The organism is Streptomyces sp. NPDC059866 (genome assembly GCF_042731325.1).
Classification (GTDB): domain Bacteria; phylum Actinomycetota; class Actinomycetes; order Streptomycetales; family Streptomycetaceae; genus Streptomyces; species Streptomyces flavusporus.
Genome location: NZ_JBHWJT010000004.1, coordinates 399,063 through 456,733, shown reverse-complemented (window position 1 = coordinate 456,733; position 57,671 = coordinate 399,063). Strand labels below are relative to the sequence as shown.

Annotated in this window: 44 protein-coding genes and 2 tRNA genes (2 of these 46 cut by a window edge); 24 read left to right on the top strand and 22 right to left on the bottom strand. The window is 68.9% G+C overall.

What is annotated here, in order from left to right:
* Positions 1–695, top strand: the 3' portion of a protein-coding gene (locus tag ACFV7R_RS08490; RefSeq protein ID WP_385261381.1) for an ATP-binding protein. Its footprint begins 4 nt before the window's first position; only the last 695 of its 699 coding nucleotides appear in the window; the start codon falls outside the window, past its left edge; the stop codon is at positions 693–695.
* 179 nt (positions 696–874) lie between these two features.
* Here the strand turns inward: ACFV7R_RS08490 and drmB are convergent, their stop codons facing one another.
* From drmB to ACFV7R_RS08470, 4 genes are read right to left on the bottom strand one after another with little or no spacing between them, the layout of a single operon-like run.
* Entirely contained in the window at positions 875–2,743 is a 1,869-nt protein-coding gene (gene drmB / locus ACFV7R_RS08485; RefSeq protein ID WP_385261378.1) for a DrmB family protein, read from the bottom strand.
* Entirely contained in the window at positions 2,740–5,985 is a 3,246-nt protein-coding gene (locus ACFV7R_RS08480) for a helicase-related protein (protein ID WP_385261376.1), read from the bottom strand. The genes drmB and ACFV7R_RS08480 overlap by 4 nt, the downstream gene beginning before the upstream one ends.
* The gene (locus ACFV7R_RS08475) at positions 5,982–7,895 is read right to left on the bottom strand and encodes a UvrD-helicase domain-containing protein (RefSeq protein ID WP_385261373.1); all 1,914 of its coding nucleotides are present in this window, start codon (positions 7,893–7,895) and stop codon (positions 5,982–5,984) included. The genes ACFV7R_RS08480 and ACFV7R_RS08475 overlap by 4 nt, the downstream gene beginning before the upstream one ends.
* Positions 7,892–12,649, bottom strand: a complete 4,758-nt coding sequence (locus ACFV7R_RS08470; protein WP_385261371.1) for a DEAD/DEAH box helicase — start codon at positions 12,647–12,649, stop codon at positions 7,892–7,894. Before ACFV7R_RS08470 ends, ACFV7R_RS08475 begins: the two co-directional genes overlap by 4 nt.
* 610 nt (positions 12,650–13,259) lie before the next feature.
* Here ACFV7R_RS08470 and ACFV7R_RS08465 point away from each other — a divergent pair.
* Genes ACFV7R_RS08465 through ACFV7R_RS08455 form a run of 3 tightly spaced genes read left to right on the top strand, consistent with a single transcriptional unit; the run spans position 13,260 to position 17,256 of the window.
* Positions 13,260–15,389, top strand: coding sequence for a helix-turn-helix transcriptional regulator (locus ACFV7R_RS08465; RefSeq protein ID WP_385261423.1), 2,130 nt, complete (start codon positions 13,260–13,262; stop codon positions 15,387–15,389).
* On the top strand, positions 15,386–16,378 hold the full coding sequence (locus ACFV7R_RS08460; protein WP_385261368.1) for a hypothetical protein: 993 nt from the start codon (positions 15,386–15,388) through the stop codon (positions 16,376–16,378). Before ACFV7R_RS08465 ends, ACFV7R_RS08460 begins: the two co-directional genes overlap by 4 nt.
* Positions 16,375–17,256: a DUF6339 family protein gene (locus ACFV7R_RS08455; protein WP_385261367.1), complete on the top strand. Its 882-nt coding sequence runs from the start codon at positions 16,375–16,377 to the stop codon at positions 17,254–17,256. Before ACFV7R_RS08460 ends, ACFV7R_RS08455 begins: the two co-directional genes overlap by 4 nt.
* Before the next feature lie 14 nt (positions 17,257–17,270).
* On the opposite strand, the gene ACFV7R_RS08450 is transcribed toward ACFV7R_RS08455, so the two are convergent.
* The 4 genes from ACFV7R_RS08450 to ACFV7R_RS08435 form a co-directional block, all read right to left on the bottom strand.
* A complete protein-coding gene (locus tag ACFV7R_RS08450) occupies positions 17,271–18,449 on the bottom strand; it encodes a DNA cytosine methyltransferase (RefSeq protein ID WP_385261366.1) in 1,179 nt (392 codons plus the stop codon).
* A gap of 146 nt (positions 18,450–18,595) precedes the next feature.
* The gene (locus ACFV7R_RS08445; RefSeq protein ID WP_385261364.1) at positions 18,596–19,567 is read right to left on the bottom strand and encodes a DNA cytosine methyltransferase; all 972 of its coding nucleotides are present in this window, start codon (positions 19,565–19,567) and stop codon (positions 18,596–18,598) included.
* Positions 19,567–19,965, bottom strand: a complete 399-nt coding sequence (locus ACFV7R_RS08440; RefSeq protein WP_385261363.1) for a very short patch repair endonuclease — start codon at positions 19,963–19,965, stop codon at positions 19,567–19,569. Before ACFV7R_RS08440 ends, ACFV7R_RS08445 begins: the two co-directional genes overlap by 1 nt.
* A 332-nt stretch (positions 19,966–20,297) precedes the next feature.
* Positions 20,298–21,314, bottom strand: a complete 1,017-nt coding sequence (locus tag ACFV7R_RS08435; RefSeq protein ID WP_385261360.1) for an SEC-C domain-containing protein — start codon at positions 21,312–21,314, stop codon at positions 20,298–20,300.
* Positions 21,315–21,615: 301 nt separating this feature from the next.
* On the opposite strand from ACFV7R_RS08435, the gene ACFV7R_RS08430 reads away from it, so the two are divergent.
* Positions 21,616–22,062: an SRPBCC family protein gene (locus tag ACFV7R_RS08430; RefSeq protein ID WP_385261358.1), complete on the top strand. Its 447-nt coding sequence runs from the start codon at positions 21,616–21,618 to the stop codon at positions 22,060–22,062.
* A gap of 63 nt (positions 22,063–22,125) precedes the next feature.
* Here the strand turns inward: ACFV7R_RS08430 and ACFV7R_RS08425 are convergent, their stop codons facing one another.
* Complete coding sequence (locus tag ACFV7R_RS08425) at positions 22,126–23,598, bottom strand: glycoside hydrolase (protein ID WP_385261357.1); 1,473 nt, start codon at positions 23,596–23,598, stop codon at positions 22,126–22,128.
* A gap of 204 nt (positions 23,599–23,802) precedes the next feature.
* Here ACFV7R_RS08425 and ACFV7R_RS08420 point away from each other — a divergent pair, with 204 nt between their 5' ends.
* From ACFV7R_RS08420 to ACFV7R_RS08405, 4 genes are all read left to right on the top strand, one after another.
* Positions 23,803–24,585, top strand: a complete 783-nt coding sequence (locus tag ACFV7R_RS08420; protein ID WP_385261354.1) for a class E sortase — start codon at positions 23,803–23,805, stop codon at positions 24,583–24,585.
* A 208-nt stretch (positions 24,586–24,793) separates the two neighbouring features.
* Positions 24,794–25,105: a DUF6412 domain-containing protein gene (locus tag ACFV7R_RS08415; RefSeq protein WP_385261352.1), complete on the top strand. Its 312-nt coding sequence runs from the start codon at positions 24,794–24,796 to the stop codon at positions 25,103–25,105.
* An 88-nt stretch (positions 25,106–25,193) separates the two neighbouring features.
* On the top strand, positions 25,194–25,907 hold the full coding sequence (locus ACFV7R_RS08410; protein WP_385261351.1) for a YidC/Oxa1 family membrane protein insertase: 714 nt from the start codon (positions 25,194–25,196) through the stop codon (positions 25,905–25,907).
* 182 nt (positions 25,908–26,089) lie between these two features.
* Positions 26,090–26,947, top strand: a complete 858-nt coding sequence (locus tag ACFV7R_RS08405) for a fumarylacetoacetate hydrolase family protein (RefSeq protein WP_385261349.1) — start codon at positions 26,090–26,092, stop codon at positions 26,945–26,947.
* A 74-nt stretch (positions 26,948–27,021) separates the two neighbouring features.
* Here the strand turns inward: ACFV7R_RS08405 and ACFV7R_RS08400 are convergent, their stop codons facing one another.
* The 3 genes from ACFV7R_RS08400 to ACFV7R_RS08390 form a co-directional block, all read right to left on the bottom strand.
* Positions 27,022–27,897, bottom strand: a complete 876-nt coding sequence (locus tag ACFV7R_RS08400; protein ID WP_385261346.1) for an LLM class F420-dependent oxidoreductase — start codon at positions 27,895–27,897, stop codon at positions 27,022–27,024.
* A gap of 89 nt (positions 27,898–27,986) precedes the next feature.
* Entirely contained in the window at positions 27,987–28,478 is a 492-nt protein-coding gene (locus ACFV7R_RS08395; protein ID WP_385261421.1) for a heme-degrading domain-containing protein, read from the bottom strand.
* Between the two features lie 20 nt (positions 28,479–28,498).
* Positions 28,499–29,587: a Gfo/Idh/MocA family oxidoreductase gene (locus tag ACFV7R_RS08390; RefSeq protein WP_385261344.1), complete on the bottom strand. Its 1,089-nt coding sequence runs from the start codon at positions 29,585–29,587 to the stop codon at positions 28,499–28,501.
* Positions 29,588–29,634: 47 nt separating this feature from the next.
* Here ACFV7R_RS08390 and ACFV7R_RS08385 point away from each other — a divergent pair, with 47 nt between their 5' ends.
* The 6 genes from ACFV7R_RS08385 to ACFV7R_RS08360 all read left to right on the top strand — a co-directional run bounded on the left by ACFV7R_RS08385 (position 29,635) and on the right by ACFV7R_RS08360 (position 35,155).
* Positions 29,635–30,753, top strand: coding sequence for an ROK family transcriptional regulator (locus ACFV7R_RS08385; RefSeq protein ID WP_385261342.1), 1,119 nt, complete (start codon positions 29,635–29,637; stop codon positions 30,751–30,753).
* 213 nt (positions 30,754–30,966) lie between these two features.
* Complete coding sequence (locus ACFV7R_RS08380; RefSeq protein ID WP_385261340.1) at positions 30,967–31,752, top strand: hypothetical protein; 786 nt, start codon at positions 30,967–30,969, stop codon at positions 31,750–31,752.
* Positions 31,753–31,892: 140 nt separating this feature from the next.
* Entirely contained in the window at positions 31,893–32,672 is a 780-nt protein-coding gene (locus ACFV7R_RS08375) for an HAD-IIA family hydrolase (RefSeq protein WP_385261338.1), read from the top strand.
* 105 nt (positions 32,673–32,777) lie between these two features.
* Positions 32,778–33,314, top strand: a complete 537-nt coding sequence (locus ACFV7R_RS08370) for a hypothetical protein (RefSeq protein ID WP_385261336.1) — start codon at positions 32,778–32,780, stop codon at positions 33,312–33,314.
* 6 nt (positions 33,315–33,320) lie between these two features.
* Positions 33,321–33,986 carry a class F sortase gene (locus ACFV7R_RS08365; protein ID WP_129799656.1) on the top strand — a complete coding sequence of 222 codons (666 nt, stop codon included), beginning with the start codon at positions 33,321–33,323 and terminating at the stop codon, positions 33,984–33,986.
* 140 nt (positions 33,987–34,126) lie between these two features.
* On the top strand, positions 34,127–35,155 hold the full coding sequence (locus ACFV7R_RS08360; protein ID WP_385261332.1) for a glycoside hydrolase family 6 protein: 1,029 nt from the start codon (positions 34,127–34,129) through the stop codon (positions 35,153–35,155).
* A 61-nt stretch (positions 35,156–35,216) separates the two neighbouring features.
* On the opposite strand, the gene ACFV7R_RS08355 is transcribed toward ACFV7R_RS08360, so the two are convergent.
* From ACFV7R_RS08355 to ACFV7R_RS08340, 4 genes are all read right to left on the bottom strand, one after another.
* Positions 35,217–37,154 carry a galactose oxidase-like domain-containing protein gene (locus ACFV7R_RS08355; protein ID WP_385261329.1) on the bottom strand — a complete coding sequence of 646 codons (1,938 nt, stop codon included), beginning with the start codon at positions 37,152–37,154 and terminating at the stop codon, positions 35,217–35,219.
* Positions 37,151–39,130, bottom strand: coding sequence for a glycosyltransferase family 2 protein (locus ACFV7R_RS08350; protein WP_385261328.1), 1,980 nt, complete (start codon positions 39,128–39,130; stop codon positions 37,151–37,153). The genes ACFV7R_RS08355 and ACFV7R_RS08350 overlap by 4 nt, the downstream gene beginning before the upstream one ends.
* A 313-nt stretch (positions 39,131–39,443) precedes the next feature.
* A complete protein-coding gene (locus ACFV7R_RS08345; protein WP_385261326.1) occupies positions 39,444–40,157 on the bottom strand; it encodes a FadR/GntR family transcriptional regulator in 714 nt (237 codons plus the stop codon).
* Positions 40,158–40,409: 252 nt separating this feature from the next.
* Positions 40,410–40,483, bottom strand: a tRNA-Lys gene (locus ACFV7R_RS08340).
* A gap of 187 nt (positions 40,484–40,670) precedes the next feature.
* Between ACFV7R_RS08340 and ACFV7R_RS08335 the strand changes: the two genes are divergently transcribed.
* From ACFV7R_RS08335 to ACFV7R_RS08320, 4 genes are all read left to right on the top strand, one after another.
* A complete protein-coding gene (locus ACFV7R_RS08335) occupies positions 40,671–41,798 on the top strand; it encodes a peptidoglycan-binding protein (RefSeq protein WP_385261323.1) in 1,128 nt (375 codons plus the stop codon).
* Positions 41,799–41,861: 63 nt separating this feature from the next.
* A complete protein-coding gene (locus ACFV7R_RS08330; RefSeq protein WP_385261320.1) occupies positions 41,862–42,983 on the top strand; it encodes an SPFH domain-containing protein in 1,122 nt (373 codons plus the stop codon).
* 130 nt (positions 42,984–43,113) lie between these two features.
* Positions 43,114–43,719, top strand: coding sequence for a lytic polysaccharide monooxygenase (locus ACFV7R_RS08325; RefSeq protein WP_385261317.1), 606 nt, complete (start codon positions 43,114–43,116; stop codon positions 43,717–43,719).
* 121 nt (positions 43,720–43,840) lie between these two features.
* Entirely contained in the window at positions 43,841–44,284 is a 444-nt protein-coding gene (locus ACFV7R_RS08320; protein ID WP_385261315.1) for a hypothetical protein, read from the top strand.
* 61 nt (positions 44,285–44,345) lie between these two features.
* On the opposite strand, the gene ACFV7R_RS08315 is transcribed toward ACFV7R_RS08320, so the two are convergent.
* The 6 genes from ACFV7R_RS08315 to ehuB form a co-directional block, all read right to left on the bottom strand.
* Positions 44,346–44,419 (bottom strand) — tRNA-Lys (locus tag ACFV7R_RS08315).
* A gap of 88 nt (positions 44,420–44,507) precedes the next feature.
* On the bottom strand, positions 44,508–45,266 hold the full coding sequence (locus ACFV7R_RS08310) for an IclR family transcriptional regulator (RefSeq protein ID WP_385261312.1): 759 nt from the start codon (positions 45,264–45,266) through the stop codon (positions 44,508–44,510).
* A 155-nt stretch (positions 45,267–45,421) separates the two neighbouring features.
* On the bottom strand, positions 45,422–46,249 hold the full coding sequence (gene ehuA, locus ACFV7R_RS08305) for an ectoine/hydroxyectoine ABC transporter ATP-binding protein EhuA (RefSeq protein WP_385261310.1): 828 nt from the start codon (positions 46,247–46,249) through the stop codon (positions 45,422–45,424).
* Complete coding sequence (gene ehuD, locus ACFV7R_RS08300) at positions 46,239–46,883, bottom strand: ectoine/hydroxyectoine ABC transporter permease subunit EhuD (protein WP_385261307.1); 645 nt, start codon at positions 46,881–46,883, stop codon at positions 46,239–46,241. The genes ehuA and ehuD overlap by 11 nt, the downstream gene beginning before the upstream one ends.
* The gene (gene ehuC / locus ACFV7R_RS08295) at positions 46,880–47,626 is read right to left on the bottom strand and encodes an ectoine/hydroxyectoine ABC transporter permease subunit EhuC (protein WP_385261304.1); all 747 of its coding nucleotides are present in this window, start codon (positions 47,624–47,626) and stop codon (positions 46,880–46,882) included. The genes ehuD and ehuC overlap by 4 nt, the downstream gene beginning before the upstream one ends.
* A gap of 16 nt (positions 47,627–47,642) precedes the next feature.
* The gene (ehuB, locus tag ACFV7R_RS08290) at positions 47,643–48,545 is read right to left on the bottom strand and encodes an ectoine/hydroxyectoine ABC transporter substrate-binding protein EhuB (RefSeq protein ID WP_385261302.1); all 903 of its coding nucleotides are present in this window, start codon (positions 48,543–48,545) and stop codon (positions 47,643–47,645) included.
* Positions 48,546–48,726: 181 nt separating this feature from the next.
* On the opposite strand from ehuB, the gene ACFV7R_RS08285 reads away from it, so the two are divergent.
* The 5 genes from ACFV7R_RS08285 to sbnB all read left to right on the top strand — a co-directional run.
* Entirely contained in the window at positions 48,727–49,221 is a 495-nt protein-coding gene (locus tag ACFV7R_RS08285) for a DUF3830 family protein (protein WP_385261300.1), read from the top strand.
* Positions 49,222–50,111: 890 nt separating this feature from the next.
* Positions 50,112–52,649 (top strand): Pls/PosA family non-ribosomal peptide synthetase, encoded by a 2,538-nt coding sequence (locus ACFV7R_RS08280; protein WP_385261298.1) that lies wholly within the window; start codon positions 50,112–50,114, stop codon positions 52,647–52,649.
* 138 nt (positions 52,650–52,787) lie between these two features.
* Positions 52,788–56,075, top strand: coding sequence for an amino acid adenylation domain-containing protein (locus ACFV7R_RS08275; RefSeq protein ID WP_385261295.1), 3,288 nt, complete (start codon positions 52,788–52,790; stop codon positions 56,073–56,075).
* Positions 56,076–56,111: 36 nt separating this feature from the next.
* Positions 56,112–57,119: a TauD/TfdA family dioxygenase gene (locus ACFV7R_RS08270; protein WP_385261292.1), complete on the top strand. Its 1,008-nt coding sequence runs from the start codon at positions 56,112–56,114 to the stop codon at positions 57,117–57,119.
* Positions 57,116–57,671, top strand: partial view of a 2,3-diaminopropionate biosynthesis protein SbnB gene (sbnB, locus tag ACFV7R_RS08265; RefSeq protein ID WP_385261290.1) — the 5' portion only. It continues 515 nt past the right edge of the window; only the first 556 of its 1,071 coding nucleotides appear in the window; it begins with the start codon at positions 57,116–57,118; its stop codon lies beyond the right edge, outside the window. Before ACFV7R_RS08270 ends, sbnB begins: the two co-directional genes overlap by 4 nt.

Genomic DNA, 57,671 nt, shown 5'->3' with positions numbered 1-57,671 from the left:
GCCAGGAAGCGTGCATGTGGCGCAAGTCGTGGGACCTTGCCTTCACGGCCGAGCCGACAGAGGTGGCGGCACTGCGCCGGGTCATGCGCCTGCATCTGAGCCTGTGGGGATTGCACGAGGTCACCGACGAAGCCCAACTTTGCGTGAGCGAGTTGGCCTCCAACGTCATCACGCACGTCGGCCTCGGAACCCCGGCCACACTCGTGGTCTCGATGAACGGCATTCATCTGCGCATCGAAGTCCACGATCCGGATACACGCGCCTTGCCCACCCTGCTCGACGCGAAAGCGGACGCTGAGTCCGGGCGAGGCATGGCCCTCGTCGACGCGGTCGCCGCTCGCTGGGGCGTGCAGCTCAGCCACGACCGGAAGGTGACGTGGTGTGAGCTGGCAACAGGTCTTACCTCGCCGAACGGTCACGTGCAATGCCCCGGTGTCCAGCGGGCCGAGACGTTGTTGGAGTTCTACGCGGGTGCGGAACCGCGTCTCCGGCCCGGCACGGGAAGACTGGGTAGGGCCGCGGCCGAGGAGTCGGTGATCACGGTTATCGCCGACTTCCTTCACTGGCTTCGTGCCCACGGCTGTGACGTGGACGAAGCCCTAGACCGTGCTCAGACCCGCTACGACGCCGAACTGAACAGCTACGGCGAAGGGGTTGCCTCACGGGTCGAGCAGCTGATGGAAGAAACCCCGTGAGGCGTCCTCGGGCGTACCGGCCAGGAGAACTCGATCGAGGAGGCCGTTGTTCTGCTCGCAGCTGGTCTCGAGGAGTAGAACACAGTTGCCGTGTAGATCAGCGGGCCAGGGACTGGAGGCGTCAAGTGCCGGCAGTGGAGGGCACCGATCTGTGTCGGTGCTCCACTGCCGGCTGGATGTCACTGCTCCAGTATGTCCGCGAAGAAGCCCAGGTGAGGATCGTCCGGGGTGCCGACGAGCAGTGCGCGGTCGAGCAGGATGTTGTTGTGCTCGCAGCTCGTCTCGGGGAGCATCGCGCAGGCATGGCACGCGGCCAGGTTCGCGCCTCCGGTACCGGAGGACCGTGCCTCGATGCACAGAGGGTCGGCAGAGCACCAGGTGGCGCGCCTCAGTGCCGAGCGAAGCGCCTCGGCGAGGCGGTCGGGCTCCCCCTGTCCCACCACGCCGCCGAGACTGCCAGCGGAGTCGCTCGTCGCCGTGTAGATCAGGAAACCGGCCATGGTGGCGTCCGTGTAAAGGCGCTCGCGCAGGGCCGCGGCCGGGTAACCGGCGTCCAGACTCCACTCGTTGATCAGCACGTGCGCCAGCGTGTGCAGCAGCACCATGCGGGGCGTGGCGGGCGAGGAGGGCACCTCCGCAGGATCGGTGGCACGTTCCCTCAGTATGCGGTCGTGGTTGGTGCGCATGCGCTCGACGCGGGCGGCCACCGCGACCGACTTGGCCCAGTCGTCCAGCCGGTTCTCGTCGAGGCGTACGAAGACGCCCTCGCCGTGCACCTCCATCGCCGGGAGCCAGTCGGTCGGTGTCAGGGACAGGGCGGCCTCGTGGCCCTCGGAACTCGACTCCGGGTCCGCGATGCGGGTGAACGCCTTGAGCGCCCTTACCTCGCGCAGGCGCTTGACCAGCATCGGCCTGCCGACGCCGAAGGGATCGAGGACGGCGGGGTCCGAGGTCGGCGGCTCACAGATGAACTGCTCCTCCCGTCCCCTGTCCCGCAGAGCGTTGCCGGAACAGAGCCGCTCGTACTCCTGGCGGCGCAGCGCCTGGTAGCGGCTCACCGCACCAGAGTCGGAGTCGCTCTCCTGGGCGGGGTCCTCCTCCTGCTCGGCCACCAGCAGCTCCATGACGGCGTCGACCGAGATCGAGTCGTCGCCCCGGAACGCCCCCTTGAGGTAGATCTCGATCTCCATGCGGGACGAGTACGAACGCAGGTTCTCCCAGTGCTCCAAGAGCTTGTCGGCGAGGCCGTCGCTCCACGGGGGAATGGACAGGGCGGACTTCAGCACCGGCTGCCAGACTGCCGACGAACCGCGCTGGAGCGTACGGGGCGCCTGCGTGCAGAACTCGGCGGGTGCGTCCTTGAGCCAGAGTCGCCTGCCCTCGCAGCGCACCCCGAGGTCGGTCAGGGCCGAGCGGCGGAAGGCGCCCTCCATGGACACCTCCGGCACGCCACATGTGCAGGAGATGAGGATGGAACGCAGTGAGGCGCTCTGGCCGGAGAATCGCATGGTCATCTGCCCGCCGCAGCGCCCGGTCGCGCCCTCCTCGCGGTTCTTGCGGTGCAGCCACTTCCAGTAGGGGAAGTCGTCGATGTGTCCGTCCTCGCACGCCATGACGAATCGGGACGGCACGAGCGGCTCGTCGTCGCAGTCCGTGCAGACGTTCTTGCCAGGGGGCGGGTTGAAGCCTCGCACGTGCTGCAGGGACTGGCATTTCGGGCACGAGTGCCACAGTGGGAAGCGCCGGACGCGTGCTCCGTCCTTACTCGTGTCCTCGGAGGCCGGCGGCAGCCGGAAGTGCCTCACGCCCAGGACTCGGGCGAGACGATGTTCGTGGATGATCGGTGCTTCGTCGAGGGACCAGCTCCGGTGGGCGTCGTCGATGCCTGAAACGATGAACGACTCGTTGTCGACGGCGATCAGCGATCCGACACCATACGTGGTGATCATCTGGGAGCGGCGGACCGAACCGCGGCGAGGGAAGGCGAGACGGGGCGCGGCCGAGTTGCCGTCGGTGCGACGGTGGCGCCGCTCGCGGGGCGGGGTCATCGGGAAGCCTCCAGGAAGAGAGCGGACTCGGCGTCGACGTCGCGCAGGCTCCACAGGGTGGACCAAGCGTCGGCGTCGGGGGACTCGTCGTCGAACGGTTTGAGTAGGGCGGGGGCGGGGTTGCCCCGAACCGGCTCGTACAGCAGTCCGCCGTGAGCGTTCGCCTTTGCCTGCCACCACTCGACGAACTCGTCGAAGGCGTCGGAGGTGGCTTGCAGTTCCTCGGGCGCGACTTGGCAGACACGGCTCGTCAGCAACGGCCTGATCTCGGCGTACAGGCGATCGACGTACGCCTCGATCCGACCGGCGGCGTCGTTCTCTCGGGCCTCGGGGATGAGGATGCGGGCCAGGGCCACGACCACGGCGTGCAGGCCGCGGTCGCGCGAACGGGCAGAGAACGGCGTCACGGACGTCGACTCCACCTCTCGATAGAGCGCGGAATGGAAGTGCAGGAAGTTCTCGTAGTGCGAACGGTCCCGAGGACGGACCGAGTTGAGCATCACGGCGACCAGGCCCGGATGGGCGCGGCCCACGCGGCTGGTGGCCTGGATGTACTCTGCCGTGGTCTGGGGCTGGCCCATCACCGCCATCAGGCCGAGTCGGTCGACGTCCACACCGACGGCGATCATGTTGGTCGCCAGGAGGACGTCGCGGACATCGGGATCCGGGTAGCGCTTCTCGATCTCCTTGAGCCGCGCCGGGATCAGGCTCGCGTCGACTCGACTCGTCAGCTCCGAGTAACGGTTGGAGACGCGCACCTCTGTGCCGTCGCGGTCGGCGAGGAGCCGCAGATAGTCCTCGACGTCGTCGTTCACCTGGAGCTCGGCGGCCGACAGCAGGCGGAGGCTGTTGAAGTAGCCGACCAACGTCCAGTACGCGTCCCGGATCTTGTCACTCGTCTCCGCGCACATGGCCTGGTGGAGCAGGGCCGCGTACGTGCGAATGAGAAGGGTCGACTGGCTGGTGCCGGGGGCGAGCAGACCCACATAGCGGCGACTGGCCTTGGTCTTGCGGTCGGTCTCCACGGCGAACCAGGAGTCCCGCGCGTCCAGACCGGCCGGCGGAAACTGGCGTACGTCCCGGTCGAAGAGGTGCCGTCCCTGGTCGGCCGCGCGACGGATGGTCGCCGTTGAGGCGATCACCTTCGGTTGATCGGCAAGGGCGTCGACGGCCGTCTCGTACAAGCCGGTCAGGGTGCCCAACGGCCCGGAGATCAAGTGGAGTTCGTCCTGAACGATCAACTCGGGCGGCGGAGTCGCGTCACCACGCCGATCCCGATTGAACAGCGCTGCGGTCTGCTTGCGCCACGGCATGGATGCGAACTTGTCGACCGTGGCGATGACCAGGGTCGGGCGGGCCTTGTAGACGGTCTGGTCCACCAGGTGTACCGGCAGGCCGGAGGCGAAGTCACAGTCGGGGCCGGGGCAGCGCACGTCCATGCGGACGTCGTCCTCGTCCACCGTGTAGTTGTGGGCGTCCAGCGCCGTGCCGCACCAGGGGCAGGCATGGAGCTGCACCGGGTTCTCCGTCTGCAGGCTCTGTCCTCCCCGCAGCTTGAGCAGTTTCTCGGCAGCCGTCTTCAGGTCGTTCGGCGTGGCCGACTTGCCGACCCACATGCCGATCGAGATGCCCTCCTCGCCCAGCTGGTCGGGTGCGGCCCGACGCATCAGCTCCATTGCGCAGATCAGGATCGTGGCGCGCTCGAACTGCTGGAGGGTGAGCAGGCGCAGCGTGTAGCGCATGAGCACGGTGACGCCTCCGCCGTCGAGCCCGCGACGCAGCCGACGCAGGAACGTGGTGAAGGCGATCAGACCGAGGTAGGCCTCGGTCTTGCCACCGCCGGTGGGGAACCACAGCAGGTCCGAGATCTTGCGGTCGCGGTGGTTCGGATCGTCGATGCCGCGCAGGCACAGGAGCATGAACGCGATCTGGAACGGTCGCCAGCGCTGGGCCGACAGATCGGGCGTGCCAGCACGGTCACCCTTCACCCAGGCGCTGCGCGCACGCTGCTCCGCCATGGCCCGGTTGGCCAGCCGGAAGGCCTCCATCACCTCTGGCTTGTCCGCCAGGACCCGGATGCCCTCGCGCATCCGACCGAGGGCCTCACGGCAGGTGTCGAGCTGTGCGTGCGCGGCCTCCTCGTGGGCGGTCCCGGCGAGAGCGGCGGCCTCCGAGGCCTTGGCCTCGATCCACTGCTCGTAGCCGTGGGCCAGCCCGTGCAACGAGGCGAGTACCTCGGCGTCGGAGCGCTCGGCGAGGCCGAGCATGCCGAGCGCCGAGTTGTCGATCTCCGGGTTGGAGTCGGTCAGCAGCACCTCGTGCGTGGGCAGGAACTCGGAGCGGATCTCGCTGATCGCGGCACGCTCTATCTCGGTCAGGCCGACCGCGGGCGGCGTCCAGTCCCAGTGGGCGGAGCAGCCGTGACCCACCGCGAAGGTGGGGGCATGGCGGTACAGCAAGCGGCTCGTGGCCAGTTCCGAGTCGACGGCGGACAGAGCAGGCGGGCGTTCGACGAAGGCGGAAGCGCCGTTGGTGGCCTGGACCCGGAGACTGGGCTGAAAAAGAGCGAAGGCATCCTGCAGTTCCCGCTCGCCCACGACGTTTGCGTTGATCAGGGTGACCGTGACGGTGACAGTGCCTGAGGACACGCTGGCAGGTCGTACGAGGACGTGCAGCTTCACCTCGTCGCGGACGAGATCCTGTTCGTGAACCCCGGGCTGCGTGACGTCGACCGGTGTGTCCGGCAGCTCCAGTTCCCTGCGCCGCCAATGCTCGCGCTGGTCACTCGTGGTCCTGGCCTCCGCTCGCCGGGCGTCCACCCCGTGGCCCTGGGCGTCCACGGGGTCGTACACAGCGGCTCGCGCGGAGATCACGATCTCAGGGCTGATCTTGGGGGCCACGGCGAAGGTGAGGCCCATGGTCGACGGACGGCGGTCACCGGATGCCGGCGGCTCGACGGCGCCACCCGACTCCTCGGGGCTGTCGTTGCCGAGCAGCGGGGCCTCGTCCAGGCCCTCCTCCTCTGCTGCGTCCTCCTTCAGTCGCCGGCGGGCCTCGCGGTCGGCGGCTCTCGGGAACAGCACACCGATCGGGTAGCGGGTGATCGGGGCGTCCTGGGTGAGGACCTCGACCGGGTCGTCGCCCGCCTCGACGTCTGGTCCGAGAAGCTCGCGGCGCAGCCGGGCCACCAGTTCCTCGCGGACCCGGTAGTGCTCGTCGTGCGGGCTTTTCCCGTGCGTCATCCTTGTTCCTCCCCGGCGCGTCCGCCGCGTCGATACCTTCCGATTCCGGTGATTCGAGGGGCGATCCACACCCCGTTGCCGCCGATTCCCGCGTTGGTACCGGCTGCCTTGCTGCCTGCGACCGTCTCCAGCGTGTCCACCCGCAGACCGACGATCTCGGCAGGCCAGGTGATCTCCCATGAGCGCGCGACCATCTCCACCGCGTACAGGTCTCGGCGGAAGCGCTCGGAGGCCTCGCCGATGACTCGGTCGCGGTGGACCAGGTCGTACGGCGGGCTCTGGTCCGGCCCGACGGGGAGCGGATTACGCATTCGAAGTGTCACGGCATCGCCCGGACGAGCGTGCTCCAACAGGTAGGTCTGCGTCTCGGCCGCGGACGTGTCCGCGTCGTGCGAGCCAGGAGGCTTCTCGCGATGGATGTCTCCGGGCATGGCCTGGATGCCGTAGCGCTCGTACTTCTTCCAACCGCCCAGGTACCAACGGCTGGTGGGGCGATGGCGTCGTATGCGGGAGGTGTCCGGTCCTGTCAGGTGGTACAGGTCCTCGCGGGCCCGTGTCATGGCCACGTAGAGGGCCCGTGCCTCGGCTGGCACATCGAGATCCTCGTGCGCTTTCCGCAGCTCCGCGATGGAGGGGGGCGAAAGCAGCAGCACGCGGTCGTACTCCAGGCCCTTGGCCCGGTGCACCGTCGAGACGACCAGCCGAGCCGTCTCCGGGTCGCCCAGCTCGTCGGGGAAACGCCCCTCGGCCACCAGCCGTCCTACGGCGGCGAGGTCGACGAGACCGCGGCCGGTGCGTCGTGTCGCGGCACGCAACGACCGCCAGCATCGCTGGGGCTCCACGCCCGCCGGCAACGGTATCTCCGCGAGCAGCTCCAGGAAGCGCGCCTCGGTGAGCGTCAACGACTCGGTACGGCGGAGCAGTTCGGCGACCCAGTACGGCACGGGACGGTCCTGCAGTGAGCGCTTCAGCGCGTGTTCCACCCCGTGCTCGTGCAGGAGTTCCGAGACGGCGAGTGCCTCACGGTTGTCGCGGGTCAGGATGGCGCAGGTGTCGGGGAACGTCGTCAGCGCCTTCAGCGCGAAGTCGCTGGCCAGGTCACCGAGGGTCGGCAGGTCGAGCAGCCGGTCGCGCAGCTCGGCGTGGAGCGCTGCGGCCGCGGCCCCCTGGCCGTTCGAGGAGTCGGCCAGGTCCTGCAGACGGGAGCCGAGGGCGAGAGCTGTGCGGGCTTCGAGGCTCTTCGCACGGAAGTTCTCGGTCAGGCTGAGCTCGACGAGGTCGTCGTAGGACGTTCGCAGCCAGGCGAAGAACCGATCCGTCTCCCCTGCTCGCTCCGTCGGGTCGTCGATCTGGAAGCCGTAGATGCCCTGGGCGGAGTCGCCGACCACGGTGAATCCGCACGAACGCTGGAAGCGGTCGAGCAGAGTCTCCACCAGGTTCCGGCGGTCGCCCACCAGGTCCTGTGCCTCGTCGATCACCACATGCGAGGGAGCGCCGAGTTCGCCGGCCTCCACCGCGCCCTTCTCGACCGCGTCCGTGGCAGCCCGGATGCGCTCGTCGAAGCTGTAGGCCGCCCACTCCTCGTCGGGGTAGGCCTGCACGAGCAACTGGTACGCCCACGAGTCGAAGGTCTGGACGCGCACCCTGCGGGCGCGGTCGCCGTGTCGGGCGATCCGGTCCCGCAGCTCGCGGACGGCAGCACGGGAGAAACTCAGGACGAGAATCTCGCCGGCCTCCAGTGCCTCCTCGGGATCCTCGTGCCCCACCAGGGCGTCGAGGCGCCGTACGACGGTATGGGTCTTGCCGGAACCGGCCCCCGCGGTGACCAGGAGGCGGGTGTCCCAGGGGAGGTCGACGACGGCCCGCTGCTCGTCGGTGAGCGGAGGGCTGTCGCCGTAGGCGTCGGTCACTTGCTGCTCCACAGGTGCTCGAACTGGGTGAAGGCCAGAGCGGTGTCGAAGTTCTGGATGTTGTCGCTGACGTTGAGGATCAGGCAGGTCTCCTCGCCCCCGTTGAGGGGGCCGCGCAGGCCGCGCCCGATCATCTGCTGGTAAACGTTGGGGCTGTAGACGGGGCGGGCGACGACGACGGCTCGGGTGGCGGGGGCGTCGAAGCCCTGGGTGAGGACGCCGTAGTTGGTCAAAACACGGGTGCGGCGCTCCCGGAAGTCGTCGATACGTCGGCGACGGTCGTTGGCCGACGTGGTGGAGTCGACCGCGGAGGCGGTGATGTTCAGGTCGCGGAGCTTCGCCGCCAGGTACTTGGCATGGTCGACCGAGGTCGCGAACACCAGCACCGGCCAGTCCTCCGGCATGTTCGAGATCTCGGCCAGGATGCGGGCGTTGCGGTCGTGGTCGTCGGCCAGTCGCTGCTCAGCCGCCCTGGACAGGATGCTCAGCTGCTCGGCGCGCTGCTTCTCCTCACGGGTCAGCGTGATCGTGCCGCCTTGCAGGAGTCGGTGCTCGACCTGCGCCAACATGCCGAGTCGCTGTAGCTCGGCGTACGCGTCGCCGCCCGGGAACACACCATCGTCCAGACGCCGGCCACCGAATCGATTGATCAGGCGGCGCGTCTCCTCCTGGTTGGTGTTGCGGAACGGCGTCGCGGTGAGGCCAAGGAGGTGACGGTCGGTACGGGAGGCCGTCAGGCCCAGGTGCGCCAGAATCTCGGTGTAGCGGGGCGTGATGGCGGTGTGCGCCTCGTCGACGATGACCAGGGCGGCGTCACGCAGCCAGGCATAGGCGTCGGCGGCAAGACAGTTCGGCTGCTGGAGCTTGGCGTCCGTGGCGACGACCAGCTGCGGTCGGCCGGTGACAGGACCCGCCTCGTTCGTCGACCACAGCCGATTGATCGCCAGTGGCGTTTCGGCGCCGACCTTCTCCCAGACGAACTTCCAGCTCTGCACGGCCTGCTCGCACAACTCCTCGGTCTGAGCGATCCACAGGATCGGCCCGTCGAGGTGGCCCACCTGCTTCACCCAGCGGATCACCGCCTCGGCCGTGACACGGGTCTTGCCCGCCCCAGTCGGAAGGGAGAGCATGCCGCGCTGGGGGACGATCCGGTCCAGCATGGTGAAGACGTTGGCGGCCAGCCGCTCCTGGTAGTCGTGCAGACGGGGGAAGTACCGCGGCCCGTCCACGTCGATCCTCGGTTCCAACGAAGGTGCCTGGAATCCGGCGAACGCGTCCGGGAAGCGGAGATCCGCCACGAACGCCACCGCGGTGGAGGCGCCCCTGAACGACGACGGGGCGTGGCTCGGGTAGAGGTTCTGCAGGTCACGGGCGTGGACCTGCAGGATGCTGTCTCCGTGCGCGTTGAACGCCATCTGCGCGATGCGATTGCCGTCGGGTTCGGCTCCGCCATTCTCCGCGCGCTCACCGTCCATCAGGCCAGCCGGCAGACGCTCCCGCAGGGTCTCGGAGCCCAGCAGCAGCAGGAGCTTGGCCACCACGTCATCGGCCTCACGCACGGCCTTCAGCGCATTCTTGACCTTCTGATCCTGCTCCTGACGCTGCTGCGCCTCCAGAACCTGCCGGCAACCGGACTCTCCCATCCGCCAACGGAGTTCACGGTCGACCGCCATCAGGGCCTCGAGCACGTCGGCGGGCTCGAGCACTAGGATCACGGACCCCTGCAAGCTGCTGTTCAGCGTCTTGGGACGCATGCCATTGGGGGTGCGTGTCACCTCTTCGAGAACCTTGCACCGCTGCAGCGTGTACTGGTCCACCTGCGAACCACGCATCTGCCGCAGCGCGGGGTACGCCTCCTTGAGCGGCACCGGCTCACCGGCGGGCTCGTACCGGGTCTCGCGGCTGATCACATCGGCGTACGGCAGCATCCCCCACTGCTTGACGAGCAGCGCGGCGTCCTCGGCCGACGCGGTCAGCAGGGCGGGCAGCCTCTCGGAACGCAGCGCCCGATACTCCTCCTGCGACGAGGCGACGGCGATCTCGCCGTCGGGGCGCGTGCCCCACTCGTTGCCGATGCGACACCGGGTGAGCGTGTCGTCGGGGAAGGACACCTCCAGGCGGGTCAGAAGCACGTAGGTGTTGCCGACGAAGACGTCGTCCTCGCTTCGCTGGAGCTTGTCCAGGAGTTGGTCCCAGAAGGAGTCGGGCACGTCCTCGACACTGGTGGCGAGACGAAGCTTGCGGGCCTTCTCGGCGCTGATCTGCGCAACCGGCAGCACGTCGTTGTACGCGGAAAGCTGGGGGCCGACCGCCTCGGCGATGGGGCGGATGCCCTGCGAGGTCGGGACGAGGCCGTGCCGCTTGAGCATCCAGCGCATCGGCGAGGCCACCGCCCGACGGGTGCCGACCTGTGCCCCGACCTGCAGGGTCCAGTTGTCGACGAGGGCCTCCTCGGGCAACACCTTCAGGAAGTTGGCGCGGGCCTCCTGCGAGAGCTCGGGCAGCAGATGCAACGGTCCGCCGACCGCTGCGCCCTCCAGCTTCATCTTGGCGAGCGTCGGGCGGGACGCCTGGTTGGGCAGGGTCGCGCAGTACGCCTTGTGCATAGCCTCCCGGTACTGCTCGAACCACGGCTCCCCCTCGGGACGGTGTCCCCCCGTGGGCCGGTCGCGCAGCCCCACCTCGCGGAAGAAGGCCATGTCGTCGGAGTGGAACCGGGTGTCCACGGCGATGGTGGGGTCCGACTCCGGCGTCACGACCGGGCCGGGCAGCAGGCAGTTCCGCATCGGTCGGCAGTGCCCGTCCGCGGTGCGCACGTACAGCGTCGACAGCGGGTCGGCCACCCGCTGGACCACCTCGTGCGACAGGTGGCTGCTGCCGGCCTGGTGGAACAGCTCCCAGAATCGGGTCCACTCCTGTGGGCCGTACGAGGTGAAGCCCTGCTCCAGGACGCTGACGAAGCGGCCCCGGACGTCGGCGTCGCGGATGCCGAGCATGGCGAGGGCGCTCGCGAGCGACGGATCGTCGGACAGAGCGGTGTCGACGTACACGAGGGACTCGCGCAGCCCATCCTGGTCAGTGCGGCGGAACACCTTGCCGACGACCGGGGCCACCATGCCGTGCTCCTCGGTCAGCACGATCCGCGCGGTACGGGCCTCGTTCGCGTACGGCGAGGACGACTGGACCATGTCGGCGACGATGCGGATGGCGGTCGCGGACGCTTCGGCGGTGCCGTCGGTGACCAGGGCCTCCAACCACTCCCGCACCGAGGCACGTTCGCGCTTGGCGGCCTTGAGAATGTGCTCCACCTTGCCGGAGCGGAGGTCCGTGGCCTCGACGGACGGGTGCAGCCAGTTCGTGGGACGGCCGGGGTATGAGTTCCACAGGGTGAGCCAGCGGACCAGTGACTTGTTGTCCTTGCCGAGCGACGGGTGGATGTTCAGGTCACGAGGCACCTGCAGCCGGCCGTCTTGGTCCGGCAGCGACGGACGATGGGCGGTGGCCTCCCAGATCCGTTCGGTGAGGTAGCGGTCTGCCCAACTGACGGTCTCCGACTCACGGGCTCGTCCGGGAAGGAGCGGGAGGTACGCGGCCGGGTCGTCTGTGGGGGCCAGCTCGGGCAGCGACTCGACCACCAGTCGGGCCGCGACCCGGATCATCTCCTGGTTGAACGGGGACGAGTCCAGCAGGTTCTGCCGGTCCTCGTTGGTCTTCCAGGCGCCGTTGAGTATTCCGCTCAGCGTCATCTCGTACTTGGTCGGGAAGAAGGACCAGAACCTTCCGCGCCCCTTGGGGGAGGACATGAGCCCGGTGGTGTCCTTCTCGTACTCGCGCACGGCCCACGAAATGTCGAGGGCGACACGGTCGTGCAGCTCGCCCGCGCTGGAACGGGCGGCGACGGTGGGCTCGTGGGTGAGAGTGAACACCCGCCATCGGTTGGCCGAGGGATGCCGGCCTGGGCGCTCCTCACGTACGGTGTGCAGGTTCTGGGCGCGTTCGACGGTGAGGGTTCGCCGCACGACAGGGCGCGGACGACGGTCCTCAAGGATCACCTTGGCCACGTGCGGTGAGAAGAGCTGAAACCCGACGGGGAACTCCTCCTGGCTACCGGCCGACTGCCCACCGTGCATGTCCTGCCCGAGTCGATCGGCAGCCCCGTCGAGCAGCGGAAGGCGCACGACGGTGGTGGCCCAGCTCAGGAGTTCGTCGAGTACGGGGTCGGCGGCGCGCTCGGCGGCTTCGTCCAACGGGCGGGCCATGCGCAGCACCGGAGCTTCGAACTCTTCGCCGAGACGGGCCGTGACCCCGGGGACGGAACGGATCTGTGCGTAGGCCCACTCGCGGTCGAAGCCGAAGGCGCCGTCACGGCTGAAGAACTGCGGGGTGTCGGTGACGACGAGCACGGACTTCACCCCCACCCCGAAGCGCCCGATCTGGCCGCCGCGCTTGCGAGACATGCTCATCCGGAGAATCGTCTCGGCGCCTTCCGGGGTGACGGGAGTTCCCTCGTTCGCGCAGTAGAGATGGGTGTCTGTAAGAACGACATGGACGGAACCACCGGGCTCGGCGGCGATTTCGTCCGCGGCGTTCTGGACGAGCTCGAAGAGCTGCCGGTCACCGTATCCACCCTGGGTGATCCGTCTTTCTCCGTTCGCATGCTCCGGAATGAGGCCAGGATCGACGGCGTACGTCTTGAGAACACGGGAGGACTGATCGACCACGGTCTTGAGCACGGGGGTCAGTTCGGGAGACACGGGACTCCGATCCTGGAGTGGTGGCCTGGTGGGAAGGAGCTATGACGAATGCTTGGGCCAAGCGAATTCGAAGTGACGTCATGTCAGGCAGCCTGACATCTGCGGGCGATGACACGGACGCGGCTGCAGTGACGATGGTTCCCGCGCAGACTGTCCCTGCGAGAAGTAACCGATGGGTGCTGCTGTTCAACGCGGCCTACACTTTCCGGTCGGTGAGTCAGCGAGAATTGCGCTGAGTGAACTGGGAAAGAGAATCGGACATGCGAAACCGATGCGCACGTCGATGCCTGCATGCCGTCGCGGAAGTTCAATGAGGAGAAGACGGCACACTTCTACCAGGGCGTCGGAGAAGTCATTCCTCCGAGGCGGGTGGGGCCGCGGAAAGGACGTTACCCGGCTGCGGCGAGGGTGCGCAAGGGAGTTCGAAGAACCGGTTCGGCGGAGACAAAATGGACGAAAGGGGAGGAAGTTGGTGAATCCTGCCACAGGGTGAAGCCTGGCCGCTCGGGTTCCTGTCAAAGGTTGTTTGACAAGGGGTGCACTGTCAAAGGCGCGGGTATGGTGGGCTTGCTGTCCGACGCAAGTGGAGCACACCCGAGAGCAGGTGACCGTGGAAGCAGGCGAGGACTTCGGTCCATGGCTGGCGCGGCAGTTGAAGCTCGCCGACATGACGCAGACCGAGCTGGCCCAGGCCGTGGAGGTGACGCGCGCGGCGGTCTCGGCATGGATCACCGGACGGGCCGCTCCCCGGCCCGAGACGATCGAACGTATCGCTCGGGCCCTGAACACCGATCTGGCCACGGTCCACACCCGCACCACCGACACTCAGGCCGGCCTCCCCGTCGGGTGGTACCACCGTCCCGGTCATGCTGACGGCGGCCGCGAGTTGGGCAACGCCGCAGCCTTCGCCTTCGACGCCGACGTGGAGGTGCTGGCTCGAGAGACCTGCCAGAACAGTCTCGACGAGCGCCTCACCACCAACGGGCAACCCGTGCGCGTGCGTTACACACTGCACGAGCTCACCGGCGAGACACTTGCGAGATTCCGAGAGGCCGTCCAATGGGACGACCTCTTCCCGCACTACGAGGCCGCCGCAGCCCAGGAGCAGAAGGTCGGCCGGGTCATCAACGCGGGGCTGCGAGACATGTACCAGCATGACCGTCTCGTGCTGCTGCGAGTGGACGACTACAACGCCGCGGGCCTGACGGGCGACGACTACGACGACGGCCGCTTCGCGGCGGTGGTGAGGCGTCAGCTCGACAGCCACAAGTCCGGCAGCTCGGCAGGCGGTTCATACGGCCTGGGCAAGGCCACGCTGTGGGCCACCAGTCGACTCGGCCTCGTACTCATGAACTCGACGCTGTCCGAACCGCATGAGGGCCGCACCGAACGTCGCCTCATCGGACGCCTCGATCTGCCGTGGCGTCAGGTCCAGGGCAAGCCGTGGGCAGGGCCGGCATGGCTGGGGCGGCCTGACCCCGACTCACCGGGAGCTGCCGTGGCGCGGTCCTGGTGGGCGGACGAGGAGACCGTGGAAGCCCTTCACCTGGGGCGTGAGAGCGGTGAGCCCGGGACGTCGTTCCTCATCGTGGGGGCTCACGACGTGGCGAGCCTCGCGGACGACAGTTCCGCATCCGATGGCGACGAGGGTGAGGACGACGACAGCATCCAGCGGATGCATCGAAGGCTCGTGCGGGCCCTGGGCAAGAACTTCTGGGCCGCAATGACGGGCGGCGGTGACCAACTGCCGCTGCTGGAAGCTTCCGTGCGCACCCTGCGCAATGGTGAGGTGGTCCTTCCGGAGGAGCGCGTGGATCCCACGGTCACGCAGCCCTCCCGTACGCGCGCCCTGAAGGCGTTTCTCGACGGCACGACCGTGGAGCAGCTCACGGAATCCGGGCAGGTCGTGGCGACCACCGTGCCCCTCAGCCTGCCCGCCAGGGGCGGCGCACGAGCCTCTCTGGGAGAGCACCGCGCCGTGCTCCTGGTGACGGATGCCGAAGACCCGGACGGGAAGCCCAATCGTGTCGTGGCGATGCGCGGCAACCGTATGACGGTGCGAGACGCCGCTGTTCCCGGCTTGCCGTTGTCCACCAACCCCTTCCAGGCTGTTCTGCTGGCAGGTGAGGCCGCAGGTACACAGGCCCCGTTCGCCGTCGAGGCCGAGGAGTTCCTACGCGCCGCCGAACCCCCGGAGCACAACAAGTGGGGGCAGACAGAAGAATTGACGCTCACTTACTCGCCCTCGGCGTACCGGCGAATCGCCTCCCTCACCCGGGAGACCAACGCGGCGATCAAGGAGCTGGTGGCTCGTCCCAAGAAGAGGCCCAAGGCGGGGGGAGGGCGCCTGGCCCCCAAGCTGACCGTCGGCACGGGAACGAAGAAACGTCGGCTGTCGGCGGCGACGCTACCCGTCCTGGAAGAGCTGGACGCGCAGGTCCTCGAAGGCGGAGCCTGGCAGGTGATCGGTGAGATCAGGATTCCTGCCGGCGGCCACACCTGGCGGCTCGCCCCGGTGGCCAAGTTCGATGTGCGTTCCGGCCCGCGTCCCTCCATCGCATGGGCCGAGATCGTGGGAGTGGACAACTGCCAGGTGGTGGATGGCACTCTGCGTTTCTCCGACGGAGCGCGCTCCGCGACATTCCGTGGCGTGACCGATCCCATGACACACGCCGTCAGGACCAGCCTGAGCGGTCTCGTCGTCGAACTGCGCACCGGTGAAGGGGAGTCGCTGTCGTGAAGGTGTTCCCGTACCCGCGCCTGCGCGGCACGGTCTCCCTACGAGTGGACGCGGCCAGGGTCAAGGCACCCGAGCAGCCTCGTGAGCAGCTCGACTCCCGTGCGCGCTCCGTGGTCGAGCGTGTCGTCGCGCTCGGCCTGGCGGAGACGGAGGACTGGGAGACCGCCACGCTGACCGTTTCGGCGACGATCCCTTCCAAGGCCACCGAGCCGGGCGGCCCGTGGTCCGATGTCGCGGTTGTCGCGGTGCTGACGGACCGGACAACCAACACCCGAGTCACGTCGAGGCTCGTCCCCGAGACGGAAGGCGGCCGTGAATGGCGTGGTGAACTACAGGTGCTGCGTGCCGACCTCTTCGACCGGGCTACGCTGACGGTCCAGGTGGTCGCAACCGTCGACGGCGTACCTGGACGGATCATCGCGGAAGCGGCTGACGACTGGATCGTCGACGCGAGGAGTGACACCCCGACACGGGAACAGAGCTTCGACATCAAGGAAGTCGGATTCACCAAGGGCCCGAGCTGGCTGCGGAACTTCATCGACGCCCCGTGGATCGTGAATGCGTCGGGGACGCTGCCCACCGTGCACATCAATACCGACTTCGAGGGCATGACGGACGTCCTCAGCGCTGAGGGACGTGGCCCCGAGGGACTGGTCAACGAGCTGATGGTGTCCCAGATGGCCGCCGACGTGTGGATCGCCGTGTTCCATTCGGCCATCGGCGACCTGGAGGTCGAGGAGGACGGCACTCCACTGTTCCCGCACGGTTGGCAGGGTGAGGTGCTCAGGGAGATGCTTCCCGACGTCGTGCCCGACCGGACTCTCGAGGACGCCTTGCGTGAGGTGCACCGCCGTCGTGTGGGCGCGACGGGATGGACCGAACTGCAGCCGCGCATCCAGTACGCGGCGATGCGCAGGGCCGAGGTCCCCAGGGCACTGTCGGAGACAGTACGCGGCTTGGACAAGCTCAAGCGTGAGGACGAGGTATGACGGAGAAGCCCGAGCACCTGCCCGAGTACCTGGCTCGGCTCGCCGACGAGAACGCGGCGCGGTTCATCACGGACGGGTTGCTGTCCGGCAAGGACAACGTCCCGGCGATCGCCCTCCACCAGGCTGCCGAGCCCCTGCCAGAGAGCCCTCGGACGCGGCTTCGTGCGATACGGGACCTGATCGACGATGCGATGTACACGTACCAGGACGACAGGCCGACGCAGGTGGATGCCTGGCTCGCTCCACGTCTGCATGCGATTCTGCGTCTCACGCGCGCGGAGGCCGCGGATCCCGCGCTGTGGAACTACCTGGCCCTCGGCGTCGCTCCCGACTTCGTGGTCTGGCGGCACCTTTCCGAATCGAAGAAAACCGTCAACGCCCGGTACTTCAAAGGCCCTTATCACAAGCAGGCTTTCGCCCGACTCTGGTGGTCGGCCGAACTGTTTCGGAACGGGCCCGACTATGAACCGGTCGTCATCGCCTGCGGTAACCAGGACATGTTGAACACGGTCCTGAGGTTGGACGTCATCGACCACCGGCCCACGGCGCAGGCGTTGGTCCGGCTTTTGAAACGGGACGTGGTGCGGACGGGACGTGATGCGAACGCGCTGGGCAAGGCCGTCAACACAGCGGGAGCGACCCTGATGTACGACGTCATCGCGCCGGACACGGAGCGGGATGCCGGGGCCGTGCAGAGATGGATCGACGAGGGGGAAGCGGGCCTCTCCGTGCACCACCGCCCTCTTCCAGTCGGTCCTGCCGAGGAGCCCGCCCCCGAAGAGTCGGTGGAGCGCCTGACGGACCACTTTGCGGAGCTGTTCGCGGACGCGCCGGTGCGGGGCAAGGAAGAGAGTGAGGAGACATCGGAAGAGGGCTGATCCGAACGGCCTCTCTACCGCTGGCGGGGAGGTCGCCAGGCCTTGAGTGCTTCGATCGCACGGTTCTTGCGGCCCTTGTCCAGTCCCAGCGCCGTGCACAGCACGTGGACGGCGAGGAGCGGCGGGATCGCGTTGCCGATCTGCTGCGCTACATCGGTGCCTCGCCAGGGGTACTCGGCCGGAAACGTCTGCAGCAGGCCGGCCTCGCGTAGCGTGAAGCGGTCCTGCTCCGGACCCAGTTCAGGCTCGCCGTTCGCGTCGAAGCCCTTGAGGTCGTACACCTTGTTGCGGCGCACCTTGCCTGTGACGGTGGCGGCCGGCTGGTTGGAGGTGCGGAGTCCTCGTTTCTTTGGGTCTCCGCCCGATCCGTAGTTGGAGCGGACGACGAATTCGGTGGACCGTGAGTCCTCGAGGGCGTCGCCCATGGAGACCCAAGGCTGCTTCGGGATGGGAGCAGGGGCCGGGGTCTCGAATGGCAGGTCCTGCTGGAGGTCCCTCGTGGGCGTGCTTTCCTGGGCGGCGGAGAGGCGTTCCGCTCCCTTGCGGTAGCGCTGATGCGTCAGAGTCGGGAACTCGAGCCCCTGGCCTCTTTTTCCCGTGTATCGGGCGATCAGCACGGCGCGGCGACGTGTCTGCGGCACCCCGTAGTCCTCGGTGTGCAGGATGTGGCAGTCAGCGTCGTATCCAAGCTCGCGAAGGATGTCGCGGTACTTCGCCCAGACGGGCAGGACGGTGGGTACCTGTTCCAGTACCACCACCTCGTACGGATCGGCCTTGAGCTTCTTCTCGACGATCCACCGCAGGGGTTGGAGCACGAGACCGGTGCGCTCGTCTGTCCACGACAGCTCGTGGGCCCTCTGCTCGACGGTTGCCCAGGCCTTCTCCAGCCTTCCGACGGTCTCGCTCCGCCCCACGCGCTCGGCCAGATCCTTCACCTCTTCGAGGGCCTTGTGACCCTCGCGATTGCCCGCCACCGAGTAGGTCTGGCAAGGCGGGCCTCCGGTGAGGACTCTGGCTGTGGCGACCTCGGGGTCGAGCGGGTTCACCTTTGCCACGTCCGGTTCACTGGTGGTGCGTAGGCCCGCAGCGCGTCGGGTCGCTCGGGTCGATTCCTCCCATTCCACGCCGATCGTGGGCAAACCGAGCACCTCGGCCGCGATGTCCAGGCCGCCCGGTCCCGCAAAGAGGTCCACAATGTCAGGCTGAGTCTGGTTTGCGTCCGGATGAGGTGCTCGGGTCATGAGGTGGAAGTGTAGCCGGCGTCGGCTCGCAGGCACCGCCTGAGCCGTGCGGCTGGGTGCGAGCCCGCAGTTTCTGCTGTGAGCTGGCGATTCTTCGTTCAGGAGCGAAGCGCCTGGGCGATGGCCCGGCCGAGCGCCTCGCCCACCGGAGGTGGGGAGGCGTGGCCGATCTGCCGGTAGCGGGCCGTCTTCTTTCCGGTGATCTGCCAGTCCTCCGGGAAGCTCTGGAGCAGGGCTGTCTGGTCGACCGTGAGCCGCACCATGCGGTCCTTGCCGAGTTCCGGTGCCCACACGAAGTCCGGTCCGGGGATCTCGTCACCCAGCGAGTGGGCGTTCACCCCCAGCTTCTCCCACTTCCGTTTGGTTCCGGCTGGCCCCAGGTCGGCGCCACCGCGATTCTTCGACCCGCCGACCAGCGTCGGAGCCACGGTGGCCGCTTGGGCCGCCCATCGGCCGGCGTCCTTCCAGCCACGCGACTGCATGGAGGGCGCCAGGGCTTCCCCGACCGACACATGATCCGGCACGCTCGGGGACGGCACCCGAAAGGCGGAGAACCACCGCTTCTTGAGCGCCACGAGCACCCCCTGCTTGCGGTCCTGCGGCACTCCGAAGTCGGCGGCGTTGAGGATGAACCAGCTGAACTCGTAACCGAGATGCTCCAGTTCGGCGCGGGCGAACTCGCGGAAGTCGTGGAACCTGTCCGAGTCCGCGAGGGCAGGCACATTCTCGATGAGTATCGCCCGAGGCCTGACCGCGTGGGCGAGGTAGACCGCCGCCTTCAGCAGCCGCTCCTCCTCGCCCGACTCGGCCCGGGCGGCCGTGGCGTTGGACTTCACCCGCGGCAGCCCCGCGGACAGCAGGTCCACGTCGTAGCTCTCCGGGTGCTCGCTCGGGTCGAGGTCCAGAAGGTCCCCCTGAAGCACGTTCCAGTGCGGTCGGTTGGCCTGTAGGGTCCGGCAGGCATCGGCGTCCTCGTCCAGGAGCAGTGTCGGCTCGAAGCCGGCCCGCTCCAGCCCCAGGGCCAGCCCACCCGCCCCGGAGCACACGTCCACAAAGGTCAGCGCGCTCATCAAGTCGCCCCCCGTCCCCGTTGGGCTCTCCGTCGCGTCACCGCCTCTGCGACGCGCAGGACCACATCCTCCGGCGCTTCATGCTCCCAGAATCGTAGGACTTCCCACCCGGCGGCCACGAGGTGCTCGGTGGTCTCGGCGTCGCGCGCCATGTTGCGGTCCAGCTTCTGCCGCCACCACTCTGCGTTCGACTTCGGCTGCGTGGCGTGTTGAGGGCAACCGTGCCAGAAGCATCCGTCGATCAGGACGGCCACCTTGACCGAGGTGAAGGCCACGTCGATCCGGCGTCGGGCCATGCCGGGCACCGGGTACTCGATGCGGTAGCGCAGCCCGGCCGCGTGCAGCAGGCGACGGACCGCCAGTTCGACGGCCGTGTCCTTGCTGAGTTGTCTGCTCATGCGTGCCGAGACGGCGGGCGACGACGGCTTCATCGTGCTCAAGCGGCAGGGCCTCACGATCGTGACTCGGTCCGTTCGATTGACTGCCGAGTCCGCCTGGCCCGAGTCGATCGCCTGGGGTTGCACCGGCTCCGCCCCGCCCCCTGGACAAAGGGGGCATGGCGACACCGAACGCCATCACGAGCCCGGCGCGGATCGATCGAGCCGTTGGACTACGGCTGCGGTGTCGATTCCATCACGGGGGCGAGCCCAACCGCACCAGATCCCCGTGGCAGGGTTGAAGCCGAACCCCAGCGGCCATCGGTATCAAGATGTCGGCCGGTGGCCGGCCTTCAGGCTTCCGGGTTCCCGTGGCAGTCCTTGTACGAGTTCCCCGACCCACACCAACACCCAGCCCCCCTCTGCGGCGGCCAGGCAACAGCCCGCCCCCTCGCCGCCAACGTCGTCGCATACTGCGGCAGCAGGTCCACTTCCCCCGGCGACGCCCCCTCCGAAGCCGCGAACGCCTCGTACGACGGCACTGTCCCCGTAACAATCCCCAGGTTCGGCGTCCCCGACGACGCCAGCTCCCGCAGCGACGCCTCTATCGTCGCCAGGTGCTCCTCGTGCGAGGGGTACTCCACCGCCAGCGACGGATAAGCAGCCACCAGCTCCGCCAGTTCCCCCGCCGGCCAGTGCAGCACGGCCACCGGGAAGGGGCGGGACAACGCCTCGCGATACGCCCCCAGCTCCGCCCGGAGGCGGGAGATCTCCGCCTCCAGTTCCGCCGGGTTGTTGGAGCCCAGGGACCACACGCGCTTCGGGTCGTGCAGCTCGTCCAGGGACACCGGCATCGAGTGGAGGGTGTCCGCGAGCAGGTCCCACTCGTCGTGGGCGACGCCCAGCATGCGGCGGACGCGGTGGCGGCCGAACAGCAGGGCGCGCGTGGAGTACGGGGGCTCCGGCACGTCCGTGAGGAGCAGTCGCGCGCCTTCCGTGAACGTCTCCTGCGCCGCTTCCAGCTCGTCGTGGGATTCCAGGGCCTCGGCGATGATCACCCAGGGGGCCGGGTCCCGGGGCGAGGTGGTGCGGATGCCCTCGATGATCGCCCGGGCCTCGGCCTCGTGGCCGTACTCCCACAGGTTCGAGGCCTTCAGGGCTCGGACCAGGGAAGGGTTCTCCAGGGCGTCGGCAGACAGCAGGCGGTCGTAGAGCGCGGACGCGGCGGGGCGGTCGCCGGCCAGTTCCAGGTGGGCCGCGGCCCTCAGGAGCAGGGCTTCGGCGTCTTCGGGGTACAGGCCGGCGGTTCGCTCCAGGCGGGCCGCTTCGGCGTGGTGGTCGACGGTCTCGGCGGGCGTGTCGGGGCGCATGGGGGACACCGTACTGCCGACGGGTGCCGAAGGAGAGATATTGGCAGGTCACTGACATTCCGGCTCAGTGCGGCCTGCTCCGTATGGACCTGTCGGACTGTGCAGGTGGTGCGGTCGGCATGAGGCTGGAGGCCAAGCCCATGGGCGGCCGGCCCAGGAACCCGGTGCGGCCGCGCCCACCGTCGAGCCGAGGAGAGGCACGGCTGCCCAGCGCCTGCTGTGCCGGACGCCGCATCCCGGGAGACGCCGGTGCCGCCGGCGCCTCCCAGGTGTTCCTTCCTCCAGAAGGAGTGTGATCAGCGTGGCCCGGAACCGCCGTCTGATCCTGAGCTCGCCGTCCGAGGTCTGGGACCTGCTGGCCGACGGCCACCGCTACGGGGAGTGGGTGACAGGAACCCAGCAGGTCCTCGCCGCGGACCCGCACTGGCCAGAAGTCGGCGCCCGTCTGAAGGTCCGAGTCGGCGCCGGCCCTCTCACCCTCGACGACATGTGCGTGGTCCGCATCTGCGAACCGCAGCGCCGCCTGGAACTGGAGGCGAAGGCCGAGCCCTTCGGCGCGGCCCGCATTGCCATGAAACTGATCGCCTGGGGCGGGAACACCCTCTTCACCCTCGACCGGCACCCCCTCCGGGGCCCCGGCACCCGGATGCACGGACTGCCCGTGGACCACCTCGTCGCGATCCGCAACGGCATGATGCTGACCAAGCCGGCCCGGATCGCGGTACGCGAGCACTGCGGAAGCGCTTGAGGCCGGCCGGAGATCGCCGGCGCAAGGAGCGCGCCCGCACGCGCAGCGAGAAGGGCACTGCAACTAGAGCGTCACCCCGTCCACCTGCAACGTCTGCACCGCCCCCGCCGCGAACGGCACGCTCACCGACTTGCCGGAGAGGTACGTGTCCGAGTACGCGCGATAGCGGTCCGAGCCGGACGTTGCCGTGTTCCAGCGGGGGACCAGGCCGCCCGACCCGCCCGTCACCGTCGAGAAGCGGGAGAGGTCGAAGGTCAGGGTCTGGGCCGAGGCCGAGGTGTTCACGGCGACTATCACCAGGCGCCTCGACGACGCCGAGTACGCCGCCGCCGCGTAGCTCACGCCCGTGTCGAGGATCGTCATGCCGGGGCGGATGTGGCGGCTGAACTGGGCCATGACGTAGTACTTGGGCTGGACCGTCGTCGGCTGCAGGGTGTTCGCGTCGTACGCGATCATCGCCCAGCCCGTCGTCGGGTCCATCACCTGCCAGTAGCACCAGGCCGTCGGGTGCAGCCAGCGGAAGTCGTAGCAGAGGTTCGACGCCATGGTCAGGCCCGAGGCGTCGCCGTCGCCCGTTTCGGAGTTCCAGAGCTTCTTGCCGGACGTCGTCACCACGTCCGTGTAGAGGAGGTCCCTCCGGCCGCCCGCGCCCTGGTAGCCGTGCACGTTGACCTGGGACACCAGGGCCCTGGTGGAGGAGCCGAAGGAGGCCCATGTCGAGCGGGCCGTGTCGTAGTTCGTCTCGTCGGAGGCCGAGATGCGGACGCCCGTCAGGCCTCGCTTGTCCAACTCGCTGCGCATGTACGGGAGTACGGCGGCCTGGACCGCCGGGTCCATGTGGCAGCCCTCCTGCGTGCCGGTGGCGGTCCACCAGCTGGAGGCCGGCTCGTTGAACGGGTCCACCGTCGCGAAGTTCACGCCCCAGTTCGTACGGGCGTACGCCGCGACCGCGGCCAGGTGGGAGGCGTGCTGGCGGTAGTTCCAGGTCTGGAGGTTGTTGCCGCCGTCCGCCGCGCCGGACGGGTTGTGGTTGTTGCACATCCACCACATCGGTGAGTTGGCGAAGAGCTCGGTGATCGCTCCGCGCTGTACGGCCTTCTGCAGCATCGCGCGCTGGGCCGCGTCCGCCGTCCAGTCCCAGGCCGAGGACGTCGGGTCCTCGTTGTTCCAGTCCTGCCAGAAGCCCTCGATCTGCTTGAAGGCGGGGATGTTGGGGGACTCCGCCATCGTCTCGCCGTTCACGCTGTTCCAGCTGCACGCGCCCAGGTTGTAGCGGGCGATGTTGAGGCCGAGGCCGGGGAGTGCCGTGCCGTTGTACGTCACCGAGTTGGTGGTGAAGAAGAGGTCGGCGAAGTCGTTCCGGTTGCCGAAGACGTTGGCCCACCAGGCGAGGGCCGTGCCCCAGCCCTCCCATGTGCCGTACCTCGTGGAGGGGTTCACGGCGATCGTCGCGTCCGCGTGCGCCGTACCCGTTGCCAGGGCGCTGCCGAGGAACGCGCCGCCCGTGGCCGCCAGCAGTGTTCTGCGTCGGATCATGGATTGTCCACCTCCGTCACCCGCCGGTGGTCGAACCGGCGTCCGGGCCCGTCCCGTTCAGGCCGACAGGAAGCATCGGGTGTGGCGCACGGGGTTGTCGAGGGTTACGACAGCCCTTTCTCAAACCTGTGGAGGAAGGGCGGGTCTGGTGACCTCACGCTCTGCCCCTTATCGTGCGGGCGGCCCGGGAAGGAGGCCTGAAGCATGCGCGTGTCCGTCGTGCAGCACAGCACCCGACGGTGGCGTGCGCGGCGGCGGCGCGTCCTGTGGGCCGGGGGCAAAGTCCTCGTCACCCTCGGTGTCGTACTCCTGCTTCTCGTCGTCCACCAGCTGTGGTGGACCAACCGGCAGGCCAGGGAGGGCGCCGAGCGGAGGGTGAAGGCGCTGGAGCGGGAGTGGGGTGCGAGCGGGGCCGAGGACGAGGATCGCATCATCGACTCCGGTACGTCCCCGGAGGCGTCGGAGGAGCCGCGGGCTCCCGAGCCGCCGCCTGCCGCTCCGAGCACCACCACGCGATCCGCCTCCCGCCCTGCCCCCTCCCTCGCCTACGCCATCCTCACCATCCCCCGCCTCGACCTCCGCGTCCCCGTCGCCGAGGGCATCAGCAAGCCGGACGTCCTCAACAAGGGATACGCCGGCCACTACCCCGGCACCCAGCAGCCCGGCCGCGCCGGCAACTTCGCTCTCGCCGGGCACCGGAACACCCACGGCGAGCCCTTCCGGTACGTCAACCGGCTCGACGACGGCGACGAGATCCTCGTAGAGACGCGGGACGCCGTGTACACGTACGCCGTCGACCAGACCGTGCCGCAGACCTCCGCGCGCGACACCGGTGTTCTACGGCCCGTGCCCCGGAGTCTCGTCCACCCCGCTCGCGGCTACCGCGACCCCGGCTACTACCTCACCCTCACCACCTGCACTCCGGAGTACACGTCCACGTACCGCCTGGTGGTCTGGGGCAAGCTGATCTCCATGCGGCCCCGCTGAGGAGGCGGACACCGGTGGCCGGCGCGACGGCCCAGGGGGCAGGAGCCCACTGACCGGCCGTCCGTCCCCGGATCCGCGCACCTCTCCCGAAGCACCGCCACTCCCACAGCGGCCGGCACCGCCAGCCCGGCCGACACGGCGAGGGCGAGACGGATCCTGTATAACCGACGGCAGGGACAGCAGTCGTACGACGGGGAGGGGGACGCCGGTGATCCGCAACTGGGCCGGTCCGCGCCTCCTCGCCCTCCCCCTGCTCCTGATCCTCCAGTTCGCGCTGCTGGACGCCGGCAGCCTCTCGGCCACCGTCGCGCTCGCCGCCACCGCCGCGGCCGGTTCCGCGCTCACCGTCTGCTCGCTCATTGCCGCGCGCTGCGCGCCCGCCGTGCCGCCCACACGGGTGCGTACGGCGATTCGTGACCGTGCCCGGCGTACGGCGTTCCTGCCGCAGCGAGATCCCGACGCCAAGGGCCGCACCCGGCCCCGAGCGCCCGGACACGCCCTCCCGACGGCCGTCGCGTAGGGCGCACACCACGTAAGCGCCCCGGCGCGGGTCGTCATGCCGCCATCCCACTGACCGGCACGACGAGACCCCGACGGAGGGCTCACCCATGTCCGTTTTCGCCAACCTGGTGGAGCAGCTCGCCGATCTGCTTCAGCCGCTCTTCCACTCCTCCGCGGCCGCCGCCGCGATCGTTCTGTTCACCGCGTTCGTACGGCTGTTGGTGCATCCGCTGTCCCGGGCGGCGGCGCGCGGGCAGAAGGCACGGACGGAGTTGCAGCCGAAGATCGCCGAGCTGCGGAAGAAGTACGGGAAGAATCCCGAGCGGCTGCAGCAGGCCGTGCTGGAACTGCATACGAAGGAGAAGGTGTCGCCGCTGGCCGGGTGTCTGCCCGGGCTGCTCCAGGTGCCGGCCTTCTTTCTGCTCTACCACCTGTTCTCGAACCCGACGATCGGCGGCGAGGCGAACGAACTGCTCACGCATGAGCTGCTGGCCGCGCCGCTCGGTCATCGCTGGGTGGACGCCCTGGGTGACGGCGGGGTGTTCGGGGCGGCGGGGCTGGTGTACGGCGGGCTGTTCGCCGTCGTCACGGCCGTCGCCGTGTTCAACTACCGCCGTACGAAGCGGATGATGGCCGCCAACGCCCCTGTGCCGGTGGCCGACGGTGAGCAGATGCCCGGGCTGGGGGCGGTCACCAAGGTCATGCCGTTCATGTCGTTCTTCACGCTCGTGACCGTGGCGGTGGTGCCGTTGGCCGCCGCGCTGTACGTGGTGACCAGCGCGACGTGGAGCGCGGTGGAACGGGCGGTGCTGTACCGGTGAGTGCCGGTGAGCATCGGTGAGTGCCGGTGCGCTCGGCACCCTACGGTCCAGTACGTGAACCGGGTCTTGCGGACTGCACCTCGACCTTGGAGGATCAACCAGTCCTCCGATGGCTGCGTTTCCCGCCGCACCCGGGCCGCGGCCGATCGGAGGACCGCCCGCGATCGAGGGAGATTGTGCTCATGAAGCTACTGCGAGTCGGTACGGCCGGGGCCGAGCGGCCCGCGCTGCTCGACGCCGAGGGGGTGCTGCGGGACCTGTCGGGCCTCGTGCCGGACATCGACGGGGCGCTGCTCGCCGACGACGCGTCGCTCGGCCGGATCCGGGCCGCCGCCGACGCCGGGGAGCTGCCCGCGCTGGACGCGGCGGGGCTGCGGATCGGGCCGCCGCTGGGGCGGATCGGCAAGATCGTGTGCATCGGGCTGAACTACCACGACCACGCCCGGGAGACCGGCGCCGAGCCGCCCGCCGAGCCGGTGATCTTCTTCAAGGCCGCGGACACGGTGGTCGGGCCGAACGACACGGTGCTCGTGCCGCGCGGGTCCGGCAAGACCGACTGGGAGGTGGAGCTGGCGGTCGTCATCGGACGTACGGCTCGCTATCTGGAGTCGGTGGAGGACGGGCTCGCGCATGTCGCCGGGTACGCGGTGGCCCATGACGTCTCCGAGCGGGAGTTCCAGATCGAGCGGGGCGGGACCTGGGACAAGGGCAAGAACTGCGAGACGTTCAATCCGCTGGGCCCGTGGCTGGTGACGGCGGACGAGGTGCCGGATCCGCAGAAGCTGGCGCTGCGGCTGTGGGTCAACGGGGAGCTGAAGCAGGACGGGACGACGGGCGAGCAGATCTTCTCCGTGGGGGAGGTCGTGCGCTACGTCAGCCAGTTCATGACGCTGTATCCCGGTGATGTCATCAACACGGGGACACCGGCGGGGGTGGCGTTGGGGCAGCCGGAGCCGAAGCCGTATCTGCGGGCCGGGGATGTGGTGGAGCTGGAGATCGAGGGGCTGGGGCGGCAGCGGCAGGAGTTCAAGGACGCCTGACGGGACTTCGCGCCTCGGCCCGCCGACCCTCGCGGTCGGCGGGCCGAGGTCGTTTCGTATCCGCCGGACAGGCCCTAGCCCAGCAGGCCGGCCAGCCTGCGCCACTCCTCCCGCGGCAGGGCGTCACCGGGGCCGCCGGCGACCACCTGGAGCGCCACATGGTCGGCGCCCGCCTGCTGGAAGGTCTTGATGCGGTCCAGGATGCGGTCCTCGTCTCCCCAGGCGAACACGGCGTCGATGAGGCGGTCGCTGCCGCCGTCCGTGAAGTCGGCCTCGGTGAAGCCGTGGCGGAGGAAGTTGTTGGTGTAGTTCGGCAGGGCGAGGTACATGGCGAGGTAGCCGCGGGCCAGGGTGCGGGCGCGGGACGGCTCCGTCTCCAGGACGACCTTCAACTCCGGGGCCAGCAGCGGGCCTTCGCCCAGGATCTCGCGGGCCCGGGCCGTGTGTTCCGCCGTGACGAGGTACGGGATCGCGCCGGCCGCCCGGTCGCGGGCCAGCTCCAGCGTCTTCGGGCCCAGCGCTGCCAGGACGCGGCGGCCCGCCGGCACTCCGGCGGTGTCCAGGGCGTCGAGGTAGGCGACCAGCGACGAGTACGGGCGGCGGTACTGCTCGGCGAGCTTGGCGTGGCTGACTCCGAGGCCCAGCACGAAGCGGCCGGGGTGGGCCGACTCGAGGTCGGCGTAGGCCGCCGCGCTGTCGCCGGCCTCCTGCTGCCAGATGCTCTGGATGCTGGTCCCCACGACGATCCTGGACGTCGCCCCGATGAGCGGGGCGGCGTTGCGGGCGGTGCTGTTGCCGCCCAGCCACAGGGCGCCGTAACCGAGTTCCTCCAGTTCGGCGGCGGCCTCGGCGAGCTCGCCGCGCCGGTCCGGGTCCTCCGATCGCAGGCCGATACTCCAGATGCCGTACCGGCCCACCTTCTGCTTCACGGCGGCTGCGACGTCGTTCATCGGTTGCGGTCCCTCCGGCTGTGACGGCTGGTGCTGGTGACGGTAGTGCCAACCGGAGGGCCGCTCGCGTTAATCCCGCCGGACGGGTGTCAGATCTGGTCGCCCAGGTAGTGCTCCAGCGCCTCCACCACGAACCGGTGGTCCTGCAGCTGCGGCAGGCCGGACACCGTCACCGTGCCGATCACGCCGACGCCCTCCACGATGATCGGGAAGGAGCCCCCGTGGGCGGCGTACGCGTCCGGGTCCAGGCGGGAGGACTCCTCGAACGTCGTGCCCTTGGCGCGGAAGCGGGCGCCGACGAGGTAGGAGGCGGAGCCGTAGCGCTCCACGACCCGGCGCTTGCGGTCGATCCAGGCGTCGTTGTCCGGGGTGGAGCCGGGCAGCGCCGCGTGGAAGAGCTGCTGGCCGGCCCGGCGGATGTCGATGGCGACCGGGGCCTGCCGTTCCCGGGCCAGCTCCACCAGCAGCGAGCCGAGCGCCCAGGCGTCGTCGTGGGTGAACCCGCGGAACACCAGACGGCGTTCCTGCGCCTCCAACTCCTCGACCGTGGGCGTCAGTTCCGGAGTGACCTTCGGGGCCATCGCAGGCTTGTGCGAGTTCGTCACAGTGTCACCGTCACTCCGTCTCGGACCGAACGGCGGGCCGCTTCCAGTACGTCGAGGGCGGCGGCCGCCTCCAGGGCGGTCACCGGGTTGGCGGCGCCGTCGCGCAGGGCGGCGGCCACCGCGGCGTAGTACGCGGGGTAGTCGCCGGGCAGGGTGGGCTCGGGGCGGCCGCCGCCGGTCAGCGGGGACTCGCCGGAACCGATACGGCCCCACAGCGACTCGGGCTCCTCGCCCCAGCCGGGACCGGGGCGCTGCCCGTCCTTGAGGGCCGCCTCCTGCGGGTCCAGGCCGTACTTCACGTATCCGGCCTGGGAGCCCAGCACCCGGAAACGCGGGCCGAGTTGGGCGGTCGTCGCGGAGACGTAGAGGTGGGAACGGACGCCGTTGGTGTGCGTGATCGCGATGAACGTGTCGTCGTCCGTCTCCGCGCCGGGGCGGCGGATGTCCGACTCGGCGTACACCGAGGCCGCGGGGCCGAACAGGGTCAGCGCCTGGTCGACGACATGGCTGCCGAGGTCGTACAGCAGACCCCCGATCTCCGCCGGGTCGCCGGACTCCCGCCAGCCGCCCTTCGGCTGCGGCCGCCACCGCTCGAAGCGGGACTCGAAGCGCCATACGTCACCCAGCGCGCCCTCGGCGAGCAGCCCCCGCAGGGTGAGGAAGTCGTTGTCCCAGCGGCGGTTCTGGAAGACGGAGAGCAGCAGGTCGCGCTCCTCGGCCAGGGCGGCCAGCTCGCGTGCCTCGGCCGCCGTGCCCGCGATCGGCTTGTCGACGACGACCGGGAGACCGGCCTTCAGGGCGGCGGTGGCGAGCGGGACGTGCGTCCGGTTCGGGGAGGCGATGACGATCAGGTCCAGCTCGTCGGCGCGGTCGAACAGCTCCTCCGCGGTGGCGGCGACCCGTACGTCCGGGAACTCGGCGCGGGCCTGCTCCTGCCGTTCGGGGTTCGAGGTGACCACCGTGTCGAGGGCGAGGCCCTCGGTCGTGGCGATCAGGGGGGCGTGGAAGACGGAGCCCGCGAGGCCGTAGCCGATGAGGCCGACCCGGAGGGGGGTACCCGTCGTTCCAGGGATGCGTCCGGTCATGGGTCCACTTTCGCAACGCTGTTGCCAAAGTGCAAGCGGTGAGGAGAATGGGTGGCGTGAACAGGACGACCACGGGGGGTTCGGTGCGGGCGGCGGGCGCGAATCTGCTGGCGTTGCGCAGTCACAACACGGCGCTCGTCCTCGGCCTGCTGCGGCGTGCCGGACAGGACGGCATCAGCCGGCTCGAGCTGGCCGAGCGGACCGGGCTGACCCCACAGGCCGTCAGCAAGATCACCGCCCGGCTGCGGGCCGACGGGCTGGCGACGGAGGCCGGGCGGCTGGTGTCGACCGGGGGCAAGCCGCGTACGGTGCTGCGGCTCGTGCCGGGGGCCGGGCATGCGGTGGGGGTGCATCTCGACCGGGACGAGCTGCGGGCGGTGCTCGTGGACCTGGCGGGGGCGGTGGTCGCGGAGCGGAGCGCTCCGCTGGACCTGGGGGCGGGGGCGGAGGCCGTGCTCGCGGGGGTGGTCCGGGAGGTGAGCGCGCTGCTGGCGGAACGGCCGTTGGAGACGGTCCTCGGGGTCGGCGTCGCGCTGCCCGGGCCGCTCGATCACGTCCGCGGTGTGCTGCACCGGGTCACCGGGTTCCCGGAGTGGGACGGGTTTCCGCTGCGGGACGTGCTGGCGTTGCAGCTCGGGGTGCCGGTGGTCGTCGACAAGGACACCAATGCGGCGGCGCTGGGGCTTGCGGTCGGGGGTGAGGGTGGGTCGTTCGCGTATCTGCACTTCGGGGCGGGGCTTGGCGGGGGGCTGGTGATCGGGGGTGCGGTGCACCGGGGGGCCCGTACCGGGGCGGGGGAGTTCGGGCATCAGGTGGTTCAGCTGGACGGGCCGCTGTGCAGTTGCGGGAACCGGGGGTGCGTCGAGGCGTTGTGTCTCGAGGCTGTGGGGCGGGGGGATGTGGAGGAGGCGGCGCGGGTGTTGGGGGTGGGGACGGGAAATCTTGTTGCGCTGCTCGATATCGACTTCATTTTGTTGGGTGGGCGGGTTGTTGCCGGGGAGCCGGAGCGGTTCGTGCGGGGGGTTGCGGGGGTGTTGGAGGAGCGGGCTCGGCGTACGGGGGAGGAGGCTGTGCCCGTTCGGCTGGCGGCCGGGGGTGTGCGGGGGGTTGCGGAGGGGGCGGCGCAGTTGCTGCTGGCGCCGTTGTTCGGGCGGGGGGACGCGTAGGGGGCGTCGGGGGCGGTTCGGTTGCCCGCGCCGGCGGGGTGCCGCTGCGCCCACCCTCCCCCACTCTCGGCTTCGCTCGAGCGGGGGGACCCCCATCGCCCCAGCGGCACGACTGCCCGCAGCTACGTGCGCTGCGCTGATCGGGCGGAGTTGGCGGGTCCTGCGGGGTGGCGTCGGTCCAGGGCGGATGCCCTCCGGCATGGTCATGTGTTCATGCGACTGTGTACGCCCGTGTCCCTCTGTACGGCGGCCTCAGCCGCCCTGCTGTTCGTTGCCGGTCCGGCGTATTCCGGGTCGGCTCCCGGTTGTGCCGCCGGGTCCGGTGGCCGTGACTTTCCGATCACCACCCGTATCCACGGCGGCCCCGCTTCCTATGACGCCGGCGGCGGCCACGGCACCTGGTCCATCGACCTCACCAACAGCACCGCCCGCACCTGCACCGGCATCCACCCGGTCGTCGTCCTCGTCGACAAGGGGCGGACGCTGACGCCGACGCAGCCGAAGCTGGAGTTCTACGAGGGGGCCCGCCCGCACCCGGTCCGGTTCGAGCGGACCGACGAGGACGAGCTGGTCGGCGCCTTCGACGGTTTCGCGGGGTTCAGCGTGCCGCCCGGCCGGACCCTGACCGTGCGGGTGCGGCTGGCGCTGACCTCCGACGCCGTACCGAACGAGATCACCGCGAACGCCGCGGTCGTACAACGGCGTGACAACGACGGCGACTGGGTCGGTCAGTCCAACGACTACCGCTTCCGCGTCGAGGCCAAGCCCGGCACCGAATCCAGCCCCGGAACCAAACCCGTACCCAGACCCAGCAGCGACTCCGGCACGCCCACCGCCCACGCAACCGCCGGATCCACTACCGCCCCCGACGGACACCTGTCGTTCGCCGACGAGCTCGCCCGTACCGGACTCGGCACCGCGCGGGGAGCGCTCGCCGCTGCCGCCGTACTGCTGGTCGCCGCAGGCTGCGCCCTGGTGGTGGTGCGGAGGCGCCGCTGAGCACCTGCGTCGTCCCGTGGCCCCGGTCGTGATCGGCGGGGTCAGGATCAGCCACTCCTGACTACCCTGGGGGGCGTCGGTACGCCGTGGTTCCGGCGCCCCGCTCATCCTCGTACGCACGCCAGGAGTGATCGACGCACATGGCAGACCGCAAGCCCATCGAGTCATGGCTCACCGACATGGACGGAGTGCTGATCCACGAGGGCGTACCGATCCCCGGTGCCGACGCCTTCATCAAGAAGCTGCGCGAGTCCGGAAAGCCCTTCCTGGTCCTCACCAACAACTCCATCTACACCCCGCGCGACCTGCACGCCCGGCTGAACCGCATGGGTCTGGAGGTGCCGATCGAGAACATCTGGACCTCGGCGCTGGCCACCGCCAAGTTCCTGGACGACCAGCGGCCGAGCGGCTCGGCGTACGTCATAGGCGAGGCCGGTCTGACCACTGCGCTGCACGACATCGGCTACATCCTCACCGACCACGAGCCGGACTACGTCGTCCTCGGCGAGACCCGCACGTACTCCTTCGAGGCCATGACCAAGGCCGTACGGCTCATCAACAACGGCGCCCGTTTCATCTGCACCAACCCCGACGAGACCGGCCCCTCCACCGAGGGCCCGCTCCCCGCGACCGGCGCCGTCGCCGCGCTGATCACCAAGGCGACCGGCCGCAAGCCGTACTTCGCGGGCAAGCCGAACCCCCTGATGATGCGCACCGGGCTCAACGCGATCGGCGCCCACTCCGAGACCAGCGCCATGATCGGCGACCGTATGGACACCGACGTGCTGGCGGGCATGGAGGCCGGGATGCAGACGTTCCTGGTGCTCACCGGCCTGACCCGGCCCGAGCAGGTCGAGGACTTCCCTTACCGGCCGTCGAAGGTCGTGGACTCCATTGCGGATCTTGTGGATCGGGTCTGAAACCGCCCCGGAGGTAAAACTCACCCGTACGGCGTAGTCCGGACCCCGCCGAGGATGCGGGGCCGGTCTGCGCGGGGGAGTCTCCAGAGTGTCTGGAGGTTCACGATGGGTTCACTGCGACTCACTCTCTGTACCGGCGTCCTGGCCGCCGTCGCCGCGGTCACCCCGACGGCAAGCGCGGCGGACGGCGGTGTCTCGGTCAGCCCCTCGACCCCGGGGCCCGGCAGCGACCTCGCGCTGCGGGCCACCGGCTGCACCGGCACCACGGGCACCGCGGCCTCGAAGGCCTTCGTCTCCGACGCCGAGCTCACCGGCGGGGGCGGCACGCTGGCCGGCGAGACCCGCGTCCGTTCCATGGTGGGGCCCGGCCGCTACGAGGTTCAGGTCATCTGCGGCGGCGACAAGTCCAAGTCGATGAAGTCGCACGTCACCATCGGCAACGCCTCGGCCGCGCCGAGTGCGCCCGCCTCGCCGGTCGCCCCCGTCAAGGCGGGCGGCGGCGGGACCGCCCATCTCGCGTCCGTGGACACCGCAGCGACCGGCCCGAACACCGCACACGCGGTGACCGGCCTGGTCCTCGCGGGCGCCGCGGCGGTGGCCGTCGTCCTGCGCGGCACCCGCCGGAGCCGTAGGACGGGCTGAGCGACCATGTCCGACCGGGAACGCTTCTCCGGCACCGGGCGGATGCTCATGGGCGTGGCCTGGGCGGTGCTGCTGCTCGGGCTGTGGCTGTGGGGCCGCGAGGTGACCGACGTACGGCACGGCATATCCGCGCCCGTCACCGGCGACATGGCGGCCGTCGGACGGCCGCCCACGGCGGAGCTGCCGCCCGCCGCCAAGCCCCTGACCGCCGCCCTGCCGCAACGCCTGGACATCCCCGGCCTGGGCGTGCAGGCGCCCGTCGTGGCCCGCGGCCTCGACGCGCAGGGGGCGATCGATCCACCGCCGTACGACCAGCCGGGCGTCGTCGGCTGGTACGCGGCCGGGGTGAAACCGGGCGCGGTCGGCACCGCGCTGATGGTGGGCCATGTCGACACCGAGACCCGCCCCGCCGTCTTCTACGGGATCAGCGCGCTGCAGCCCGGCGAGACCATCCGGGTCGTCCGCGCCGACGGCCGGGTCGCCGAGTTCACCGTCGACGACATCCAGGTCCTCTCCCGCGACCGTTTCGACGCCCAACAGGCCTACGGGGTACGCAAGTCGGGGCGGGCCGAGCTCCGGCTGATCACCTGCGGCGGCCCCTACGACCGGGCCAGCCGCAGCTACACCGCCAACGTGGTCGTGTCGGCCTACCTCACGGGCACCGCTCCCTGAACCTGCCTTCCTGGCGCCCCCTCACCCGGACCCGCCGACCGCCTGTAACAGCTCACGGACAAGGCGCGGGCGACCTCGTGAGGGCAGCGCGACGTATGTCAGGATTGAGACTTGGAACAGTGCACCCAAGGGGGAGTTGGATGTACCGCAGCAGGGGGGTGACCGGAGTGCGGGCGACCGCGGTGGCGCTGGGGGCGGCGCTGCTGATCGCGGGATGCTCCTCCGGCGACGGAGACGGCGACGGTGGCGACACCGGCGGCACGGGCGCCGGGATCACCCAACAGCCCAAGGACGCCGCGCCGTTCTGGGTCAACCCGGACGGCACTGCGGCCCAGCAGGTGGCCGACTACAACAAGAGCGGCAAGGAGTCCGAGGCGGACACGATCCGCAAGATCGCCCAACAGCCGACCGGCGAGTGGCTCAGCCCGGAGAACGCGGAGGAGCAGGCCCGCGGCTTCACCGAGGCGGCGGCCGAGGCCGACCGCACGGCGCTGCTCGTCCTCTACAACATCCCGCACCGCGACTGCGGGCAGTTCTCGGGCGGCGGCGCCGCCGACGGCAACGCATACCGGGCGTTCATCGACAGCGTCGCCAAGGGCATCGGCGACCGCGGTGCGACGGTGATCCTGGAACCGGACGCGGTGCTGCACATGGTGGACAACTGCACACCCGGTGAGTACCACGAGGAGCGCTACGACCTGCTCAAGGGCGCCATCACCAAGCTCAAGTCCCTGAAGAACACCAAGGTCTACCTGGACGCGGGCAACGCCGGCTGGGGCAAGCCCGACCAGATCTTCGAGCCCCTGAAGTGGGCGGGCATCGACCAGGCCGACGGTTTCTCGGTCAACGTCTCCAACTTCTACACGACCGAGGACTCCATCGCGTACGGCAAGGAGCTCTCCGCCAAGGTGGGCAACAAGCCGTTCGTGATCGACACCAGCCGCAACGGCAACGGCCCCTACACCGAGGGCGACCCGGGCGAACGCTGGTGCAACCCGCCGGGCCGCGCCCTCGGCGAAACCCCGAGCACCAAGACCGCCGACCCCCTGGTCGACGCGTACCTGTGGGTCAAGCGCCCGGGAGAGTCGGACGGCGAGTGCAAGGGCGGTCCCAAGGCGGGCGAGTGGTGGCCCGAGTACGCGCTGAAGCTGGCGCAGGCGAGCGAGTAGCGTCCGGTACGCAGCTGGGGGCGCCCTCCGTCGCGGAGGGCGCCCCCAGTGACGTGACAGGCTAAGGAACCCTCACCCACTGCGCCTCGGACGGCGTCCCCTCGTCGTCCGCCACGAACAGCATGTACCACCCCGCCTGCACCAGGTTCCGGTTCTCCGGGACCGTCACGGTGACCTTGTTGCCGGACGTCTTGAAGTCCAGGGCGATCGACCGCTGGTCGACATCCGTCACGTGCGTCGAAGCGCTGGGCCGGATCAGCCGCACCTTCTTGATCGACGACGCATGCTGCGAGGTGAACGTGCCCGTCTCACCGCGTTCGACGGTCTGCGGCCCGCCGGACAGCGAGGGGCGCGCGTCGCGGAAGAGATACGGCGGGCTGTAGATCTCGATCCGCTGCTCGAACTTCCCCGGCTTGGTGTTCGCCTTGTCGCTGAAGAGGGAGTCCGAACCGAAGAACATCACCCGGCCGTCGGGCAGGAGCAGCGAGCCCGAGTGGTAGTTACGGCCCACCAAGGGGTCGGCGACCCGGTCGAGTTCGTTGGTCTCCGGGTCGTACAGCCGCGCCTCGAGGATGTTGGAGTCACCGCGCCCGCGGTAGTCCTCCGAGCCGCCGGCGACCAGCACACTGTCGTCCGGGAGGACCGAGGCCTGCGGATAGCGGGTGCCCTTGCCCAGGGACGGCCCGTCCACGAACCGCGGGTTGTCGGCCTTCAGATCGACGATCCGGGTCTTCTCGCTCGACAGCTTGGACTCGCCGACGCCACCGCCGCCGAGCACCATGTACTTCTCGTCCTGCGCCGGCGGCAACAGCACGGTGTTCGCGGTCTCCAGCATGTTCGCGTCGCTCATGCCGGGCACCTTGGTGAACTTGTTGGTGTCCACGTCCCAGATGCCGGGATCACGCCCCACGTCGTCCGGCCCGTATCCCGCGTTCGCCCCCGAGTAGAAGACCTTGCCGTTCTGCATCAGGAACAGCGCCGGGTACGTCGGGAACTGCCGGACCTTGTCGGTGTAGGTCCACTTCTTGGTCTCGGGGTCGTAGATCTCGTTCTTGCCCGGCACCAGCTGGCCGATGTCGTCGAGGCCGGAGACGCTGAGGATCTTCCCGTCGCTCAGGGTGGTGAGCGTGGGGTACCAGCGGGCCTCCTTCATCGGGTCGACCTTGATGTACTTTTCGGCGACCGGGTCGAACTCGTAGGCGTCCCGGATCCCCTGGAAGTCCTTCTTGTCCAGGGCGAGCTTCTGCGCGATGCCGTACGTGTTGCGCGCGTCGGCGCCGCTCAGGCCCTGGACGGCGTAGTTGTCCTGGGTGCCGGTCTCGTACTTGGCGCCCTCCTTGGCGGCCTCGACATAGATCCGGCCGACGCCCGGGTCGTTGCCCAGGAACTTGCCGGTCTCCTTGTCGAACTGCTTCTTGGCGCGCGGAACGAGGACCGGGTCCTTGGAGACGAAGGTCTTGCCGTTCTCCTTGCCGGTGAACTTGGTGCCCGCGGGCAGGGTGATCGGCTTGTCCGGGTTCTCGTTGTAGACGATCATCAGGCCGCCGGCCTTCTTCACGTCACCCTTGAGCTTCTCGTACCGCTTGGTGCCGCCCGCGATCAGCAGGTTGCCGTTGGCGAGCTGGGTGTGGCCGGTGCAGAACAGGTCGTTGGGTGTCGGCACGTCCTTGATGGTGTTCTTGACCGGGTCCCAGATCCGGGTGTCGAACTTCTTCGCGTCGAAGTTGTCCTGGTTGTTGCCGGACCCGGCCACCAGCAGGATCTTGCCGGTGCGCAGCAGGGCCGCGTGGATGGTGTTGAGGCGGTACTCCTCCGGGAACTCGACGGTCTTCCAGTGGCCGTTGTCCGCTTTGTACTCGGGTCTGTTGATCTGGTACTGGTGGTACTTCTCGGTCCCGACCCGGTAGAGCCATGGCCCGTTCATCCCGGCCAGCGCGATTACCACCGCCGTGCCTATCGCGAGTCGACGGGCGCGGCGGCGGCCGGCACGGTCGTTCATTCCTTACGTCCCCCAAGTCCACCAAGGGCGATCTGCATGGTCTGGTCGTTGCCCTCGTTCGAGGCCGCCCAACTGGGCCGCTGCTGCGGGGCGTGCGGCGCGTACGGAGCGGGCACTCCGTGCGCCGGCGTCGGGGTGGGTACCGCGTCCTGCGGTTCCGGCGCGGCCGGGGCGGCGGGCTTCTTCTTCTCCTGCCGCAGCTGCCAGCGCCAGGCGAAGACCGGCGTGGCGGTGATCAGCATCGCGAACGACGCCCAGATGATCATCGCGGGGTGGGAGTTGCCGAAGTAGAAGCCGGCCGCGATCGAGGCACCGAAGATCAGGATGAAGTACCAGTGGTACCGGAAGGTCCCGAACCACCGGTCCGGGCTCGCCGAGTCGCCCTTGGGCGTCACCACGAACTTGCTCTTCTTGCGCAGCACCGAGTCGATCAGCGCCTTCGCGTACAGCGGCGCCGACAGCGCGGACATCACCATGCCGGCCACACCGCCGGAGCCCTCCGGCTCGTGCGGCGAGACGTTGTGGCGGCGGTTCCAGACGTACAGACCGATCTGCAGGGCGGAGGCGTTGCCGTAGAGCATCAGCCAGATCGTCGGGTCGATGTTCACACCCGAGGCGCCCAGACCCAGGAACAGCGCACAACTCAGCGCCGCGAGGATCCAGTTGAGGGCCGACATCGGGTAGAAGATGATCATCATCGTGTAGTTGAAGAGCTTGCTCGGCGGCAGCGAGTACCAGCCCTTCCAGTACTGCTTGAGGATCGTCTCGTACGTCCCTCGCGACCAGCGCATCTGCTGGGTGAAGAAGTCCGTCCAGGCGCTGGGGCCCTCACCGACCGCGAGCACGTCCGGGGTGTAGACCGAGCGCCACTTCTTCCCCGTGGCCGGGTTCTTGTGGCGGTGGATCTCGAAACCGGTCGCCATGTCCTCGGTGATCGAGTCGTACAGACCGCCGATCTGCTTCAGCGCCTTGATCCGCACCGCGTTGGAGGTGCCGACGAACATCGGGGCGCCGTAGCGGTTTCCGGCGCGCTGGATCAGCGCGTGGAAGAGGAACTGCTGGGACTCGGCGGCCTTGGTGACGAACGTGTCGTAGTTGCCGTAGACCTGCGGGCCGATCACGAAGCCGACGTCCGGGTCGCGGAAGAAGCCCAGCATCCGCTCCAGGTAGTTCGGCAGCGGTACGTGGTCGGTGTCGACGGACGCGAAGAAGTCGTAGTCGTCGCCGTGTGCGTCGAGCCAGGCGTTGTAGTTGCCGTGCTTGGTCTTGGCGCGGTGCGGGCCCTTGGCCTGGTTCCACTTCGCGATGCCCTTGCGGGAGAAGTGGTGCACGCCGAGCCGGGCGCAGACCTCCTTGACCTCCGGGTCGTCGCCCTCGTCGAGCAGCCAGACGTGCAGAAGGCCCCGGTGCCGCAGCTTCACGGCCGCCTCCAGGGTCTTCGTCACCATCTCCAGCGGCTCCTTGCCGGGCACGAAGGAGGTGAGGAAGGCCACTCTCGTGCCGGTCTCCGGAACCACCGGGATCGGGTCGCGGGCGACCAGCGTGGCGTGCGCGTTGGACAGCACGTTCATGCAGCGGAAGAACTCGATCAGACCGATCGAGACCAGCATCACCATGTCCAGCGCGGGCAGGAAGTCGTAGGCCGGGTAGTCGCGTTCGGTCCAGTGCTCGGGCTGCAGCAGCCAGGCCAGCAGCACCAGCGAGAGCAGCGGTGCCGCGGCGAGCATCAGGGCCACGCGTATCCGGTGCGGCTCCTGCGAGATCAGGGAGCGGTACTGCACCCGGTACGGCTTGTTCGGATCGGGCTGGGTGAGGGGGCCCGCCAACCGGCTGTAGTGCTCGTAGTCGTACCTCGGCAGCGTCTTCTTGATCCGGCGGAAGGTCCCCGTGTTGCCGGTCCGGTGCGAAGGCACCCTGAGCTGGGTGGTTTGTGACGGGTCGAAGTTCTGCCGGGCGCCCGTCGGCGTCGACGTCATGAGTCATCCCCCCACACGCGGTTCAGCGCGTGTCTGTCGGTTCCTTTCGCCTGCTCAGGGCCCCCTCGGCCGTCACAGACGTGTCAGTGGTGCGCCGCAGTCACCACGTCATCCACACTCTATAGACATGGAACTACGACGTTCCGGTTGCATGATGCCCCCCTCGGCATCGCTTCACGAACGGGGCCCCTCTCCCCGCAGCACCGGCAACCGGTTTCGTGCCCCCCAATTGGCGCGTATCCGCAGCCTCTTGCAAACCAGGGTTCTACGCCGTTCAGCATGATCGCAAGATGCGATACACGGTATTTACCGGCTATACGCGCTCATTGGGACGCAAGTTGGCGTCCGCTGGTGCGCTTGAGACCAGTCGTGCACGAATGTTGCCGAAGTGATCCCTTATAGCCTCCTCCGCTCGGATCGAGTCACCGGACCGCACCGCATCCAGGATCTCCCGATGCTGCCGGCAGGTGACCCTCGGGTCCTGCGGCACCTCCACGAGATCCCTGCTCACCCGGTGGAAGGCGTCCCAGAACGCCTCGAGCACCTCGCTCAGCAGCACGTTGTCCAGCCCCTGGTAGAGGGTGGCGTGAAAGGCACGGTCGGTCTCGGCGAGACCGGCGCCCTGCGCGGCCTGCTCATCCATACGGTCCACGAGGGCGTCCAGTTCAACGAGGTCCGCCTGCGGGAGCCGGCCCGCGAGCCGGGAGACCAGTCCCGTCTCCACCGCCTCGCGCAGCTCGAGCAGCTGAAGCAGGGAGTCCTCCCCGCGGTAGTGCCCGGCGACCGTGCGGAACGCGAGGCCCTCGATCATCGGGGCGAACGACATCCGGCCGACGTAGGTGCCGAAGCCGTGCCGTATCTCCACGATCCCCATCGCCTGGAGTCCCTTCAGGGCCTCCCGCACCGAGTTCCGGCTCGCGCCGAGGAACTCCATCAGCTCGGGCTCGGTCGGCAGCGGGGACCCGGAGGTCAGCCGGCGGTCGACGATGAGCTTCTTGATCCTCTCGTGGAGGTCACGCGCTGCCATGGCCAGAGGGTAACCGGCCAAATGAGGGGAGGCCCCGCTTCCGGTCACGCAAAAGGCCCCTCGCTGTGGCGAGGGGCCTTCCGGTCGGTGCGGGGACTCGGCGTTCGCTGCTGGGCCCGCGGTCACGGCGGCCGGCGGAGAGGGGGGTGGGTGGCGGAGCCCCCACTGCGCGCGGCGCGCCGCGCGCCGCGCAGAAACGGCGATGGCGAGGCGGTTCGCGCTTTCTGCGAACCTGCCTCGCCATCGACATCGTGCGCCGCCAGGGACTCGAACCCCGGACCCGCTGATTAAGAGTCAGCTGCTCTAACCAACTGAGCTAGCGGCGCGTGCTGACATCGTTAACTCTACATGACCTTCCGGGGTGCTCCGGACCACGGGAGCGGGGCCGGCCCCGGCCCTCCAGGGGCCCTGTACATCGTTCGGACCGTCAACATGCGCACCGGGAAGACAGTTGTGAAACTGATCAACGTGCACCGGCCTGGACATTTCCATCTGGAGTGTGAGGGGAATCGCATGGAGCCTCCGGTATTCGAGGAATTCGATCCCACGAGCGACTGCGACTGCCCCGGCTGCGCCCACTGGCGCCGCGTCCCCCCTGTGTCGCCGCATTCCACCGTCGGCCGCCCGGCCGCAACCCGCGCGCTGGCCGTCGCCGCCATGGCCTCGGCGGCACTCGGCGTGAGCCATACCGCCCCCGCCCTGGCCGTCCCCCATGCCCCCCATCGACCCGGCGTTCCCGCAGGTGAAGCGCCTGCCACTCCCCAGGGCGGCAGAGCCCCGCTGCACGGCCAGGGCGGGACACCGGCCGAGCCGGCGGGTGCCGTCCCGCTGCCCGAGATCACCCGCGCGGAGATCATCAACCGCGCCAAGAAATGGGTCGCGGAGAAAGTGCCGTACAGCATGACCCACTACTGGACCGACGGTTACCGGCAGGACTGCTCGGGCTTTGTCTCGATGGCCTGGAAGCTGCCGGGAAACGAGTGGACCGGCTCCCTCCACGAGTTCGGGGTGCGGATCACCAAGGAGGAACTCCAGCCCGGCGACATGTTGCTGTTCCACAACCCGGCCAACCCGCAGAACGGCTCGCACGTGGTCCTTTTCGGCGGCTGGACGGACTACACCCACACGTACTACATCGCCTACGAGTCGACCCGCCCGCACGCCCGCAGGCAGACCACGCCGTACGCCTACTGGACCAACTCCGACCGTTATGTCCCCTATCGCTACAAGGGCGTCAAGGCGGACGTGGCCGGTGTGGAGGAGACCGCGGCGCCGCAGGACACCGCCGCGCCGCAGGAGACTGTCGTGCCGCAGGAGACCGTCGTACCGCAGGACACCAAGGAGGAGGGCAAGGCCGTCCACGCCGGAGCGGCCGGTCCGCTCGCGTCCGCCTCGCGGGTCCCGGCCTACCCCGGCCGGGGCATGTTCCGGCCAGGTGCGGACAACGCGCACGTCACGCTGCTCGGGAAACAGCTCGTGAGGAAAGGGTTCGGCAAGCACTACGCCGGCACCGGGCCGGGGCCGCGTTGGGGCGAGGCGGACCGGCGGAACGTCGAGGCCTTCCAGCGCTCCCAGGGCTGGCGGGGCGGCGCGGCGGACGGCTACCCGGGGCCGGAGACCTGGCGACGGCTCTTTTCCTGACCACCTGTACCACCTGCTGCACCACCTGTTCTGACGCATCTGGCGCGGAGGCTGGAGGCACACATGACCACGACCACTCCCCAGCCGCCCGGGTCCGGCGGCGCCGACGGGGCCCCGGCCCGGCCCGCCCGGGTGATCCAGAACGAGACGACCACCGAGATCCCCGTCCATCTGCTGTTCCGCGACGACCCCGACCCGGTGTCCGTGCCGCTCAGGCCGACCGTGGTGAACCGCCGCCAGGGCACCGGCGAGCAGCCGCGGCTGCGCCGCCCGGCGCCCGCGAAGGCCCGCCCGGTGGCACGGATCGACCTCGACCTGGTGGAACGGCCCGCGCGGGCGCTGCCCGGGGTGGTCGGGGTGCTCGCCGGTGCCGCCGGGCTGGCCGGGTGCGCGGTCACCTCCTGGTGGGCGGGCACGCTGCCGCCGTTCGCGGCGCAGGCGCTGGGGCTGCCGGCGTTCGCGGGGACCGGGCTCGGGCCGGCGCAGTGGGCGGGGTACGCCGGGGCCGGGGCGCTCGGCCTGTTCGGCTTCGGGGGGCTGTCCCGGGGGCGCACCGGGCGGGCCTGGGTGCTCGATCTGTTCGGCCGCTACCGGGGGACCGTCCGGCGTACCGGCCTGATGTGGGTCAACCCGCTGCTGCTGCGCCGCCGGGCCGACGTACGGCTGCGGCACTGGCGCAGCGAGCCGATGCCCGCGGCCGACCGGAGCGGGGCGGCGCTGCGGGTGGTGGTCCTGGTGGTGTGGCGGGTGCGGGACACCGCGCGGGCCGTGCTGGGCGTGGAGGACCACGAGACGTATCTGCGCGAGTGCGTGGAGGCGGGGCTCCTGCGGGTGCCGGTGGAGATGCCGGCCGGTGCGCGGGCCGGCGTGGAGGCGGCCACGGACGCACTGACCCGGCTGGTGGCGGCGGACGTGGCGCCGGTCGGGCTGGAGATCTTCTCGGTACAGCCGGTGCGGCTCGAGTACGCCCCTGAGGTCGCCGCCGCGATGCACCGCCGCCGGATCGCCGCGCTGGACGCACAGCACCGGGCGAGCGTGCTGACATCGGTGGTCGACTCGGTGGAGGACACGGTGACGCGGCTGACCATGCGCGGGCTGGTGGAGCTGGACGACTACGAACGCAAGGTGCTGGTCAAGGACTTGACGGTGGCGTTCTGTGCGGGGCGGGGAGAAACAGGTCCGTGATGGGTATGGACGCGTCCTTGATATGGACACGCCTTTGATATGGACACAGCCAACTAACGGCAATACGCTCAGACTTGGTCTAGACCTGCAAGCTCGCTGAACTTCCCCCACGTTCTCCAGGAGCGGCAGTATGCGCAAAAAGACCAAGTTGTCCGCCGCGATGGTAGGTCTGGCGACCACCGGCGCCCTCGTGCTCTCCTCCGGCGGCGCCAGCGGCCACGGCTACACCGACCTGCCCATCAGCCGGCAGAAGCTCTGCCAGAACGGCACGGTGACCAACTGCGGCCCCATCCAGTGGGAGCCGCAGAGCGTCGAGGGCCCGAAGGGCTTCCCGGCCGCCGGCCCGGCCGACGGGCAGATATGCAACGCCGGCCTGAGTCAGTTCGCCCAGCTCAGCGCACCGAGGACACCGTCCGGCGCCGCCTGGCCCGCCACCAAGGTGAACGGCGGTCAGAGCTACACCTTCCGTTGGCAGTTCACCGCCATGCACGCCACGACCGACTTCAAGTACTACGTCACCAAGCCGGGCTGGAACCAGAACCACAACCTGGCCCGCTCCGACCTCAACCTGACCCCGTTCCTCACGGTTCCCTACGGCGGTCAGCGCCCGCCGCAGACCCTCTCGCACAGCGGCACCCTGCCGTCCGGGCTCAGCGGCCGGCATGTGATCGTCGCGGTGTGGACGATCGCCGACACGGCCAACGCGTTCTACGCCTGCTCGGACGTCACGTTCTGATCCCCGAAGTTCTGATCCCGAAGATCTCTGAGGCTCCCTTGAGCGAACGGTCCGGCCGACGTGGGTAGGTTCCTCGCACGCCGGCCGGACCGGGCCGGCGTACTGACCTCGGGGGAGTGCGATGGACGCGCTGTTCTATGTCGTGCCCGGACTGATCATGGGCGTGGCCCTCTTCATGGCGTACCGCGTGGTGCGCCGCTCGCTGCAGCTCAGGAGCGCCTGGACCAGCGGCCTGACGGCCGAGGCGCGCTGTCTGCGGATGTTCACGACGGCGCACGGCGGCGGTCATGACTCCTCCGTGCGTACGGCGCTGCACCACGTCTACGAGTTCAGGGCTCGCGACGGTCGCCTGGTCAGGTTCGAGGAGGAGGGCGGCCCGGCGACGGTCGTCGAGGGCGACATCGTGACCGTGTACTACGCGGAAGGCCGGGAGACCGTCGCCACGGCCCGTCGGCCGAGCCCGGTCAGGAACGCGGCGGGCACGCTGGGAGTCCTGGCGTTCCTCGGGGTGATCGTCGTGTTCTGCGTCGGCTTCATGGCCTCGTTCGGCGCGGCCGCCTCCTAGGCCGGCCCTAGCGGCCGAAGAGCGAAGGAGCCCCTCGCTTCCGCGAAGGGCTCCTCATCTGTGCGCCGCCAGGGACTCGAACCCCGGACCCGCTGATTAAGAGTCAGCTGCTCTAACCAACTGAGCTAGCGGCGCATGACTCCCGCCGTCCGCTCTCGCGGTCGGCGACACAGAAAATACTACCTGGTCCAGAAGGGTGCTCCGGACCAGTGGCCCGGAGCACCTAGATCGCCAGCGACAGCAGGACCGGCGCCGCGTTGCGGTTCAGGGTGTCCGCGGCCTCGCGCAGCCGGTGGGCGCGCTCGACGGGCAGGGACAGGGCCAGGCAGCCCACGGCGGAGCCGGCCGTGATCGGGACGGCCGCGCAGACCGTGCCGACCGCGTATTCCTGCAGGTCCAGCACGGGCACCGTGGGCGGCTGGGCCTCCAGCCGGGACAGCAGCAGCTTGTCGCTGGTGATGGTGCGCGAGGTGAGACGGGCCATCTTGTGCCGGGAGAGGTGCTCGCGACGGCCGTTGTGGTCGAGCTGGCCGAGCAGGCTCTTGCCGACCGCCGTGGCATGGGCGGAGTAGCGGAAGTCGACCCACTCGTTGACCGCCGGGGTGGCGGGACCGTCCGCGTATTGGGTGATTTTGATTTCTCCGTCGACGTACCGGCTGATGTAGACGGCGGCGCCGACGGAGTCGCGCAGTCGGTCGAGGGCCCGCTGGAGCTGTTCGCGCAGGGCTTCCTCGCGGTTCTGGGCGGAGCCGAGGCGGGTGAGGGCGACGCCCGTCACATACGCGCCGTCGGTGACCTGCTCGACGTAGCCCTCGCGGCGCAGCATCCGCAGGAGGCCGGTGAGCCGCTCCGCGCCGAGGCCGGTGTGGCGGGCTATCTCGGTGTCGGTGACACCGGAGGTGTGCCGTGCCACCGTCTCCAGGACGCGCAGGGCGTCCTGAGCCGAGTGGTACGGCGCGGTCGGCTCGTGCGTCAGCGCCACGGTGTATCCCCCCTGCGCTTACTGTCTGGCCGTAAGTCCGGACGGCGGATCCCCTCCACGATAGCCGCCAAGGGGCTGGTGGCGAGCGGTAGTTGACCAGATTGCGACCCTCTCAGCAGGGCGTAGGCGAATGGCATATGCCAATGGCAGTCTCCTCAGAGCACCGCTCCGAGGAACTCCCTGGTCCGCTCGTGGTCCGGATCGCCGAAGATCTTCTCCGGGGTGCCGGACTCGATGACCTTGCCCTTGTCGAACATCATGACCCGGTCCGAGATGTCCCGGGCGAAGTTCATCTCGTGGGTCACGCAGAGCAGGGTGATGTCCGTGGTGTGCGCGATGTCCCTGAGCACATCGAGAACGCCGTGCACCAGCTCCGGGTCCAGCGCCGAGGTCACCTCGTCCAGCAGCAGGATCTCCGGCCGCATGGCCAGCGCGCGGGCGATCGCCACCCGCTGCTGCTGACCGCCGGACAGCTGCGTCGGATGTGCGCCGGCCTTCTCCTCCAGGCCCACCAGCTGCAGCAGGTCCCGGGCGCGTTCCTCGGCCTCGGCGCGGTCGAGGCCGAGCACGTTGACCGGGGCCTCGGTGATGTTCTGCAGCACGTTCATGTTCGGGAACAGGTTGAACTGCTGGAAGACCATCCCGATCTTCTTGCGGATCTCCCGCTGGTGCTTCTCGTTGGCGGGCCTGAGGGAGCCGTTCGGCCCCGGCATATGGGTCAGGGACTGCCCGTCCACCATGATCACACCATCGCTGACCTGCTCCAGCGTCATCAGCAGCCGCAGGATGGTGGTCTTGCCGGAGCCGCTGGGGCCGATCAGGGTGACGTGCTGTCCGCGGTCGACGGTGAAGTCCAGGTGGTCGAGGACCACATGGTCGCCGTACCGCTTGACCACCTGGTCGAACTCCACCAGGTGGCCGGGTGGGGCGGTGTCGGCCACGGACGGCTCGGGACTCGTCTTCTGCAGGGGGTCAGTGGCCAAGGCGCTTCTCCAGCTTTCTCATCAGCAGCGAGGTCGGGTAGCTCGCCGCCAGGAAGATCAGGCCCGCGAGCGTGAAGGTCTCGGCGTAGACGAAGTGGGTCGCGCCGTACTCCCGGGCCTCGGCGACCATCTCCGAGACCGTGATGACGGCCAGGAAGGGGGTCTCCTTGAACATCGAAATCGCGTAGTTGCCCAGCGCGGGCAGGACGTTGCGCACCGCCTGCGGCAGGATCACGGCCTGCCAGGTGCGGCGCGGCGACATCGACAGCGCCCGGCAGGCCTCCCACTGGCCCTTCGGCACGGCGTCGATGCCCGCCCGGTACACCTCCGACAGGTACGAGGCGTAGTGGATGCCGAGCACCGTGACACCGATGGTCAGCGGCTCGACCGTGTTGAACACCGCGTACGCGCCGGCCAGCTGCACCAGCAGCGGGGTGGACCGGACGAACTCGGTGACCGCCCGCACCGGCACCGTCACCAGCCGGCTGGGCGCCCGCCCGGCCATCGCGACGATCAGCCCGAGCACGGCGGCCACCAGGGTGCCGAGCACCGTGGCCAGCAGCGTGGTCTTGAAGCCCTCCCACAGCAGCGGCAGCGAGTCGCCGACGGAGGCCCAGTCCCAGTTGTAGTTCACAGCGAGCCTCCCGCGCTCGTCCCCGCCGCCTCGGCGGGCTGCGCACTACGGCTGCGCAGCAGCCCGCGCACGCCGGTGTGCTGTCCCAGCCGGGCCTTGGCGTGCCGCTCGAGGGCGTTCATCAGCAGGGTCAGCGCGTAGGCGAGGACGAAGTACATCACCAGCAGCGTCAGATACGCCCAGGTCGTCTCGCCCGTGCGGTCCCGCATCTGCTGGACCACGGTCGTCAGGTCGGCGGCCGAGATCAGCCAGAGCAGCGGCGTGCACTTCAGCAGCTGGATCAGCAGGTTGGTGAACGACGGGATCATCTGCACCCACGCCTGCGGCAGGACCACCCGGCGCATCCGCTGCGCCGGTGTCATGTTCAGCGCGACGGCCGCCTCCCACTGCGCCTTCGGTACGGCGTTCAGCGCACCGCGCACGACCTCGGAGCCGTACGCCCCGTAGTTCATGCCGAACGCCACGACGCCGCAGAACAGCGGGGTCAGTTCGTATCCGAACAGGAGCGGAAACGCGTAGTACAGCCAGAACAGCTGGACGTACAGCGAGGTGCCGCGGAAGAACTCCACGACGACCCGTGACACCCCCCGCACGAGCACGGACCCGCTGCGCGCCATGAAGCCGAACACGAACGCCAGGGCGAGCGCCACGGCCGAGCCGAGGACCGTCGCCGCCAGGGTCGTGCCCAGCCCGGACCAGACGTCCGGCAGATGGTCGAAGAAGTATGTGAAGAAGTCACCCATGGGCAGCCGGGTCCCGTCAGCCCTTGCACAGGTCGGCGGTCTTCAGGTCCGCCGGCGGGATGGTGTCCTTGCCGAAGCCGTACTCGCCGATCAGCTGCACATAGCGGTCCGGATCCGAAGTGATCTTCTTCAGCTCCCTGTTGAAGGCGTCCCGCAGGTCCTCGCTGCCCTGGCGGAAGACGGCACCGCCCGGGCTGTACTGCTTGACGCCGTCGAGCTCCGGGACGAACGAGTCGGTGACCTCCAGGCCCGAGTTGTTCTTGGCGAGCCAGTTCAGGGAGATCCCGGTGAGCAGGAACGCGTCGATCCGGCCGCCCTTGACCGCGTCCGCGCCGTCCTGCGGCTTCTGCAGCGTCCTGATGTCGCCGTCGGCGATACCGGCGCCGGTGGCGTAGTTCTTCTCGACCGCACCCGACATCACGCCGATGGTCGCCCCGGCCTTCTTCACCGACGCCAGGTCGGTCAGGTTCTGGGGGTTTCCCTTCTTCACCATCAGCGCGGTGGGCGAGATGAACTCCGGCTCCGAGAACAGCGCCCGCTCACAGCGCTCCGGGATGATCGCCATCCCGGCACTGATCACGTCGTACTTGCCGGCCTGCAGCCCGGGGATCAGACCGTCCCACTCGGAGAAGGTCGGCCGCAGTTCGTCCACGCCGAGGGCCTTGAAGATCTCCCGGTGCAGAGTGGGCGCCTCGCCCTTGAGCTTCCCGCCCTCCTCGTAGCCGTAGGGGGCCTCGTTGGCGTAGGCCACCCGTACGTAGCCCTGCTCCTTGAGCTTGTCCAGGGTCGAGCCCTCGCCGGAGCTGCCGGTGTCGGTCTTGCTGCACGCGGCGAGGAGTCCGGGGACGGTCAACAGGCCGCCGACGGCTGCGGTTCTGGTGAGGAAGCCCCTGCGGGACAGGTTCGGGAACTCGGTCATGGACGTGCAACCTCCAGAGTCGTGCCTGACATGCGGCCGCGGCCAGTGGAGGCGTCTGCCCGATCCGCGGGGGGTATGCAGGGCCGCCGTGCGATGTGATGCAACGGTGACCGGAGCGTGACCGGCCCGTTTCCGAGGGTGGGTGGGTATGAGACCCGTGCGGCCGGGGAGGGAACAGGGCATGGCCGACCGTTATGTGGAACTCTCCCTCGCCGAGCGCGACGTCCGCTGCACCGCGAAGCTCCTCGACGACCGCGCCCCGGTCACCTGCGCCGCCGTCTGGGACGCCCTGCCGCTCGCCGGTGACGTCTACCACGCGAAGTACGCCCGCAACGAGATCTACGCGCTCTTCCCGCCCTTCGCCGCCGCCGAACCGCCGCTGGAGAACCCGACGGTGACCCCGATCCCGGGCGACCTGTGCTACTTCTCCTTCGCGGGAACGGAGTTGGGGACCCGGGCGTACGGCTACGACCGCGAGGTGCGCACGACGGCGACCGTGGTGGACCTCGCCCTGTTCTACGAGCGCAACAACCTCCTCCTCAACGGGGACGTGGGGTGGGTGCCGGGCATCGTGTGGGGTCAGGTCGTCGAGGGCCTCGAGACCATGGCGGAGGCGTGCAACGACCTGTGGCGGTCGGGGGCGGCGGGGGAGACGCTCGGCTTCCGGAGGGTGTGACCAGTACCGCAGACGCCCGGCGCGCCCGGGAAATGCGATCGCCGACCAGCAGGCCGCTGACACGATTGCGGGCGTGATCACTGCTGCAGTGCCGAGCGGCCGTCATGTTCCGCTCGGCTCGACGGCGACTTCATCTTTCGGAGTTGCCTGGCACGCGTCGCGGAACATGTGCGCTTGTCCAAACGACTCTTTGCACGCGATCGCGACGCTGTTCCCGGCGTCTCAGCGACCGTTCGCCGGAGCCCGAGCCGAGAGCAGCGGAGTGGACGCGATCTTGGGCCCCGTCCAAGTACTCCCACACCGGCCCGGCCGGCCGGTCAGGCGACTCGAAGGAGGGGCATCCATGTACGTCGCTCCCGGAAACCCTTCCGATGAACTCCGCGTTTGAAACTGAGCGGCATGCAGAAGGAACGCATCGAAGTGTACGCAGAGGGCTCGTGGCGAGTCTGCGACCGGACCGCCATGGACCCTTTTTCTGCTTCGGATATCAGGCAGCGGCACGGAATTCCAGATGTTTCTCCACCTGCGGAAATCACCGCCGGGTGACCCGTTACGCACCCCGGCTCAGTGCCGGCTCAGCTCACCTGCGGACCAGGCCAGCGCCACCCGTATGCAGTAATGCGAACCTGGTCCGCATGTCCGGCGCTGAGGCCCTTGGAACCGAGTCCCCCGACACCGGCGAGCCCTCGTGTCGCACCACCGCGATCGAGTCGAGTGGCACCCCGCCGGTGGACGACGGAAACTAAAGCGTGATGGTTTCGTGAAGGCATGAATTCACGAACTCGCGGCGTCCGTGTTGCTTTATCTGCCCAGCGCTCGACGCTCAGCGCGAGGAGACCGGGCGCCGGTCGCACCGGCGATGGTGGTCAATATTTCCTCAAGGAGCTTGCATGGTGGAGAAGTCTGCCAAGTCCCTGACAACCGTGCCGGACAACAGCCCGTCGACGGACACTGAGATGAATCTCGCCGAGGTACTCGCTGGCGTCGTGCGCGTCAAGCAGGTGTCGGTCGACAGCCATTTCTTCGATGACCTCGGCAGTAATTCATTGGTGATGGCTCAATTCTGTGCACGCGTCAGAAAGCGGGCGGATTTACCGTCCGTGTCGATGAAAGATGTCTACCGTTACCCGACGATCCGCAGCCTGGCGACGGCGCTCGCCGATACCGGTACCGACGCCGGAACCGGTGCCGTTGCCGCACCCGCCCCCGTCGGTTCGCCGGTCCCGGAATCGTCGGAGGCGGTGACTCCGCTCAGCACACTGCAGTACACCCTCTGCGGAACGCTGCAGTTCCTGCTTTTCCTGGGATATTCTTTCCTCGCTGCAATTTTCACCGCCCGCGGCTATGCATGGGTATCCGCCGGCTCGAGTTTGACGGACATCTACCTGCGCTCGACCGTCTTCGGTGGCGCCGGCTTCGTCGGCATGTGCACTTTACCGGTCGTGGCCAAATGGATCCTTATCGGCCGGTGGAAAGCACGCGAATTCCCGGTCTGGAGTCTGGCCTATCTGCGCTTCTGGACCGTCAAGGTGCTGCTCCACGCCAACCCGATGATCTTCTTCGTCGGTAATCCCCTGTACGTGCTGTACCTGCGTGCACTCGGCGCACGAATCGGCAAGGGTGTCACGATCCTCTCCCGCAACGTTCCGGTCTGCACCGACCTGCTCACGATCGGCGCCGACACGGTGATCCGCAAGGACTCCTTCTTCCTCTGCTACCGGGCGCACGCCGGCCGTATTCAGACGGGCCCGGTCATCCTTGGCCGGGATGTGTTCATCGGCGAGAAGACCGTGCTCGACATCGACACGTCCATGGGTGACGGGGCGCAGCTCGGTCATACGTCCTCGCTCCACAGCGGCCAGGCGGTCCCGGACGGCCAGCGGTGGCACGGATCTCCGGCGCAGCGCACGGAGCTCGACTACGTGAGGGTCCCGCCCGCCAGGTGTGGCACCCTGCGCCGGCTCGGCTTCGGCCTCGCCACCGTGGGTCAGCTGTTCTTCCTCTCCGTGCCGCTGGCCGTCGGGGGCCTGTACATGCTGTTGACACAGGCACCGGGGCTGAGCGACCGGCTGGGCCCGGGCGCGGGAGGGCTCGGGTCGCCGGAGCTCTACGTCGATGCGCTGATCGTTTCCGGCGTTCTGTTCTTCAGCTTCGTCGTCGTGGGCGTCGCCGTTCTGTTCACCGTTCCGCGCCTGCTGAATCTGGTCGTCAAGCCGGACAAGGTATATCCGCTGTACGGTTTTCATTACTCGACGCACCGGGCGATCGCACGCATCACCAACGTGAAGTTCTTCACATGGCTCTTCGGTGACAGCTCCTACATCGTCCCCTATCTGCGCGGTCTTGGATACGACCTGTCCCAGGTGGAGCAAACCGGGTCGAACTTCGGTACGGAAGTACAGCACGAGACCCCGTACCTGTGCTCTGTGGGCAGCGGAACGATGGTCGCTGACGGCCTGTCGATCGTCAATGCCGACTTCTCGAGCACGTCTTTCCGGGTGTCCCGGGCGTCGATCGGGACGAACAACTTCCTCGGGAACAACATCGCCTATCCGTCTGGGGCCAAGACGGGCGACAACTGCCTCCTCGCGACGAAAGTGATGATTCCGCTCGACGGCGAGATGCGCGAGGGGGTGGGTCTGCTCGGCTCACCGTGCTTCGAGATTCCCCGGTCGGTGGAACGCGACTCCCGGTTCGACCACATGCGGACCGGGGACGAGTTGCACCGCAACCTCGCTGCCAAGAACCGCTACAACATCCGCTCGATGGTCCTCTTCCTGCTCGTGCGGTGGCTGTACTTCTTCGTGCTCACGGTGCTCGCCCTCGCGGATGTCGAACTGTATGACTCCTTTGGACATGTATCGATCGCGGTATTCATGGTGTTCGCCCTGGCGTTCACCCCCCTCTATTTCGTACTGGTGGAGCGTGCCATCGTGGCTTTCCGCGCGCTGCGGCCGCGGTTGTGCTCCATCTACGACCCGTATTTCTGGTGGCACGAGCGTCTGTGGAAGGTGCCTGACGAGTACCTCAACTTCTTCAACGGCACCCCCTTCAAGAACGTGATCTGGCGGTTCCTGGGTGTTCGGCTCGGCAGCAGGGTCTTCGATGACGGCTGCTATCTGACGGAGCGGATGCTCACCACCATCGGGAACGACTGCACCCTCAATGCGGGGAGCAAGATCCAGTGCCACTCGCAGGAGGACGGCACCTTCAAGTCCGACCGCAGCACGATCGGCGACGGATGCACCCTCGGTGTCGGCTCCCACGTCCACTACGGCGTGACGATGGGTGACGGTTCAGTGCTGGCGCCCGACTCCTTTCTCATGAAGGGCGAGGAAGTCCCGCAGCACGCGCGGTGGGGTGGAAACCCGGCCACGGAGATGAGAGATGGCCCCCGTCAACCGACAGCACTGGTGCGGAAGGGGTAGCAGGACCATCTCGGTCAGCGGGCTCACCTGGTTGGACACATCGGTCTGCCGGTCTGCCGAGAGCAACGACGACAGTGGAGCCGCCCTGGCCGGCGGCGACAGACATGGTGGCCACGGCGAGCGGAGAGGGACAGATCGATGGCAAGGCGAGTGGAAGCGGACCAGGAGTTCTGGCGCGGTGTGCTCGTCGCCGGCGGATCCACCACGATCCCGCGGTGGACGCTCCATCCGAGGACGGGCGTCGACGAGCACGAGGCCACGATTCCGGACGACGTCATGGGCGCCTTGCGCCGGTTGGCGGAGGACCTCACGATGCCGCTCGACTCCGTGATGCTGGCCACGCACGCCAAGGTACTCGCCGCGCTGTCCGGCGAGCACGACGTCACCACCGGCTACGTCGCCGAGGAGGGCGGCCGACCGTTGCCCTGCCGGCTGACGACCGCACCCCCATCGTGGCGGGCGCTGCTGGTGGACACCCATCGCGTCGCCTCGGAACTGCTGTCGCACAAGGACTTTCCGGTCGACTCACTCAGGCGCGAGCTGGGCCTGACCGAACCGTCGATCGAGACCGTCTTCGATCCGAATCCGACCTTCGGTCCCTGTCCGACGGGCGTCGGCGGCGATCTCGCCGGAGACACCGTGTTGTGGGTGGGCTTCTCGGACCACGGTGGCCGCCCCGTGCTGCGACTGCGGTACCGGACCGACGTACTCGACGCGGACTACGCCGCCAGGATCGCCAGTTACCACGTCAACGCGCTCGCGCTCATCGCTGCGGATCCTGATGCCGAGCACGCGCGGCAGAGCCTGCTTTCCACCGAGGAGCTCCGGTTCCAGCTCGAAGGGCTGTCCGGACCGTGCCGTACCCTGCCGGACACCCGGATGCACGAGCTGTTCGAGCAGCGGGTGAGGCTGCACCCGGATGCCGTCGCCGCCGTGCACGGCGACCGGCAGTGGACGTACCACGAGCTCAACGCACGTGCCAACCAGCTGGGACGAGCCCTGTTGGCGCGGGGGCTGCGGCGCGAAGGTGTCGTCGCGGTGGTGACCGAGAGAAACCTGGACTGGATGGCCGCCGTCCTCGCGGTCTTCAAGGCCGGAGGCGTGTACCTGCCCGTCGAGCCGCACTTCCCGGCCGACCGCATCGCGGCCATGCTCTCCCGCGCCGAGTGCGGGCTCGTGCTCACCGAACCCGGCAGCACCGACTCGCTCGACCAGGCCCTGAACTCGCTACCGGGGGTCCGGAAGCTCCTCGTCGGCACGGCGTACGACGAGGGCCGTGCCGACGACGACCTGGGCATCGCCGTTGCGCCGGACCAACTCGCCTACATCTACTTCACCTCCGGCTCCACGGGAGAGCCCAAGGGCGCGATGTGCGAGCACGCGGGCATGGTCAACCACCTCTATGCCAAGATCGACGACCTGAAGATCGGCGAGGGGCAGGTGGTTGCCCAGACCGCCCCCCAGTGCTTCGACATCTCGCTGTGGCAACTGGTGTCCGCGCTCCTGGTCGGTGGGCGGACCCTGCTGGTCGAGCAGGAGGTGATCCTGGACGTCCAGCGGTTCGTGGACAAGATCGCCCGCGGCCGGGTCGCCGTGCTCCAGGTCGTGCCGTCGTACCTCGAGGTCGTACTGACGTATCTGGAGCAGCATCCGCGGGAGCTGCCCGATCTGCGGTACGTGTCTGTCACCGGTGAGGCGCTGAAGAAGGAGCTCACACAGCGCTGGTTCGCGGCCGAGCCCGACATCAAGCTGGTCAACGCGTACGGCCTGACCGAGACCTCCGACGACACCAACCACGAGGTCATGGACCGGGTGCCGGACCGCGAACGGGTCCCGCTCGGTCCCCCCGTCAGCAACGTGTACGTCTACGTCGTCGACGAGCAGCTGTCACCGGTGCCGCTCGGCGCCTCCGGCGAGATCGTCTTCTCCGGCGTCTGCGTCGGCCGCGGATACGTCAACGACCCTGATCGCACCGAGCAGGCCTTCATGCCCGACCCGCACCGCGAGGGCGCCCGGCTCTACCGCAGTGGCGACCACGGTCGCTGGCTGCCCGAGGGCAAGCTGGAGTTCCTCGGACGCCGCGACACCCAGGTCAAGATCCGTGGCTTCAGGATCGAGATCGGCGAGATCGAGAACACCCTGCTGCAGGTGCCCGGTGTCCGCGACGGCGCGGTGGTGGTCGCCGAGCGGCCCGACCGGAGCAAGCACCTTGTGGCCTTCTACTCCGGCCCGGGATCACTCCCGGCCGAGGACCTGCGGGACCGGCTGGGTGAGTCGCTGCCGGAGTACATGGTGCCGTCGGCCTTCCACTGGCGGGAGAGTCTGCCGCTGACCGCCAACGGCAAGACCGACAAGAGGGCGCTGGCGGCGCTCGCGGAAGAACTCGACGTCGTCGAGGACTACGAGGAAGGTCACCACGCGCCGGACACCGCGACCGAGCAGCGGCTGGCGGCCGCCTGGGCGGAGGTGCTCGGCATCCCGCAGGCTCAGATCGATCGACGGGACCATTTCTTCGGCCGGGGTGGCACATCGCTGTCGGCCGTGAAGCTGGTGATCACCCTGGACCGCGCGGTATCGCTCAAGGACGTGACCCGTCATCCGGTCCTCGCCGATCTGGCCGCGCTGGTCGACGGCAGGTCCGATCGGCGTTCTGGGCTGCTTCAGTCGCTGTCCGAACCGGAGGGTGCGCCAGCCGGTGCCCTGGTGTGCTTCCCCTACGCCGGCGGCAACGCGGTGAACTTCCAGCCGATGGCCAAGGCGCTGCTGGGCAGTGGGATCGCGGTCTACGCCGTTGAGCTGCCCGGTCACGACGTGGCCGCCGAGAGCGAGCCTTTCGCGCCGATGGCGGACGTGGTTGCGCAGGTCGTCGCCGAGATCACCGAACGTGGCCTGCCCAGAGTACTGCTGTGGGGTCACTCCTCGGGCTCGGCCTTCGCCGTGGAGACCGCCAGGCAGCTGGAGGAGCGTGGGGTGGATGTCCAACGGGTCTTTGTCGGCGCGCAGTTGCTCGGCAACGCCGCTGACCGGCGCGACGCCGTCACCGAGCTGACCGGGCAGAGCAACGCCGAGATCGCCGCGAAGCTGAGTACGGGCAGCGGCTACACCGAGCTCCATGAGCTGGATGCGCAGCGCGCCGAGCATGTCGGTGCCGCCTACCGGCACGACTGCGTGTCCGCACACCGCTATTTCGCCCACGTCCTCGACACTCCCCCGGCGGTGAAGCTGTCCGCGCCGGTCACCGTGGTGGTCGCCGCCGACGACCCGATCACGGCTGATCACCGGCGCCGCCACCGCGACTGGGAGCTCCTCGCGGTCCGCGTCGACCTGAACGAACTCGCCGAGGGCGGCCACTACTTCCTGCGCACCTGTCCGGCCGAGGCAGCACAGGCCGTGCTGCGCACCGCCGAACTACTGCCTTCTTCCTGAACGGCACACACAGCTGCACACTGAAAGGAAATCGGGATGTCCTCCATATCCCCGACGTCGCTGCTCGACGACGTCGAGCTGCAACCCGGCCGTCCTCCGATACTGCGGGCCGAGACCCCCGGCGACGCGCCGAGCTGGGCAGCCGAGCACCGGGACGCGCTGCGCGCCGTCGTCGCCGAGCATGGCTGTGTCCTGGTCCGCGGCCTCGGGCTGCGCGACGTGGCCGGGACCGGTGCCGTCTTCGAGCGGCTGAGCACCGGGCTGATGACGGAGAGGGAGGCCTTCGCGCTCCGGCGGATCTACGCCGACGGCGTGTACTCCTCGGCGCAGTGGCCGCCGAACCAGCCGATGTGCATGCACCACGAACTGAGCTACACGCTGGAGTTCCCCGGTCTGATGCTGTTCGCCTGCCTCACTGCGCCCACCGAGGGCGGAGCGACCGGAGTGGCCGACGCGGCGACCGTGCTCGAGGAGCTGCCCACCGAGTTGACCGAGCGGTTCGAGCAGGAGGGCTGGCTGCTCACCCGCAGCTACAACGACGAGATCGGGGCGTCCGTGACCGAGGCGTTCGGCACCGACGACCGGGGCGCCGTCGAGAGTTACTGCCGTGCCAACGCGATCGAGTTCGATTGGCAACCCGACGGGGCCTTGCGCACCAGGCAGCGCCGCAGCGCCGTGGTGCGCCATCCGGTCACCGGCCGGCGCTGCTGGTTCAACCAGATCGCGTTCCTCAACGAGTGGACGTTGGCCCCCGAGGTCCGCGAGTACCTCGTCGAGGTCTACGGCACCGACGGGCTGCCGTTCAACACCCGTTTCGGAGGCGGCGACCCGATCGGCGAGGACGTGGTGCAGCTGCTCAACGAGGTCTACGAGGCCAACACCGCACGCGAGCCGTGGCAGGCCGGCGACCTGATGCTCGTCGACAACATGCGCACCGCGCACAGCCGGGAGCCCTTCGAGGGATCGCGCGACGTGCTCGTCGCGATGGCCGACTCGGTGCGACTGTCCGACTGCTCGCCGACCGTCGAGGTGACCGCCCGATGACCACCATCCCCACCGCCGTGACGGCGTCCGCGACAACCGATCCGCACACCGTGCCACCCTTCGCGGTGATCTCCGGTGCCCAGGTCCAGCAGGTGCTGGAGGGGCGCGAGAAGCAGATCGTCGAGTTGGTCGAGGCCGTCTACCGGCTGCACGGCGCCGGTGACTCGGTGAACCCGCCGTCGTACTTCCTGCGTTTCCCCGACCGCCCGTCCTCCCGGATCATCGCGCTGCCGGCCTCGATCGGCGGGCACGTACGGGTGGACGGCGTGAAGTGGATCTCCAGCTTCCCGGAGAACGTACAGGCCGGCATCCCGAGGGCGTCCGCCGTGCTGATCCTCAACGACCAGAACACCGGCTACCCGTTCGCCTGCCTGGAGAGTTCCATCATCAGCGCCACCAGGACGGCCGCGTCGGCGGCGTTGGCCGCGGACCGGCTCAGTCGGGACCGGCCACGGCCCACGCGCGTCGGGTTCTTCGGGACGGGCCTGATCGCCCGCTACATCCATGCGTTCCTGGCCGGCAGCGGCTGGTCGTTCGACGAGATCGGCGTAC

What these genes read in the sequence shown, in the direction of transcription:
- drmB (WP_385261378.1), bottom strand. Translation starts at nt 2,743, where the DNA reads ATGACCCCGCCCCGCGAGCGGCGCCACCGTCGCACCGACGGCAACTCG.
- ACFV7R_RS08480 (WP_385261376.1), bottom strand. Translation starts at nt 5,985, where the DNA reads ATGACGCACGGGAAAAGCCCGCACGACGAGCACTACCGGGTCCGCGAG.
- ACFV7R_RS08455 (WP_385261367.1), top strand. Translation starts at nt 16,375, where the DNA reads ATGACGGAGAAGCCCGAGCACCTGCCCGAGTACCTGGCTCGGCTCGCC.
- ACFV7R_RS08445 (WP_385261364.1), bottom strand. Translation starts at nt 19,567, where the DNA reads ATGAGCGCGCTGACCTTTGTGGACGTGTGCTCCGGGGCGGGTGGGCTG.
- ACFV7R_RS08440 (WP_385261363.1), bottom strand. Translation starts at nt 19,965, where the DNA reads ATGAGCAGACAACTCAGCAAGGACACGGCCGTCGAACTGGCGGTCCGT.
- ACFV7R_RS08435 (WP_385261360.1), bottom strand. Translation starts at nt 21,314, where the DNA reads ATGCGCCCCGACACGCCCGCCGAGACCGTCGACCACCACGCCGAAGCG.
- ACFV7R_RS08425 (WP_385261357.1), bottom strand. Translation starts at nt 23,598, where the DNA reads ATGATCCGACGCAGAACACTGCTGGCGGCCACGGGCGGCGCGTTCCTC.
- ACFV7R_RS08420 (WP_385261354.1), top strand. Translation starts at nt 23,803, where the DNA reads ATGCGCGTGTCCGTCGTGCAGCACAGCACCCGACGGTGGCGTGCGCGG.
- ACFV7R_RS08410 (WP_385261351.1), top strand. Translation starts at nt 25,194, where the DNA reads ATGTCCGTTTTCGCCAACCTGGTGGAGCAGCTCGCCGATCTGCTTCAG.
- ACFV7R_RS08405 (WP_385261349.1), top strand. Translation starts at nt 26,090, where the DNA reads ATGAAGCTACTGCGAGTCGGTACGGCCGGGGCCGAGCGGCCCGCGCTG.
- ACFV7R_RS08400 (WP_385261346.1), bottom strand. Translation starts at nt 27,897, where the DNA reads ATGAACGACGTCGCAGCCGCCGTGAAGCAGAAGGTGGGCCGGTACGGC.
- ACFV7R_RS08395 (WP_385261421.1), bottom strand. Translation starts at nt 28,478, where the DNA reads ATGGCCCCGAAGGTCACTCCGGAACTGACGCCCACGGTCGAGGAGTTG.
- ACFV7R_RS08390 (WP_385261344.1), bottom strand. Translation starts at nt 29,587, where the DNA reads ATGACCGGACGCATCCCTGGAACGACGGGTACCCCCCTCCGGGTCGGC.
- ACFV7R_RS08385 (WP_385261342.1), top strand. Translation starts at nt 29,635, where the DNA reads ATGGGTGGCGTGAACAGGACGACCACGGGGGGTTCGGTGCGGGCGGCG.
- ACFV7R_RS08380 (WP_385261340.1), top strand. Translation starts at nt 30,967, where the DNA reads ATGCGACTGTGTACGCCCGTGTCCCTCTGTACGGCGGCCTCAGCCGCC.
- ACFV7R_RS08375 (WP_385261338.1), top strand. Translation starts at nt 31,893, where the DNA reads ATGGCAGACCGCAAGCCCATCGAGTCATGGCTCACCGACATGGACGGA.
- ACFV7R_RS08370 (WP_385261336.1), top strand. Translation starts at nt 32,778, where the DNA reads ATGGGTTCACTGCGACTCACTCTCTGTACCGGCGTCCTGGCCGCCGTC.
- ACFV7R_RS08365 (WP_129799656.1), top strand. Translation starts at nt 33,321, where the DNA reads ATGTCCGACCGGGAACGCTTCTCCGGCACCGGGCGGATGCTCATGGGC.
- ACFV7R_RS08360 (WP_385261332.1), top strand. Translation starts at nt 34,127, where the DNA reads ATGTACCGCAGCAGGGGGGTGACCGGAGTGCGGGCGACCGCGGTGGCG.
- ACFV7R_RS08355 (WP_385261329.1), bottom strand. Translation starts at nt 37,154, where the DNA reads ATGAACGACCGTGCCGGCCGCCGCCGCGCCCGTCGACTCGCGATAGGC.
- ACFV7R_RS08350 (WP_385261328.1), bottom strand. Translation starts at nt 39,130, where the DNA reads ATGACGTCGACGCCGACGGGCGCCCGGCAGAACTTCGACCCGTCACAA.
- ACFV7R_RS08345 (WP_385261326.1), bottom strand. Translation starts at nt 40,157, where the DNA reads ATGGCAGCGCGTGACCTCCACGAGAGGATCAAGAAGCTCATCGTCGAC.
- ACFV7R_RS08335 (WP_385261323.1), top strand. Translation starts at nt 40,671, where the DNA reads ATGGAGCCTCCGGTATTCGAGGAATTCGATCCCACGAGCGACTGCGAC.
- ACFV7R_RS08330 (WP_385261320.1), top strand. Translation starts at nt 41,862, where the DNA reads ATGACCACGACCACTCCCCAGCCGCCCGGGTCCGGCGGCGCCGACGGG.
- ACFV7R_RS08325 (WP_385261317.1), top strand. Translation starts at nt 43,114, where the DNA reads ATGCGCAAAAAGACCAAGTTGTCCGCCGCGATGGTAGGTCTGGCGACC.
- ACFV7R_RS08320 (WP_385261315.1), top strand. Translation starts at nt 43,841, where the DNA reads ATGGACGCGCTGTTCTATGTCGTGCCCGGACTGATCATGGGCGTGGCC.
- ehuC (WP_385261304.1), bottom strand. Translation starts at nt 47,626, where the DNA reads ATGGGTGACTTCTTCACATACTTCTTCGACCATCTGCCGGACGTCTGG.
- ehuB (WP_385261302.1), bottom strand. Translation starts at nt 48,545, where the DNA reads ATGACCGAGTTCCCGAACCTGTCCCGCAGGGGCTTCCTCACCAGAACC.
- ACFV7R_RS08285 (WP_385261300.1), top strand. Translation starts at nt 48,727, where the DNA reads ATGGCCGACCGTTATGTGGAACTCTCCCTCGCCGAGCGCGACGTCCGC.
- ACFV7R_RS08280 (WP_385261298.1), top strand. Translation starts at nt 50,112, where the DNA reads ATGGTGGAGAAGTCTGCCAAGTCCCTGACAACCGTGCCGGACAACAGC.
- ACFV7R_RS08275 (WP_385261295.1), top strand. Translation starts at nt 52,788, where the DNA reads ATGGCAAGGCGAGTGGAAGCGGACCAGGAGTTCTGGCGCGGTGTGCTC.
- ACFV7R_RS08270 (WP_385261292.1), top strand. Translation starts at nt 56,112, where the DNA reads ATGTCCTCCATATCCCCGACGTCGCTGCTCGACGACGTCGAGCTGCAA.